The organism is Citrobacter sp. MGH 55 (assembly GCF_016906145.1).
Taxonomy (GTDB): domain Bacteria; phylum Pseudomonadota; class Gammaproteobacteria; order Enterobacterales; family Enterobacteriaceae; genus Citrobacter_A; species Citrobacter_A amalonaticus.
On record NZ_CP070239.1, the window covers coordinates 4,932,455 to 4,989,621 of the forward strand.

The following is a 57,167-nucleotide window of genomic DNA, read 5'->3' on the forward strand; positions in this document are numbered from 1 at the left end:
GCCGGCAGCAGTGAAGAGATTGTCGGTCGCGCACTGCGCGATTTCGCCCGTCGTGATGAGGTGGTGGTCGCCACTAAAGTGTTTAATCGGGTGGATGACCTGCCGGAAGGATTATCCCGCGCGCAAATCCTGCGTTCTATTGATGACAGTCTGAGACGGTTGGGGATGGACTACGTCGATATCCTGCAAATTCACCGTTGGGATTACAACACGCCGATTGAAGAGACGCTGGAAGCGTTAAACGATGTGGTCAAGGCCGGTAAAGCGCGTTATATCGGCGCGTCATCAATGCATGCGTCGCAGTTTGCCCAGGCGCTGGCGCTGCAAAAACAGCACGGTTGGGCGCAGTTTGTCAGTATGCAGGACCACTACAATCTCATCTACCGCGAGGAAGAACGCGAAATGCTGCCGCTGTGCTATCAGGAAGGTGTGGCGGTGATCCCGTGGAGCCCGCTGGCCCGCGGGCGTCTGACGCGTCCATGGGGAGAAACCACGGCGCGCCTGGTTTCTGACGAAGTGGGGAAAAAGCTGTATAGCGAAAGCGACGAAAATGATGCGCAAATTGCCGCCCGGCTGGCCGGCGTGAGCGAAGAGCTTGGCGCAACGCGTGCCCAGGTGGCGCTGGCGTGGCTGTTAAGCAAACCAGGGATTGCCGCGCCGATTATCGGCTCATCGCGGGAAGAACAGCTCGATGAGTTGTTGAACGCCGTGGATCTCACGCTGAAACCCGAGCACATCGCCGAGCTGGAAACACCGTATAAACCGCATCCGATCGCCGGATTTAAATAGCCTCACATTGCCCGATGGCGCTTTGCTTATCGGGCCTACGCACACGATCCCTGGCCGGATAAGGCGTTAACGCCGTCATCCGGCACCGGCATCACCCGTCAAATAATCCCGATCGGCCAGTGATGTCCGATGAAATAGAGGATCCCCGCGGAAATCACTCCGGCGACAATATCGTCCACCATGATCCCCATCCCGCCATGTACATTGCGATCGAACCAACGGATCGGCCACGGCTTCCACATATCCAGAATACGGAAAATCACAAACCCGGCGGCGACCCACCGCCAGTCGAGGGTCGGCAGCGCCATCAGCGTGATCCACATTCCGATGAATTCATCCCAGACGATACTGCCGTGATCGTGCACGCCCATATCTTTTGCCGTCTGATGGCAAAGATAGACGCCGATACAGATGCCCAGCATCACCACCAGTGAATAGAGTTGCCACGGCAGAAAGGTCATCAGATACCAGAAGGGAATCGCCGCCAGCGATCCCATCGTACCTGGAACAATCGGACTGAGGCCGCTACCAAACCCGGTCGCCAGTAAATGCCACGGGTTAAGCAGATTCAGGCGGCTTTTGGCGACATCTTTATGGCGTGGCAAAATGGTCATATCCTTTCCAGTCAAAAGTGACAGACGTTCCGTCACGCATGAAATGAATCCCTTCCACATCCGCGCTCATCTGCCCAATGCAGGTAAAGGCAACGCCAAGCTGTCCCATAGCCACCTCCAGCGCGCCGCGGTTCAGTTCCGGTACCGTAAAGCATAACTCATAGTCTTCACCACCGGACAACGCCCAGCGCAGCGCCTGTTCGGGCTCGACGTGACGCGTCATCGCGCCTGACCACGGCAACGCATCGAGATCGACGCGCGCGCCACAGGCGCTGGCTTTAACAATATGCCCAAGATCGGAAATCAGTCCGTCAGAGAGATCAATCGCTGAACTGGCCAGATCGCGCAGCGCCTGGCCCTGCAAAATACGCGGCGTCGGACGCAGGTGACGTTTGAGCAGATATTCGCGGTCACCCTCATCGGCAACCTGCAAACGGTTCTGCAAAATCGCCAGACCTGCGGCGCTATCGCCCGGCGTGCCGGTCACGTAAATCCAGTCACCCGGTTTCGCCCCAGAGCGTTTCAGTGCGCGCCCGGCAGGAACAAAGCCGTGGATACCCAATGTCATCGACAGCGGCCCCCGCGTGGTGTCGCCGCCAATCAGTTGCATATCGTAATAATTCAGAAGATCAAACAGACTGTCGCTGAAGGTTTCCAGCCAGCGTTCGTCCACCTCAGGCAGGGTGATCGCCAGCGTCAGCCACGCCGGATCGGCCCCCATTGCCGCCAGATCGCTTAAATTCACCGCCAGCGCTTTGTACGCCAGATCGGCAGGATCAATGTCGGTCAGGAAGTGGTTGCCTGCCACCAGCGTATCGGTGCTGATTGCCAGCGTCTGTTTATCAGGGATGTTCAGAAGTGCACAGTCGTCACCAATACCGGTTTCGACGTCAAGACGAGAGCTTCTGACACGGTCAAAATAACGGGCAATCAGGGAAAATTCGCCGCATGCCATACGTTATGCCTCAGCAGAAAAAAAGAAAAAGCCGCCAGGGGAGAGGAATCGCTTCCACTTCACTGACGGCCTGGAGATTACTTTTTGTTGGGGCGAATCGCAGGCGCTGCTTTATCCAGAACGCCATTGACGAACTTGTGGCTGTCTTCCGCGCCGAACGTTTTTGCCAGTTCGATCGCTTCGTTGATGGCCACTTTATATGGCACATCACTGCGTTTAGACAGCTCGAACAGCGCAATACGCAGTACGGCTTTTTCCACCTGACCCAGCTCTTCCAGCAGACGAGACAGGTAAGGCTTCATCAGGCCATCCAGGTACGCGCTGTTAGTCGCCACCCCGGACAGCAGTTCACGGAAGTACATGACGTCAACATCTTTCACGTCCTGTTCTGCCAGGAACTGGTATTCAACATCAGCGATGTCGTTCTGGGACAACTGCCAGGAGTAGAGCGCCTGAACGGCACACTCACGAGCGCGGCGACGAGCAGCAGGTTTCACGGATTTCCCCTTACAAAAATCAGGCCTTGATGGCTTTCAATACATTAATCATTTCAAGCGCGGTCAGTGCAGCTTCCGCACCCTTGTTGCCAGCTTTGGTGCCAGCACGTTCGATAGCTTGTTCAATGCTTTCGGTGGTCAGGACGCCAAAGGCGACCGGAATTTCGCTGTCCTGAGCGACATGCGCCAGGCCGTTGCTTGCACCGCCAGCGACATATTCGAAGTGAGCTGTGCCGCCACGAATAACCGTACCCAGTGCAATCACCGCGTCATATTTACCGGTTTTCGCCAGCGCGCCTGCTGCCAGCGGCAGTTCGTAGGCACCCGGAACCCAAACGACGGTAATGTTTTCATCTTTGACCTGACCAATACGTTTCAGGGCGTCAATCGCACCTTCCAGCAGGCTGTCATTGATAAAGTTGTTGAAACGCGCAATGGTGATGGCGACGCGAGCGTCCGGAGTAGCAACGTTAGCTTCAATAATGTTCATATTCTTCCTTCGGGTTCGATATGGCCCCGTAAGGGGGGCGGATTTTATCATAATATTCTGTGCGCTGCTTCCAATAATTCGATAATTCGAAAGCCTCACGCAGGGGTTAAATGCAGGCAAACGTCCGGGCCCACCTGGCGTATCTCATTGAATTTGAAATGGGGGGCGTCAGCCAGTTTCTCAAGCCCTGGCAGTACACATAATCCCCTGGCGTCACTGCCTAACAGTTTAGGCGCAAGATAGACGATAAGCTCGTCAACCACTCCGGCCTGCAAGAGCGCACCGGCGAGCGTCGGCCCGGCCTCCACCCACAGACTGTTAATTTGCTGTTTGCCGAGCAACATCATCAGCACCACCAGATCCAGATGCCCGTTATGCTCCGGCACCAAAATCGTGCGAACCGAATCGGGCCAGACGCGTGCGTCTTCTTTGGTGCGCGCAATCCAGGTTTCTCCTGGCTGCTGTACCAGGCGGTGCTCCGGTGCTACGCGGTTCTGACTGTCTATCACAATTCGCACCGGCTGACGCACGGCATCCTGCGGATAAAGAGCTTGTGTCGCCTCGCCGAGTTCTGACCAGCGCACGGTGAGCTGCGGATCGTCCGCCAGCACCGTCGCGCTGCTGGTTAAAATGGCATGGCTTTGCGCGCGTAGACGCTGAACATCACGTCGCGCCTCGGGAGAGGTAATCCACTGACTTTCGCCGCTGGCCATCGCTGTACGGCCGTCCAGCGAAGCGCCGAGTTTCAGTTGCACATACGGAAACCCGGTGCGCATCCGTTTGAGAAAACCTTTATTTAACGCTTCGACTTCACTCATCATCAGCCCGTGGCTGACGTCAATGCCCGCCTGCTGCAAACGGTATAATCCGCGTCCCGCCACTTGTGGATTCGGGTCCTGCATCGCCGCCACCACGCGAGAAACGCCCGCGGCGATCAGCGCGTCGCAGCACGGCGGAGTGCGGCCATGATGACTACAGGGCTCAAGCGTGACGTACGCAGTGGCCCCTTTGGCCTTTTCGCCCGCCATGCGCAAGGCATGCACTTCCGCATGCGGTTCGCCCGCGCGATGGTGAAAACCTTCACCGACAATCTCGCCGTTATTGACGATCACGCAGCCGACGTTAGGGTTGGGATGGGTGGTAAACCGCCCGCGCTGCGCCAGCTTCAGCGCTCGCGCCATGTATAACTCATCCTGCATGGCTTAATCCTGTAGGCGAGCGATCTCTTCGCCAAATTCTTTAATATCTTCGAAGCTGCGGTAAACCGAGGCAAAGCGGATATAGGCGACTTTATCGAGTTTTTTCAATTGTTCCATCACCAGATTGCCAATCATCTTACTGGGGACTTCACGTTCGCCGGTGGCGCGCAGTTGCGACTTAATATGATTCAACGCCATTTCGACGTCATCGGAACTCACCGGACGCTTTTCCAGCGCGCGTTGCATTCCACTGCGCAGCTTTTCTTCATTAAACGGTTCGCGCACGTCGTTGCTTTTCACAACGCGTGGCATTACCAGTTCTGCCACTTCAAAGGTAGTGAAACGTTCATTACAAACCAGACACTGCCGACGGCGGCGTACAGAAGAGCCCTCGCCCACAAGACGAGAGTCAATTACCTTAGTGTCTACGGCGAAACAGAATGGGCAATGCATACGGCGTCCTGACCAGGTGGTTAACAGAAATCTATTTTAACCTGAACTGACGTGACAACAAAGGCGCAACGCTTTTGAGACAATGGATCGATGTCTTTGATCATATTACGAACTACCATTATGGTATCGCGACTATTCAGGAAATAAGAGAGATGACAAGACGTTACCTAAGAATTCTCCTGGTGGGAAGTCTCTTTAGTCTGAGCGCCTGCGCGCAACAAAGCGAAGTGCGCCAGATGCATCAAAGCGTTTCAACGCTGAATAAAGAGATGAATCAGCTTAATCAGGAAACCGTGAAGATTACTCAGCAAAACAGTCTGAACGTTAAATCCACCCGTGGTGTTTACCTGCTACCGGGCTCCAATACGCCCGCACGGCTGAACAGTCAGATAGGCACACTGCGCATGTCGCTTATCAACATTGCGCCGAATGCCGCTGGCACCCGGGTGACGCTGCGCATTCAGGGGGAATCCAACGATCCGCTGCCGGCCTTTAGCGGCACCGTTGAATATGGGCAAATTCAGGGAACTACTGACAATTATCAGGAAGTGAATGTGCAGAATCAGTTGATCAATGCCCCGGCCAGCGTGCTGGCACCGAGCGATGTGGACATCCCGCTGCAACTGAATAACCTCACCCCCGACCAGTTAGGATTTGTGCGTATCCACGACATCCAGCCTGTTACGCAATAAACCTCCTTGCGGAACGTTTTGTGCGTTCCGCAACATCCCTCCGCCTCTTTTTGTGACTCCACTGACATCCACGTCAGTTTTTGTCAACGTTGGCAATCAGCATGAAAGTCAGTACAATCGCCGCGCTAAAATACGCAAACGTGAACGCAATCGATTACGTGAATGATAGAACTGTGAAACAAGACATATTTTTGTGAGCAATGATTTCTATAATAGGCTCCCAGAAACATGAATTATTCAGAAACGCTATTTGCGCCTTTTTCACTCCCGTCAGGGATTTCAAACAGTGGCATACAATATGAAAAAAACATTACTTGCAGCCGGTGCCGTGCTCGCGCTCTCCTCGACATTCACCGCAAATGCTGCGGAAAATGACAAACCGCAGTATCTTTCAGACTGGTGGCACCAGAGCGTCAACGTCGTCGGTAGCTATCACACCCGTTTCGGACCGCAGCTCCGTAACGATACCTATCTGGAATATGAAGCTTTCGCGAAGAAAGACTGGTTTGACTTCTATGGCTACATGGATGCGCCGGTTTTCTTCGGTGGTAACACCGACGCGAAAGGGATCTGGAACCACGGTTCTCCGCTGTTTATGGAAATCGAACCGCGTTTCTCCATCGACAAACTGACTGGCACTGACCTGAGCTTCGGTCCGTTTAAAGAGTGGTACTTCGCCAATAACTACATCTACGACATGGGTCGTAACAAAGATGGCCGTCAGAGCACCTGGTACATGGGTCTGGGTACCGATATTGATACTGGCCTGCCGATGAGTTTGTCTCTGAACGTATATGCGAAATATCAGTGGCAGAACTATGGCGCCGCTAACGAAAACGAGTGGGACGGCTACCGTTTCAAAGTGAAATACTTTGTTCCGATTACCGAACTGTGGGGCGGTAACCTGAGCTATATCGGTTTCACCAACTTTGACTGGGGTTCCGATCTGGGCGACAACGACTTCTCCGATCTGAACGGCAACAAAGCGCGTACCAACGACTCCATCGCCTCCAGCCATATTCTGGCGCTGAACTACGACCACTGGCACTATTCGGTCGTAGCGCGTTACTGGCACAACGGGGGTCAGTGGAACGACGACGCAGAGCTGAACTTCGGCAAAGGTAACTTCAACGTGAAATCTACCGGCTGGGGTGGCTATCTGGTTGTCGGCTACAACTTCTGATAACATTCCTTTCCTGCAAAAGCCAGCCAGAGCGCTGGCTTTTTTATGCGTGCGTTTCGTCGCGGATCTTACGTAAAAAATCACTCAGCGATCGATCGGCGCACTCGCTAAATCGCCTGTCGAGCGGCGTGATGCTTAAACAGCGATCGACACGAAAACAGCGATAGTCCTCGCGCCGTTCGCACCAGGCTACCAGCAGCCAGAACTCTCCCTGGAAAAAAATGCCTAACGGCTGCACATCCCGCCAGGTGAGCTGCCCCGCCTCATCACGATAATGTAACGCCAGCACCTGTTGCGTGCTCACCGCCCGGTGGATCATATCGAACGCGCTACGTGAATGCTGTTGCCTGCCAAAATCCGGCGCGAAAATACGTGCCTGCTCGGCTTTACGTCGGCTTTCTTCCGGTAATATCGCCAGCACCTTTTCCTGCGCCGACTCCAGTTCTCTGGAGAGCAGATCACCGCCCCAGGTGTGCAGCAGACGAATGGCGGCAATCAGCGCTTCCGATTCCCGGTGCGTTAGCATCAGCGGCGGGAGATCAAACCCCGCCATCAGCCGATAGCCGCTTCCCGCCTCCCCTTCGACCGGCACGCCGGAGAGCGAAAGGTCACGGATATCACGATAGATCGTCCGCTCTGACACCTCAAGCCGCTCCGCCAGCAGCGCTGCCGTTGTCAGCCGCCTGCCACGCAGGATCTGGACTATCTGAAATAAACGGTCAGCGCGACGGGTCATAGTTGCTCTCTGTGATTAAGCCGGTTGATGTAAACCCACACGATTGCCTTCGCTGTCAGTAAACAGCGCGATGGTACCAATCTCTTTACCGAGATCGAGCGGACCAAAAACGCAGTTGCCACCGGCACTGGCGACGCGATCCAGTGTGGCGACGAGATCGTCCGTATGCAGATAAATAATGGCGCCCTGTAATGAAGGCGCGATGCCATCAAACTTCGCCAACGCCCCACCGGTGGCCGGATCGTCATACGGGAAAACCGCCAGATCGGCAAAATCCATTTTTTCACGACGCAGCGACAGCCCCATGACCGGCTCATAAAACGCAATCGCGCGTTCCATATCCGTTACGGGAATTTCAAACCAGTTAATAATGCTTTTCATCGTTCCTCCTGCCTGTGTGGGTAAGTTCAGGAAGAGGATAAAACAGGGCTCCTGACAGCATAGTGTCAGGAGTGATTGCAGGACAAGAGAAAGGAAGAAAAGAAAAATCCCGATCGAATGACCGGGATTTCTGAGCGTGAACTGAAAATCGGGTTACGGCAGAATTGACGGCTGATCCGCCCCTTCTTTCTCGACTTTCTGTTGCAGCATATGCTCGCGCTTCATACCAAGTTTCAACGCCAGCGCCGATGCCACGTAAATGGACGATGCCGTACCGATGGACACCCCGATAAGCATAGTCAGCGAGAAGCCTTCCAGCACCGGACCACCAAACAGGAACAGCATCAGGATAACCATTAACGTCGTACCGGAGGTAATCAACGTACGGTGCAGCGTCTGGGTCAGTGACACGTTAAAGATTTCGTAAGGCGTCCCGCGACGAATTTTGCGGAAGTTTTCACGAATACGGTCAGAGACCACGATACTGTCGTTAAGCGAGTAACCGATAACGGACATCAGCGATGCCACGATAGTCAGGTCGATCTCGATATGGAATAACGACAGGATCCCCAGCGTAATGATGACGTCGTGCGCCAGCGCGATAACCACGCCCGCCGCCAGTCGCCATTCGAAACGGATACCAACGTAAACCAGGATGGAGATCAGCGCTGCCAGCAGCGCCATCGCACCGGTTTGCGCCAGATCGGCACCTACGCTCGGTCCGACGAATTCAATACGCTTCACCGCTGCGTTCTGGTTGGTGGATTCATTAATCACACTCAACACTTTGCTGCCCAGCACCTGGCCGCCGTTGGCCCCTTCGGTCGGCGGCATACGGACCATGATGTCGTGACTGCTGCCGAAGTTCTGTAAAAGCGGATCAACAAAGCCCGCTTTTTCCAGCGCGTCGCGCATCACGTCCATCTCAGCCGGTTTTTCCAGCGTGATTTCAATCACCGTACCACCGGTGAAATCGAGACCCCAGTTAAAGCCGCGCACGCCCATCACGATGATGGCCAATACCAGCAACAGGCCTGAGATGCCGAAAGCCCAGTAGTCCCAGCGCATAAAGTCCCAGACTTTACGGCCGTGGTTCAATTGTTCAACAGTATATTCCTGTGCCACTTCGCACTCCTCAGATTGACAGCTTTTTAACGCGCTTGCCGCCATACAACAGGTTTACGATGGCACGCGTACCGACGATCGCGGTAAACATCGACGTCGCCACACCGATACCGGTAGTAATCGCGAACCCTTTAATTGCCCCGGTGCCGACAGCGTACAGGATAATGACCTTAATCAGCGTCGTAATGTTCGCATCAAAGATGGAACTGAAGGCGCCCGCATACCCTTCGTTGATCGCCTGCTGCACCGAACGTCCGTTACTCAACTCTTCTTTGATACGTTCGTTGATCAGGACGTTCGCATCGACGGCGACGGCAAGGGTTAAGACGATCCCCGCAATCCCCGGCATACTCAGCGTTGCCCCCGGCAGCAGCGACATAATGCCAACAATCAGTACCAGGTTAGCAATCAACGCGCTGGTCGCAATCAGACCAAATTTCTTGTAGAACAGAATCATGAACAGGATGGACACCGCCAGACCGGCCAGACACGCTTCCAGACCCTGCTTGATGTTCTGCATCCCCAGCGTTGGACCGATGGTCCGCTCTTCAACAATCTGAATCGGCGCAATCAGCGCACCGGCACGCAGCAGCAGAGAAAGCTGACGCGCTTCGTTCGGGTTGTTGATCCCGGTAATACGGAAGCTGTTACCCAGACGAGACTGGATGTTGGCGATGTTAATCACCTCTTCCTGTTTCACCAGCACCGCGCGACCGTTAGCGTCTTTTTTACCGCTGTCTTTGTACTCCACAAACAGGGTCGCCATCGGTTTACCGATATTGTCCTTGGTGAAGTTAGACATGATGTTGCCACCTGCGCTATCCAGCGAGATGTTTACCTGCGGTTGGTTGTATTCGTCCTGGCTTGAAGTGGAGTCAGTGATATGGTCACCGGTCAGGATAACGCGTTTGTACAGCACAACCGGCTGACCTTCACGCGTCTGTTTCACTTCGGAATCACCTGGAACACGCCCGGATGCCGCCGCAGACTGATCAACGTTGGTGTTGACCAGACGGAATTCCAGCGTCGCTGTCGCGCCAAGAATCTCTTTCGCACGCGCCGTGTCCTGAATACCCGGCAGCTCGACCACGATACGATCCGCGCCCTGGCGCTGTACCACCGGTTCGGCGACGCCCAACTGGTTCACACGGTTACGCAGGATATTGATGTTCTGTTGTACCGCGTATTCACGCGCTTCGCTCAGACGTGCATCGGTCATCACCGCGCGCAGCGCATTGCTGCCCTGACTTGAGATAACCAAATCCGGGTGACGCTTGCTGAGATAAGCAATCGCTTTATCACGTGCGTCAGCATCACGGAAGTTGATGCTCAGGCCGTAATTGTCTTCTTTACGAACGGTAGTATACGGGATGCCTTCTGTACGCAGATCGCTGCGCAGGCTATCGATATTTTGTTCCTGCAGTTTACCCAGCGCGGTATCCATATCCACTTCCATCAGGAAGTGAACGCCGCCGCGCAGGTCAAGACCGAGTTTCATCGGTTCTGCTTTGATGGCCGCCAACCAGCGCGGAGTTGCCGGAGCAAGGTTAAGCGCCACGACGTATTTATCACCCAGCACGTCCACCAGCGCTTCACGTGCACGCAGTTGGGTGTCGGTGGTGTCGAAGCGCGCAAGAATCGCGCCCTCTTCCAGTGCCACAGACTTAGCGGTAATTTTTTCTTTTTGTAACGTATTCTGGACCTGGATCAGCGTTTGCTCACTGGCGGCGACACCGCGCGCGCCAGTGATTTGAACGGCCGGATCCTCACCATACAGGTTGGGAAGCGCATACAGCAGGCCGACGACAATGACGACGATCAGCATGATGTACTTCCACAAAGGATAACGGTTTAACACGGCAGTTCCCTTAGGGAAAAGTTACTATTACAGCGCCTTCATGGTGCCTTTCGGCAGAACGGCAGCTACGAAATCACGTTTGATAACCACTTCAGTGGTATCGTTCAGTGCGATAGCGATGTAACCAGATTCTGCAACTTTGGTCACTCGGCCTACCAGGCCACCGTTAGTCAGGACTTCATCACCTTTCGCGATGGAGGCCATCAGGTTTTTATGCTCTTTAGTGCGCTTCTGCTGTGGACGCAGGATCATGAAATAGAAAATCAGACCAAACACCACCAGCATCAGAATCAGAGACATCGGGCTGCCCTGCGCCGGAGCACCTGTTGCCGCTACCGCATCAGAAATAAAAAAGCTCATTCAAATTCCCTCATTATTAAAATTAATCAACGTTCAAAGGTGGAACCGGTCGACCCTGACGTTGGTAAAAATCGGTCACGAAGCTCTCTAATTTACCCTCTTCAATAGCCTTGCGTAAACCCGCCATCAAACGCTGGTAGTAACGCAGGTTATGAATCGTATTGAGTCGCGCGCCCAATATTTCGTTGCAACGATCAAGATGATGCAAGTAGGCACGTGAATAATTGCGACAGGTGTAGCAATCACACTCAGCATCGAGTGGGCTGGTATCGCTCTTATGCTTCGCATTGCGAATTTTCACCACGCCATCGGTCACGAACAGGTGACCATTACGCGCATTGCGGGTTGGCATCACGCAGTCAAACATATCGATACCACGACGCACGCCTTCAACCAGATCTTCAGGTTTACCGACACCCATCAGGTACCGCGGTTTATCTGCCGGAATTTGCGGGCAAACATGCTCAAGGATGCGATGCATATCTTCCTTCGGCTCACCCACAGCCAGACCGCCGACAGCGTAGCCATCAAAGCCAATCTCTACCAGACCTTTCACAGAGATATCACGTAAATCTTCGTAAACACTGCCCTGGATGATGCCAAAAAGCGCATTTTTGTTGCCCAGACCATCAAAACGGTCGCGGCTACGCTTCGCCCAACGCAGTGACATCTCCATCGATCGTTTAGCATAGTCCCAGTCCGCCGGGTACGGCGTGCATTCGTCAAAAATCATGACAATATCGGAACCGAGATCGTACTGAATCTCCATCGACTTTTCTGGATCAAGGAAAATCGGATCGCCGTTGATCGGATTGCGGAAGTGTACGCCCTGTTCGGTGATCTTACGGATATCGCCCAGGCTGAAAACCTGGAAACCGCCGGAGTCCGTCAGAATCGGTCCTTTCCACTGCATGAAATCATGCAGGTCGCCATGCAGCTTCATGATCTCCTGGCCTGGACGCAGCCAGAGATGGAAGGTATTACCAAGGATAATCTGCGCGCCAGTGGCTTCAACTTCTTCCGGCGTCATGCCTTTAACAGTGCCGTAGGTCCCCACCGGCATAAAAGCAGGCGTTTCCACAACGCCACGATCAAACACCAGGCGGCCACGGCGGGCGCGTCCGTCGGTGGTATCCAGTTCGAATTTCATTTTTTCTCCAGTACGTCAGAAAAACAGTCCAACGTGTCAACCTGCGCCGCGGATTTACTCCCCGACGCGCTCAGAAATAGCCTGCGGATTGTACGTGATAAACATCGCGTCCCCGTAGCTAAAAAAGCGATAATGTTGTTCTACCGCAGCCTTGTATGCATTCATCGTGTGCTGATAACCGGCAAATGCCGAGACCAGCATAATCAATGTCGATTCAGGCAGATGGAAGTTAGTCACCAGCGCATCAATCACTTTGTATTGATAACTTGGATAGATGAAGATTTGTGTGTCACCAAAGAACGGTTCAATGAGCGCGTTCTTCGCCGCCTGCGCCGCGCTCTCCAGAGAACGCACTGAGGTCGTGCCAACCGCAATCACCCGATTGCCGCGCGTTTTCGCCGCCAGCACCGCGTCCACCACCTCTTGCGGCACTTCCGCATATTCGGAGTGCATGATGTGATCTTCAATGGTGTCCACACGCACCGGCTGGAATGTCCCCGCGCCGACGTGCAGCGTTACAAACGCCATCTCGACACCTTTCTCGCGCAGTTTTTCCAGCAGCGGTTCGTCAAAATGCAGCCCCGCGGTCGGCGCGGCAACGGCACCGGGCTTTTCGCTGTATACCGTCTGGTAAAGCTCGCGATCGGCGTCTTCGTCCGGGCGCTCAATGTACGGCGGCAGCGGCATATGGCCGATGGCGTTCAGGATATCGAGCACCGTGCGCGCGTCATCAAACTCCACCTCGAACAGCGCGTCGTGGCGCGCGGTCATGGTCGCTTTGATGCTCTCATCATCGCCCAGCAGCAGCTCCGTACCCGGTTTCGGCGCCTTAGAAGCGCGAATATGTGCCAGAATACGTTTATCATCGAGCATACGTTCGACCAGCACTTCAATCTTACCGCCGCTAGCTTTACGGCCAAACAGACGCGCCGGGATCACGCGGGTATTATTAAACACCAGCAGATCGCCTGGGTTGAGCTTGTCGAGCAAATCGGTGAACGTGCCGTGCGTCAGCTCGCCCGTTGGCCCATCCAGTGACAGTAAGCGACAACTGCTGCGCTCAGGCATGGGATAGTGAGCAATCAGGGATTCAGGTAGTTCAAAGGAGAAATCGGCGACGCGCATGACGTATACTCGTGACTTAAAAACAGGCGGCATAGTCTAGTGCTCACACCCTCTTGCTGCAACAACTAGCCGCTTCTGGAAAAATAAAACGCATGAATTTTCTCGCTCATCTGCATCTCGCTCATCTCGCTGACAGCTCTCTTTCCGGCAATTTGCTGGCCGATTTTGTGCGCGGCAACCCCGCAGAGGACTATTGCCCGGAGGTTGTCGACGGTATTTTTATGCATCGCCGCATCGATGTGCTAACCGATAACCTGCCCGAGGTAACGGAGGCCAAAACGTGGTTTCGCCCAGAAACGCGCCGTGTTGCGCCGATCACGCTCGACGTGATGTGGGATCATTTCCTGTCGCTCCACTGGTCACAGCTGTCCCCGGACATGCCTCTACCGGCGTTCGTGCGCTATGCCCATCAGCAGGTGTCGGTTATTCTGCCCGATTCGCCGCCGCGTTTTGTCAATCTGAACAACTATCTGTGGTCGGAAAAGTGGCTGGAGCGTTATCGCGATATGGATTTTATTCAGAATGTGTTGAACGGAATGGCGAGTCGCCGACCACGTCTGGATGCGCTTCGCGATTCCTGGTATGACCTGGACAACCATTATGATGCCCTGGAAGCGCGCTTCTGGCGGTTTTATCCACGCATGATGGAACAAGCCAGGCAGAAAACGCTCTGATACCCGAAGTTCAGTCGACCGGATAAGGCAAAGCCGCCTCCCGACGATTTGCCCGGTGGCGCTTTCGCTTACCGGATCCCCTGAGAATATTGATAGGTAAAAGCTCACTGAACGATTGCCAGTGCCTCTTTGTCTTATTCGCCTTCACCTTCTATACTGGCCCGCGTTGCGTTCCAAAAACCCTTAACTTTGCAGGAGAATAATATGGTACTGGTGACTCGTCAGGCTCCGGATTTCACAGCAGCTGCGGTACTCGGTAGCGGTGAGATTGTTGAGAACTTCAATTTCAAACAGCACACCAACGGCAAAACGACCGTTCTGTTCTTCTGGCCAATGGATTTCACCTTCGTTTGCCCGTCTGAACTGATCGCGTTCGACAAACGTTATGAAGAATTCCAGAAGCGCGGCGTTGAAGTGGTTGGCGTTTCTTTTGACTCTGAATTCGTCCACAACGCATGGCGTAACACCCCTGTCGACAAAGGCGGCATCGGTGCAGTGAAATACGCAATGGTTGCTGACGTTAAGCGTGAAATCCAGAAAGCCTATGGCATCGAACATCCGGAAGCGGGCGTTGCGCTGCGTGGTTCTTTCCTGATCGACGCAAATGGCGTGGTTCGCCACCAGGTGGTTAACGACCTGCCGCTGGGTCGTAACATCGACGAAATGCTGCGTATGGTTGACGCGCTGCAGTTCCACGAAGAGCACGGTGAAGTTTGCCCGGCACAGTGGGAAAAAGGCAAAGAAGGTATGAACGCCTCTCCGGACGGCGTTGCAAAATACCTGACCGAAAACGTCTCCAGCCTGTAATCGGCATGAATTCACGAAAAGGCTCGCTACGGCGAGCCTTTTTTGTTTCTGACCGCCTGGCCCTACCATCACGCAACACCTTTTTAACGCATCGCCATACAAATATTGATGTCATCAATGAGTAGGATCGCCCTCGAGTCTGATTTTTGCTAACTCGTTCAAACTTTGTGAAAAAAACGCCCCATTATTTGTGATAAAAATCGCATTTCTTCATTTTAAATTCAGACATTTGACTGCTTATCTTTCCTTTCTATTTATTCCACGCCAAAAAGGTAAACTCTAACGCATTGATATAAAACAAAATAAAAAATAAAACGCTTGTCGACAAAATAACGCCAACATTCCCCTGATGTGATCGGCTTCAACATTTAAAAATCCATATGTGATCTGGCCCATAATTTTTGTTGCTATATTTGGCCATGATCATGTTCAGGAATATGAACGCATTAAGGATCGGATGATGGACATTATTTTTAACCCTGGACTGATTACGCTTAAGCAGAATATTTCCAGCCCCGAGCAGGCTATCGAACTGGCTGGCTCGTTACTGGTCCGACAAAATATTTGTCGCCCGGAATATGTCAGTGAAATGGTTAAGGTCTACCGGGATTTCGGCTCCGCTATTGTTATCGACTATGGCCTGGCGATGCCCCATGCCCGGCCAGAAAAAGGCGCATTGCTGACCGGATTTTCTTTAGTCACCAGTCAACAACCAATTGCCTTTGGCCATGAGGAATTTGATCCGGTTAACGTCATCATCGCCATTGCAGGCGCGGATGCCGATAGCCATATCAAAATGATCCAGCTGATCGCCTCATTGATTGAGTCCGATATCGTGACCTTTCTTCAGCAGGAAAATGACATTCATTCAGTATTACATTTCATCCAAAAACAAATGGAGTAGTCATTATGTTAGTTATCAGAACGGTTTGTGGTAACGGTATTGGCAGTTCATTAATGGCTGCGAATAATGTCAAAAAAATATGTGATGAATTAGGCATCAAAGCCGACGTTGCTTCCGTTGATTTCGCTAATGCCGTAGGAGAAAAAGCCGATCTTTATGTCACGATTAAAGAGCTGGCAAACCAGTTTCCTGCGCATTGTAACGTCGCCATTATTCGCAGCTACGTGCATAAAGCGAAAATTGCTGAAGATATTACCGAAGCACTTACCAAAATTGCTGCAACTCACTCTTAATCATTATTGAGGGAACGATCATGCAGGCTATTCTTAGTTTCTTATCAGAAATATTTAGCCAACCCGCATTCCTGATGGGGATTATCGCCTTTGTATGCAGCGCCGTCGCTGGCACTGAATATCTCCGTACGATAACGGATCAGAACATGTTGATCTTCTCTATTCTTACCGGTCTGCAGTTTGCGGTTGGCGTCGCCATCGTCTACAACGGCGTGCGGCTGATCCTCGGCGATCTGGTTCCGGCATTCCAGGGGATTAGCCAGAAGCTGATTCCTGACTCGATCCCTGCTGTTGACTGCGCGGTCTTCTTCACCTTCAGCCCAACGGCAGTCGTCGTAGGCTTTATCAGCTCATTTCTTGGCGGTCTGGTCGGTATGCTCATGTTGGGCGGACTGGGAATGGCGCTGATTATTCCGGGCATGGTACCGCACTTCTTCTGTGGCGGGACTTCCGGGGTATTCGCCGACAAGCTTGGCGGTAAACGCGGCTGCATCATCGCCTCCTTTATCGGCGGCATATTCCTTGCTTTCCTGCCAGCCATGCTGCTTCCGGCATTGGGGAACCTGGGCTTTGAAAACAGCACCTTCGCTGACTTCGATTTCGCAGTGTGGGGAATTATTATCGGTAACGCCTTCACCCAGTTTGGTCAGATCACTATCTATCTGATTTGTCTGGCGCTTATCGTCGCGCTGCTGGTGCCATTCTGCTTCCGTTCGGTTCGCGTAGTCGGTGACACGCTCAGCTATGAGGAGCTCACTGCGGATAAGAAAAATGAATAAGCCGTTTCATTTTTCCCTGCGGGAAGGGATGTCTTCCCGCAGCTGACAAAATAATCAGGAGTTGTTATGGCTATCTTGTCCATCGGGTTTTCATGTTTTGATCAGTTTTTCTTTTTGAACGAATGGCCGCAGGAAAATACCAAAAATTTCTGCCATGACTTTATTGAAAGTGGCGGCGGCCCGGCAGCAAATGCGGCGTGGTTACTGGGATTATGGGGTGAAGATGTTTATTACATTGGCCATCTGAACCAGGACCTTTACGGTCAGCGTATTATTGATGAGTTTGCCCAAGCGGGTGTCGATACCAGTCAGGTCGTGTTCTCTGATGAAATGATCACACCGCTGGCATCGGTGCTGGTAAACCGCTTAACGGGGTCGCGGACGATAATTACCCGTAAAATGCAAACGCCACCTTCGCTGACTTATGACCAGAAGCTCAAGCTTGATGATTTGGCTGAACGGTTGATTGCGTCAGACGAGCCCGTAACGCTATTAATTGATGGTCATGAAGCCGAAATCAGTGAATATTTAATTAAGAAACTGCCATCGGCACGGGTGGTCATGGACGGCGGTTCATTACGTGACAGTAATATTAAACTAGCGGCCTGGACCGATTATTTTGTGGTCAGCGAGCATTTTGCCCGTGACTATATGGGATATCGTGCCCTGAGTACCGAGGCGGAAATTAAAGCAGCGTTAATTGAGTTAAATAAAATTTGCCGTGGGGAAGCCTTTATTACCCTTGGGGAAAAAGGCTGCGCGCTATTAAAAAATGGTATGCTGCAAATTGTGCCTGCCTGGCTGTGCAATGCCGTTGATACCACCGGCGCAGGAGATGTATTCCACGGCGCCTTTACTTACGGCGTTCATTACTCATGGCATATTGATAATATCATTTTATTTGCCAGCCTGACTGCCGCCATTTCCATAGAGAAAAAAGGTGTCCGCGAATCTATGCCGGACCTTGCCGTTGTCCACAACTCGTTAAATAGCTACGAAAGAAACTTAAAGCAATATTTTGGCGAGTAATTGCTTTTAATGAATATCAAGAGGTGATTATGTTAGTTTCTATGAAGGACATGCTTCGGCATGCCCTACGGGACGGTTATGCCGTAGGACAATTCAATATCAATAATCTGGAATGGGTCGGTGCGGTATTAAGCACCGGACAACAGCTACGCTCTCCGGTTATTTTAGGCGTTTCCGGCGGTACAGTTAAACATATGCTGGGATTAAAATGTATTCATGACATCGTGGTGAATGCGATGGATTATTTAAACATTGATATTCCGGTCGCACTGCACCTGGATCATGGGACCACCCGTGAAGCCTGCGAAGCGGCTATCGACGCCGGATTCAGTTCTATTATGTTTGATGGTTCGCACCTGCCGTTTAACGAGAACCTGGCCATTACCCGTCATCTGGTTGAACTGGCCCACAGCAAAGGCATTTCGGTTGAGGCTGAGCTGGGCACCATCGCCGGCAGTGAAGATGGTATTGTCAATTCCGAGGTTATCTACGCGGACCCACAAGAGTGCTATACCCTGGTCAAAGAAACCCAGGTCGATTGCCTGGCGGCAGCGCTGGGTTCAACCCATGGACTGTATAAAGGCAAAGCTAAACTAGGGTTTACGGAGATGAAAACCATTTCCGAGTTGGTGAAAGTCCCCCTGGTATTGCACGGCGGCACCGGTATTGCAGACGATGACATGCGTAAAGCCATTGCCTGCGGGACGGCAAAAATTAACGTCAATACCGAAAACATGTACGCCTGGTGCCAGGAAGTGAAAGCGATATTTGCTGCCGATACCGGTCACGACGTCAATGACCCGCGGAAAGTGATCAATCAGGGGCTAAAACCGGTACGCGAGATGATTGCGCGGCGCATCGAACTGTTTGGCTCGCAAAACCGCTATTAGAAACGTTTGGCCTCATCGTGTGATGCCATCTCAGGGAAAACCCGCCGCCGGTCAACGCCGGGGCGGGCGATATCGTGCTGACGGCGAGCCTTTTTATCGCTTACTGCGTCCCATCCTTTTTGACTTCCCGCCAGATACGCCAGGCCATTAGCGCCAGAATGGCAACACCCAGTATCAGCGCCGCCCACACCAGCACCGTTTTCCACTGGCTTTGTTGCTCAGCGGCTGATGTTGCCGTTAATCGCGCCTCGCCACCGAGGGCGACCTCATTCTGCGGCGTGGCCCGTGGCAGAGAGTCCAGCTCCTGTGTTTTACGTAGCGACACTGGAATCAACAGATCAAGACCGATATCCGCTTTTTGCGCCGCCCGGTTGCCCCAGGCCAGCATGTAAGGCCCTTTCCCCTGGGTATTAAATACCAGTTGATAGCTGTCGCGCGCGCCGCTCAGCGCAGGCAGTCTCTCCGGCAGGCGAGCGTTGATGGTCGTCATCCGAACGGCGTCAACCAGCCCACCGGAAAGACGAATATCCTCAGAACGCTTGCCGTTCAGGCGATAAAGCACGGTTTTCGTCAGTGGCTGCCAGGGCGCTTTTTCAGCGCTACGCCACGCCAGCTCTACCGGTAAAACGCCTTCATCATCCAGAACGATGCTGAGCGAAGTCAGCGGCTGCGGCTGTGTCCAGCGCCAGATCGCTTCGTCATCAGACACCTTCTCCTCTTGCGCGCCGATCTCGATTCGTGCGGATTCCGGCGCGCTGTTTTCGGCAATGGCGGTCACGCTGTTTAACGTCAGCGCCAGGCTTTGCGAATCGAGGATCACCAGCAGATAACGATTCCCATCGGCAGAAAGTCTCAGACTGGCGCTGATGGTATCCATTTTCAGCCGATCGTTATCACGCGTCAGCGCCAGCAGCGGCGCCTCTTCCTGTACGGACCGCCAGTAGCGTAAATCACGACTGGCATAGACCGACGCTTTCCCCTGCCAGTTGCCCGTCGGGGTCTCCCAGTTCAGACGCAGTTGCTCCAGGAAAAAGTCGTCTTTCATCTCCTCCGGCAGCATCAGTAAATAGCTCTGTCCAACCGTTTTAACGTCATCACTTTCCAGATGAATTTCAATGCCGGTCTTCGAGCGTAAGACAAAAGATTCCCCGCTACGTCTCCCCTCCTCACGCGGCGGGACGGGCGACATATCCAGCGGGAAGAGTCTCAGCGTGACCGTTTGCGGCGTAACGGGTTGGGTTTTCTGCGCCACCAGCGTAAACGGCACCGTCTCCCCCGCATGATTAAAAACGCGGACGTCGCGCAAATCTGGCCAGGCGGTCCCCATGTACACCGCCTGCGGGAGCGACACGCGATACCACGGCGATGTGCCGAGCGTTTCCAGCATAACGCCCGTCGCGTAATCCCTCGGTGACTCCTTCACGTCATCACTGCCGATGGCGGTTCCTGCCACGCCCAGTAGCACACTACATAATACCGCTTTCATCCATTTCATTTTTCTTCTCCAGCTTTGGGCGGTAACGGTGAAAAATACCCGACAATGAGCACCAGTATAGCCACACCGATAAACGCAACCGCACGCGCCAGGCCGCCGCCACGCGCGCTGTCCACCAACATCAGTTTCACAATCACAATCCCTAATAATGCCGCCCCGCACAGCCATTCCCGGCGTGAACGATAGCGAGTCGCGCGCAGCATCACCACCAGCGCCGCCAGCATCCAGAACAGCGCAAAACAGGTCTGAATCAGCCGAGAATGCCACAGCGCTTCCATGTTCCACGCCACGTCGCCATACCAGGCCAACGCGCGCAACAGCATACCGTTCAGCCACCAGAAGCCAAGTGCGGCCAGGGCAACCACTGGCCACGGACGACATACCGACACCTGCACCGGGAAAAAGCGCAGGCAGGCGCGATAAAACACGATCAATCCCAGTAATGCAAAAGCCGCCCCTTCTTCCAGCGGATTGAGCAGCGGTAGCCAGGTCTGACGGTAGACTACGCCGTCCTGCAAATTGGTCAGCACTAACAGCCCGACCAATGCCGCCGCGACGGGAATCAGCGCCTGACAGGCATACAGCGCGGGCCAGACCCGAAACGGCCAGAACTGACGACGAACGGCCATTGCGACGAGGAAAATCAGCGCACCGCCTGCCGCCATTGCCACACCGCTGCCCCAGGCCGCCATGCCCCACGGCAGGTCGCGGGCAAACCAGAACAGTTCCGCCGCCAGCGCCAACAGAATCATCCAGAAGAATGAGAGATGCGCCAGCCTGGAAAGACGCGGCGGCAACGCCTCAGCATCACGCCAGAGCAACGCCACCGCCGCCGGCAATGCCAGACACCAGGCCAGATTCTGCCAGCCTGCGGCAAAAATCTGCTGCTGAGAAATCTGAAACAGCAGCGCCACCAGCATCATCGGCCATAGCAACCATTTGCAGGCATCCAGCGCCTGCCACGTCAGGCGTGCGGCGGCAAATCGCCAGCCCCAGACCGACACGGCCATCAGCGCCAGCACGCCCGCCATCACCTGCGAATCGGAGGTCAACTGCCACTGCGCCGCGCCCGCGAGCGCCACAATCCAGAATATCACCCCGCCCGCCAGCAGTCCCATGCTGCCGCGCAGATGAATCTTGCGCCACAGCCACGCCCCTGCCAGCCAGCAAACGCTAAGAACGGCAAAGATCAGCATCAGCGAAAGCGCAGTGGTGTCGTTCGCCTGCGCCCACAGCGCGCTGCCGAGCGCCAGCACCAGCAGTGCGGTACCGCTGTAACTCATGCGTCGCTGCTGCTGTTGTACTCCCAGCCACAGGATCCCCACCCCTTCCAGCGCCCAGGCCATGGCCGTCCACTGCGCCGACAGCGCCAGCGGGATCGCCAGCGTGGTAAACGCGCCGCCCAGCGCCAGTGCCGCCAGCACCAGCGGTCGGCCCTGTGACGGGTAGCGACGTAATGCCAGCCAGGCCAGCACCAGATAAAAACCGCCGTAGCCCAACGCGCTGAGCGCCGGACCATATTCCCAGTGGCGGATAATGGCGTACTGCATGCCAAAACCGATCAGCGGCGGCGCAAACAACAAAACGCCATCAATAATCTGCCTGCCTTTCTCTTGCGCCCGTAACGAGAGCGCCACGCTCAGCACGCCAAAAAGCAGAATGTTGGCTATCAGGAACAATTGGCAGTTCAGGTAATACGCTGGCTGATAGTCATCCAGCCCCCAGAGGCCGCCAACGCCAAAGGTAAAAAGCAGGCCGAGCAAATTAAGCTCGCGCCAGTGTTGCCAGGCGCTGATCGCCAGAATGCCGACCGAAAGCAGCAAATAGAAAGAGAACAGCGCGACATAGTTACCGCTTCCCGTCGAAAGCAGCAGTGGGGCAAGATAGCCACCGAGGCTTGCCAGCATCGCCAGACTGAGCGCTTTTTGCAGAATCGCCAGTCCTACGCTCGCTGCGCAGATAACCACCAGCAGCACAAAGGCCAGCGTCATCGGCAGCATTTGCCAGAGGCGAAACGCGCCAAAGACGGTAAGATAGAGCGCACCTGTCGCGCCACCCTGCAAAATGAGGGCATAGATCGGCTGTTTATGCCGCAGACGCCAGCCTATCGCCAGCAGGACAATCGCAAACAGCGCCGCCGCAACCAGACGCAGTTCAAGCGGAAACAGGGAGTGCTCGACCGTATAGCGCAACAGGAAAGAGAGACCGAGGAAGAGAAGCAGGATCCCCAGCTTAGCCAGCGGATTGCCCTGCATAAACCAGCGCACCAGCGATGACATCACACCGCCAAAGGCGGAGGGTTGCGCGGCGGCAACAGGGACGTCTCTTTCGACGATTTTCTCGGCGCTTGCCGTGTTCTGCGGCGTATGCGAGCGCCAGGGGTTGACGTGAGCCGGTTTGGGTTCAGGTTCAGGTTCAGGTGCCGCCACCGGAATCGGAGCTGGGTCGCTCTCCATAACCGTCTCCGCAGGCTGAACCGGTGCCGCTGCCGTCGGTGTCATCGCAGGGGCAACAACGCCACGTTGTTCAAGCTCCTCCACCCGACGGCGTAAGCGGGCAAGCTCATCACGCGTCGTTGAACTTCGGCTGATGGCGACAATCGCCAGAACAGGCACCACGACCAGTGCGAAGAACAGAATGATGCAGCCGAGGATTAAAAGGTCGTCCATGTATTCACCTTCACTGTACGGGATCGACTAAGATTGACACAAATTGTTGCATTCGCGCTATCTCTGAAGGTGAAAATGCCGGATATGCCGTTAACGACACATCCGGCTGGCGCGTTAAAATGCGAAGCACGAACAGCCGAGCGCGCCCCAGAAGGCCCGATCGTCAGACACCGGGATCCCCGACTGGCGGGCAATATCATGCTGGTGACCGTGTACGCCGCAGCTCCCGCAGCACTGGTGAATCTGCACCACGGCGCCTGCTTTCGCGGCGGCTGGCGGCGCCGCGCGATAGTGCCCCGGCACGTTCACCACCGGAGACCAGTCCGGGACGACCGGGATCGCTGGCGGCGCGAGCGGAGTAAACTGTCCGGCGGCATACACCACTTTGCCATCGACAATCGTCATCACCGACTCAATACCTTTGATCTCCTCTTCCGTGACGCTGAAGTAGTCTTTTGACAGCACTACCAGGTCGGCCAGTTGATCTTTGACAATGCGCCCTTTTTTGCCTTGCTCGCTGGAAAACCACGCGCTCCCTGCCGTCCACAGTTCCAGCGCCACGTCGCGCGGTAAACGGTTGTTGTCGTCATACATCGCCGTACCGCCGACCGTGCGTCCGGAAACCAGCCAGTACAGCGCCGTCCATGGGTTATAGCTGGCGACGCGGGTAGCATCCGTTCCGAGCCCCACCGGCACCTCGGCGGCCAGCATTTTCGCCACTGGCGGCGTCTGTTTCACCGCTTCTTTCCCGTAGCGGTCGATAAAGTATTCGCCCTGGAAGGCCATACGATGCTGTACCGCAATGCCGCCGCCCAGCGCTTTCACGCGATCGATATTGCGCTCGCTGATAGTCTCGGCGTGGTCGAAGAACCAGTGCAGGCCATTGAACGGAATATCACGGTTCACTTTCTCGAACACATCCAGCATCCGGCTGATCGATTCATCGTAAGTGGCATGCAGACGGAACGGCCAGCGGTGCTCCACCAGGTGGCGCACCACGCGCTCCAGTTCATCCTCCATGCCTTGCGGTAAATCCGGGCGCGGTTGCAGGAAGTCTTCGAAATCCGCTGCGGAGAAGACCAGCATCTCCCCGGCTCCATTCGCACGGTAGAAATCGGTCCCCTGGCCCGGCTTGAGCATATCGGTCCAGCGCTCAAAGTCTTCCAGTTCCTGCTTCGGTCGCTGCGTAAACAGGTTATAGGCAATGCGCACCGTCATCTGATTGTTGGCATGCAGTTGCTCAATGATCTCGTAATCTTCCGGGTAGTTCTGAAAACCGCCACCAGCGTCGATGGCGCTGGTCAGTCCGAGACGGTTCAGTTCACGCATAAACTGGCGGGTGGAGTTCACCTGCATCTCCAGCGGCAGTTTTGGCCCTTTCGCCAACGTCGAGTAAAGAATCATGGCGTTAGGTTTGGCGATAAGCATCCCGGTAGGGTTACCGTTACCATCACGGACGATCTCGCCGCCTGCCGGATCGGGTGTCGCTTTGGTGTATCCCACGGCTTTCAGCGCCGCGCGGTTTAACAGTGCACGATCGTACAGATGCAGCACGAAAACGGGAGTATCCGGCGCGGCGTCGTTAAGCTCTTCCAGCGTCGGCATCCGGCGTTCGGCAAACTGAAATTCACTCCAGCCGCCCACCACGCGAACCCACTGTGGCGACGGGGTTCGATCGGCCTGTTCTTTCAGCATACGCAGCGCATCGGCCAGCGAGGGTACTCCTTCCCAGCGCAGCTCCAGATTGTAATTCAGCCCACCGCGGATCAGATGCAGGTGGGAATCATTAAGCCCCGGAATCACAGTGTGACCTTTCAGATCAACCACCTGTGTACCGTCTGCGGCAAAACGCATCACCTGGTCGTGCGTTCCCGTGGCGAGAATTTTTCCGTCCTTGATCGCCACGGCTTCCGCCTGCGGGCTATGGCTGTCGAGGGTATGTATTTTTCCGTGGGTCAGAATCAATGAGGCAGTTTGAGACATAACGTTCTCCTGATAAGCCGATCAGGCTTTTTTTAGCCAGCCGGCAAACAGACGGGTTACGATGGGCATCCACAACCAGACCACCAGCGCAACCACACAGGCATCGTTAATCAGATGCAGTAACAGCGTTCCCTTCAGCGACGGCAATAGCATGCCGGTCAGCCACGGCACCAGATTAGTGCTGGGAAAAATAACCAGCAGAGTGATCAGGAACTGCTTCCAGCGCAGCGGTTGACGGACGTGTGGCGCGGGGGGCGTAAACCAGAATGCCGCTTCGGTGTGGATTTCGGTTTTATCGCCTTCCGCCAACAGCGGAGCGATCTCTTCGACCAGGAGCCGTCGCGTATCTGATTGCGTCCAGTTATAGAGATGCTCGAGCGTGTCGAAACGAATGATGATGCTCCACAGATTGTGCCCGTCCGTCGGGCGAATGACGTTCGCGCCAAGGTGTCCGGGAAATTCCGCCGCAACCGGCATAATTTTCCCCAGCCATTGTTCATATCGCGCCGCCTGATTGGGCTGCAAAGTATGCGTAATCACCAGCGTCACAGGTTTATTCTGCGCCATGTCGGGTTCCTTGCTGAAGGTTAATGGCGGGTTGCCCCGCCATCAGACTGCTGACAAAGAAGGAAAAAGGTGGTTTTCCCTTCTTTGTGGTTATCAGCCGAGAATCAATGAATTGATTTCCCTGGTTTTTAATTCAGAATCAAGCCTTACGTTCCGGTGCGCCATGCACCATCGTGTAGGCATAATCCACGCCCATGCCGTAAGCGCCGCTGTGTTCACGAACCAGATCCATCACCGCGTCATAGGTCTCTTTGCGCGACCAGTCACGCTGGTACTCCAGCAGAACCTGCTGCCAGGTCACCGGTACGGCACCGGCCTGCACCATGCGATCGATCGCGCGCTCATGCGCATCAACAGAGGTACCGCCGGAGGTATCCGTCACCACATACACTTCGTAACCGGCTTCCAGCGCCATCAGTGCCGGGAAGGTCAGGCACACTTCAGTCCATAGCGCAGAGATAATCAGCTTTTTACGCCCGGTCGCCGCCACGGCTTTCACAAGGGCCGCGTCTTCCCAGGAGTTCATGGAAGTACGTTCAATAGGTTTCACATCCGGATGCACCGCCAGTAACTCAGGCCAGATGTAACCACTAAAACTTTTTGTTTCGACTGAAGTATAAATGACCGGCACATTAAATATTTTGCCTGCTTTCGCCAGTGCGACGGTATTATTTTTCAGCGTCTGGCGATCAATATTCGCAACCCCAAATGCCATTTGCGGCTGATGGTCAATAAAAATGAGCGTCGAGTTAGAGGGATTAATCAGTTCCCGAATAGACATAATATACTTCCTTAATCAATGAGTTAGAAATTGACGTCTGGTATCCGCCGTCAGCCATCAAATCCTGAATCAGAAAGCCTGTTTAGTATAGTTGGAAATTTCTAACGACTTATTAAAGAAAACTTACCAGCGTATGAAATAAGCCTTTTCCGGCGATATAGTCTGGCACCTTCAAAAAAATGAGGATCTTCCGTCTAATTTATTCACTGGTTTTGTTTATCGCTATTCGGTACAACAGTGAGGTTTACTTTCAGGGATATATTCAGCCTATGCGCATTAATCTGGACGTTCTGCTTATCCTGGACGCTATCGACAAATACGGTACTTTTGCCGCCGCTGCCGAATCGTTGTTTAAGACGCCCGCGGCGCTCAGCTATATGATTCAGAAGCTGGAAAAAGACCTGAACATCGAACTGCTTGACCGCTCCGGGCATCGGGCCAAATTCACCGACACCGGCCTGATGATGCTGGAAAAGGGGCGTTTGTTGCTCAGTGCGGCAAAAGATCTGGAAAAGCAGGCGCTGCAACTGAGCTCCGGTTGGGAAAAAGAGCTGGTCATTGCGCTGGATGTTTCCTTCCCCTTTGAGGTGGTGTTACCTCTCATCGACGCCTTCCACGCGCTGAACAAACAAACGCTGCTTAAATTTTCGTATCACACGCTGGCAGGGTCATGGGAAGAGCTCACGCATAATGGCGCGGATATCATTCTTGGCGCGATTAACGAACCACCGACCTCTGCCGCGTGGTCCTACAAAATGTTAGGGACTCTGGATAATGTTTTTGTGGTGGCGCCCAATCATCCGCTGGCCGCACTCTCTGACAGACTGACGAATGAACAACTCTGCCTGCACCGCGCCATTGTCATCAGCGACAGCGCGCGTTTTTGCCATCCGCTGCAAACTAACCTGATGGAAGAACAGCCGCAAATCCATGTTGACGATTTTCACAGTAAAGTGGCGCTGCTGCGCGCCGGGATGGGCTGCGGTTTTCTCCCGCGGCATATCGCCAGCCCGTGGCTTGCCACGGGCGAACTGGTCGAAAAAAGCGTCATCTCTTTTCGCGAAAAAGATGTCGCCTATATGGCATGGCGCGATGGTAGCCACGGGCTGGCGCAGCAGTGGTGGCGGGAAACGCTGCTTGCCAGCCGCGACATCGCGCAGTTGTATCAGTGATTCAGCCAGAGGGTGGCGGAAATCGTCGGCAGCGACAGGACGTCCTCAACCACCTGCCCTTTTCCTTCTTTACAACGCCATTCTGTTACGTTCAGCAGCGGTGACGCCGGGAGCACCACCTCACACGCCTCGCCGCGGTTAATGGCTACCAGCACGCGCTGCTGCTGGTAGACGCGCAAAAATACCACTACGTTGTCTTCCGCATAGACCACCTGGCACCCACCGTAGCGTAACGCCGGGATACTATGCCTCAGTTTCGCCATCCGCTGGTACAGGGCAAGCAATGTGACATCCTGTTTTTCCGCCTGCCAGGGAAACGTCTTGCGGCAGAACGGATCGTTATCGCCATCCAGTCCCACCTCATCGCCATAATAGATACAGGGCACGCCGGGCCAACTAAACAGCCAGACTACCGCCAGCGGCAGGCGGGCGACATCGTTGCCCAATAGCGACTTGAAACGGGCGGTATCATGACTGTCGAGCTGGTTGAACATCCTCAGTTGCTGCTGATGAGAGAGCCCGGCGCGATAGTTATCCATCCACGCCATACAGGTCTGCGCATCAATCTGCTGAGGATCGTAAGAGATATCGGTATTGGCAAGAAACCCCCACAGCGGAAAGGTGAAGCCACGATAGTTCATCGCAGCATCTTCTGCATCCGCCTGCAGCCACTGTCGCGCGTCACCAAAGTGTTCGCCAAAGACGTAGGCTTCTGGCTGCGTTTCCTTCGCCGCCTGAACGATCCCGGCGACATGCTTAAGGTTGTTACGCGCTCCGCCCGCTTCACCCAGCATATGCACGACATCGAGCCGCCAGCCGTCCATGTTCCACGGCGCTTTCAGCCAGTGACGAACGATGCTGTCTTCGCCGCGATATATTTCGTTGACCAGACTTTCGGACTGATAATCCAGCTTCGGCAGACTGGCGTATCCCAGCCAGTCCAGCGCAACGCCGTCTGGCGAAAAGCTGTACCAGTCACGCCAGGGCGATTCTGGGTTATGGCACGCGCCGCCGGAGCCGCGCTGATGACGATCGAACCATGTATGAGAGTCGCCGCTGTGGTTAAACACGCCGTCCAGCACCAGCCGCATTCCCTGCTGCTGCGTTTTCTGCCGCAGACGCATTAACGACTGATCGCCGCCAAACTGCGGATCAACATGACGATAATCTTCGGTGTCGTACTTATGCACGCTCGGCGCAGTAAACACAGGGTTCAGGTACAGCGCGGTGACGCCCAGTTTTTTCAGGTACGGCAGCTTTTCGCTGATACCGTCGAGGTCGCCGCCATAAAACGTGGAGCCGCCAGCCTGCGCAGTCACCGGTTCATCCCAGTCACGTAGCACAATCTCCTGCCCGGCGGCGTGATGGTAATAAACCTTATCCTGCTCTGCGTCGCGTGACGAACTGCGGGCAAAACGGTCAGGAAAGATTTGGTAGAAAACCTGATCGACCACCCACTGCGGTCCGCTGTCCGGTGCATCTACGGCAAATTGCTCCAGACGAGCAGGCGGAAAACGGCTGAACCCAAGCGGTGTAAACCACAACTGGCAATCAATCCAGAGCAGTTTGAAGCTGTAGCGCCGACGCGGCTGCCCGCTGCGAAGATCAATCGCCGCACGCCAGGCGGTCACGCCCGGGAACGGCTGCGTGCGTAATTTATGCATCGCCAGCGCAATTTCTTCGTTGTCATTCTCCGCACGCAGCGTGACGCGCTGCGGCAGGTTCTCCCCCGTCAGCCAGAGCGTAATGGCCAGTTGGTCTTTGTTTTGCTTAACAAATGGGGCAACCGGTAGGTGCCAGGCGTTCAACATCACGTATCCCCTTTGATGAAAATGAGCACACCTTGCCATAGCGATTTACAGGATAACTCATCATCTGAAGGTTTATTGGGGGAGGAGTTCGGGGGAGGAGTTCGGGGGAGGAGAAATGACCGGATGGCATTCACGCCACCCGGTACAATCTTACTGCGCTTGCGCCATCTGGCGATCGTGGCGACGCTTGAACATCCAGCCAATCATCAGCAGAACAATCCAGCCACAGCCCACGTACAGCGAGATGCGGGTGTCGGGATGATAGCCAATCAGTCCGATGATAAAGACGAGGAAAATCAGGCCTACAATGGTCGTTGCCACGCCGCCCGGCACTTTAAACTTCAGCGCTTTCACCTCTTCCGGCGGCAGACGACGACGGAACGCGATTTGCGACAGCAGGATCATAATCCACACCCAGACCGTTGCGAAGGTCGCCAGCGACGCAATCACCAGGAAAACATTCTCCGGCATGATGTAGTTCAGATACACCGCAAACAGCAGAGCGATAGTCATCACCATCACCGTGACCCACGGGATCCCCCGACGCGAGGTTTTGGCGAACACTTTTGGCGCACTGCCCTGCTCCGCCATCCCGTGCAGCATACGACCGACGCCAAAGACGTCAGAGTTAATCGCCGACAGTGACGCCGTCAGCACCACAAAGTTAAGAATGCTGGCGGCAAAGGTGATACCGAGATGCTGGAAGGTCAGCACAAACGGGCTGCCAGCGGTTCCCACCTGGTTCCACGGGTAGATAGACATAATGACAAACAGCGTCCCCACGTAGAACACCAGAATACGCATCGGCACCGAGTTAATCGCGCGCGGAATGGATTTCTCCGGGTCTTTCGCTTCGCCGGCAGTGATACCAATAATTTCAATACCGCCGTAGGCAAACATCACCATCTGCAACGACATCACCATCCCCAGCCAGCCGTTGCTGAAGAAGCCGCCGTTGGTCCACAGGTTATGGATCCCTGTCGGTTGTCCACCGTTGCCAATCCCCCAGATGATGATACCGAAACCAGCCACGATCATGATGATGATGGTGGCGACTTTAAAGAAGGAGAACCAGAATTCCAGTTCACCAAACACTTTCACGCTCATCAGGTTGATGGCACAGATGATCAGCACCACGCTGAGCACCCAGATCCAGTGCGGCACCGTCGGAAACCAGACGCCCATATAAATGCCGAACGCGGTCACGTCGGCAATGGCGACAATCAGGATTTCAAAACAGTAGGTCCAGCCGGTAATGTAACCGGCGAGCGGGCCGAGGTTTTCCTGCGCATAGCGCGAAAAGGAACTGGCAGAAGGGTTGTGTACCGACATTTCACCCAACGCACGCATAATGATATAGGCCGCCACCCCGCCAATAATGTAGGCCAGCAGCACGCTTGGCCCGGCCATTTTAATGGCATCCGCAGAGCCATAAAACAGCCCGGTGCCAATGGCTGAGCCCAGGGCCATAAAGCGAATGTGTCGGGTGCTTAGCCCACGCTTCAGCTTGTTATTACTTTCCATCGATTCCTAACCCATCAACACAATAAAAAACCACGGGGCCAGTAATAGCCCCGTGGTTAAAACACTTTTCCGCAATCTTAGTGTGCGCTGGAGGTCACCTGTCGACCTGCTGCGCGATCCCAGACAACCGCCAGGACCACCATCACGACGGTGGGCATTAACCACGCCAGACCTTGTTCCGCCAGCGGTAAGCGCTGGGTCCAGGCCGGTAACACGTCGCCGATTGCCGATGCTTTAATACCATCAAGGATACCAAAAATCAGGCTGATAAACATTGCCGAAGCAATGACGCGGGTCGAATTATGCCACCATGAGCGGGTAAAACTTAATACCACCAGTGCGATACACGGCGGGTAGATCGCCGTCAGCACCGGAATAGAGATCTGAATCAGATGGCTGAGTCCCAGGTTGGACACCACCATTGAGAAGCCGCCAAGAATAAACACCAGCGTGCGGTAGGAGAGCGGCACATACTGGGCGAAGAATTCGGCACAAGCGCAGGTCAGGCCGACCGCCGTTACCAGACAGGCGATAAAGATCAGTGCCGCCAGCAGCAGGCTGCCTGCACCGCCAAAGGTGTGCTGAACATAGGCATGCAGGATCGCCGCGCCGTTCGCCGACTGATCGACCAGCGTAGCGCTGTCAGATCCGAGACGGAACAGCGCCAGGTACAGCAGCGTTAATCCGACGCCCGCCATCAGGCCAGCCCAGACGGTGTAACGGGTCAGCAGACGCGCTTCGGTTACGCCGCGAGAACGCGCGGCGTTAACAATAACGATGCCAAAGACCATCGCGCCCAGCGTATCCATCGTCAGGTAGCCATTAACGAAACCATTGGAGAACGCGGCGGTCTGGTACGCTTCCATCGCATGGCTGATCGGGCCGGCAGGCCAGATGATGGCCGCAACGGAGAGCACAATCAGCGCCAGAATCTTCAGCGGCGCCAGGAAGTTACCCACGGTATCCAGCAGTTTGCCCGGATAGAGCGAGACCAGAATGACAATGGAAAAATAGACCACGCTGTAGATAAGCAGCGGCATAGCCGAATCGCCGGTCAGCGGGGCGATCCCCACTTCAAAAGAGACCGTCGCGGTGCGCGGCGTGGCGAATAACGGCCCGACGGCCAGATAGCAGACAGTCGCCAACAAAACGCCAGCGACTTTACCGATAGGGGTACTCAGACTATCAACACCACCACCGACTTTCGCCAGCGCGATAACGGTCAGCACCGGTAGCCCAACAGCGGTGATCAGAAAACCGAATGCCGCCATCCAGACGTTTTCGCCTGCCTGCAAACCAACCATTGGAGGAAAGATGATGTTCCCTGCGCCGACGAACAGCGCAAAAGTCATAAAGCCCAGCGCAATAATATCGCGCGATTTTAACTGATGGGTCATAAAGCTTACGGCCTGTGGATGTGGTGTTGATTAAATTAACGTAGTGTCTATCCCAGCGGGAAGAAACAGCGGTTTTTTTAAGCTATTCCAGAGGGATATCTCCCATAACCTGGAAAGCAAAGAATAGTTTTTCGATTTACCGCCTGAATACAGTCAGTCTGACAGCATCTGGGGCGCAATTTAAACGCTTATAACGTTTTAAAGCAAGGAGGGATCCAAAAACCGGAAGATTATAGTGATATCAAATCTCATACCAGTGTAAAACACCATACTACAGAAAAAGTCATGGCTTATCATGCGAACAAAAAACAACCAGACGTTGATAAATTCAGCAGACTTATCTTAGCCGCAAAGAAAATAAGCCAGCATTGGCTGGCTTATGGAAAGAAAACCTTACGATTGCACTTTAAGCACTTTTTTTGGCAATTAATCGTTCCGGCAGCACAAAACTAAAGCGCGTCCCTTTACCCAGTTGACTGTCGATCATCAGGCGACTTTCATGATGATTCACCGCGTGTTTGACGATAGCCAGCCCCAGTCCACTGCCGCCCGTTTGCCGCGAACGCGCTTTATCAACGCGATAAAATCGCTCCGTTAACCGCGGGATATGTTCCGGCGCAATGCCCGGTCCGTTATCCTCCACGCTAAACTCCGCGCCGTGCGGTACCGTCTGCCAGCGGACGGTGATATGGGTTCCCGCTGGCGTATGGTTCACCGCGTTATACACCAGGTTGGACATCGCGCTACGCAGTTGTTCTTCATTCCCCAGCACTTTCAGCTGGTTATCCACCTCAAAGCTAAAAGTGTGCTTCTGCTGACTGAGCGTCTGCGCCTCGCGTTCGACCATGCGCAATATCATCGGCACATCGACCTGTTCATTGAGCAAAAGCGTCGGTGCGGCTTCAATTTTCGACAGCGTGAGCAACTGTTTTACCAGTCCTTCCATGCGCGAGGTCTGGTCGCGCATCGTTAACAGCGCTTTTTCGCGCGTTGCCCCTTCCAGCGTCTGCTCGTACATCATTTCAAGATAGCCCTGCAACACCGTAAGCGGGGTACGCAGCTCGTGGCTCACGTTGGCGAAGAAATTACGTCTTGCGCCTTCGAGCTGGTGCATCTGGGTCATGTCGCGCGCCACCATCAGCAGTTGCTTATCGGTATACGGCATAACGCGAATTTCCAGATGTCGCCCAGTATTAAGCACCAGATTCAGCGGCCGACTGAAGTCCCGCTGCTTGAGGTACTGCGTAAACTCCGGGTAGCGCAGCAGGTTAAGGATGTTCTGTCCGCTATCGTCCGGCCAGCGTAAGCCCAGCACCTGTTGCGCCAGACCGTTACACCAGAAGATCCCCCCCTCTTCGGTGGTCAATACCACCGCATCGGGCAGCGACTCCGCCCCGCTGCGAAAGCGTTTAATCAGATTGCCCAGCTCGCGACGACGCTTTTTATTGCGCAGTTGCATCTGATGCAAACCGTACAGCAGCGGTTCCCAACTGCCTCGTCCCGGCGGCGGCGTCATGCTTCTGTCGACCCACAGCCACCATGAGAGACGTAATAAATTCCAGAAATGCCAGATAAGCAGTCCTGTTACCGATGCCAGTAAAAACCACGGCAGGTAACCAAAAAATGCACTTAGGATGAAGGCCGGGATACAGCAAAGTATCAGCTCCAGCACCAACCTTTTCCATGACAGCCGTTCCAGCACGGGTCACTCTCCCTTCAGAGCCAGGCTCTTGTTCTTGCCTTTCAGAAACGGGTCGAAAAACGATACCCTGTCCCGCGAACCGTCTGCACCATCCGATCGTGGCCGCTGGCTTCCAGCGCCTTACGCAGACGGCGAATATGCACATCAACCGTGCGATCCTCAACGTAGACATTGGTGCCCCAGACGTGATTCAGCAGTTGTTCACGGCTGTAAACCCGCTCGGGATGCGTCATAAAGAAATGCAGGAGTTTAAATTCCGTCGGCCCCATGTCGAGTGGGTTGTCGCCGGTCATCACGCGGTGCGATGTGGGATCCAGGCTTAACCCCTGCATCTCAATGACCTCTTCCACCGCCATCGGCGAGATCCTACGCATCACCGCTTTGATACGGGCAACCAGCTCTTTCGGTGAGAACGGTTTGGTAATGTAATCATCCGCACCGGTTTCCAGGCCGCGTACACGATCCTCTTCTTCCCCTCTGGCGGTCAACATCATGATCGGAATATCCCGGGTCATCGCTTCACGCTTGAGGTGTTTAATAAACTGTAGACCAGAACCACCGGGCAACATCCAGTCAAGGAGGATCAAATCCGGCCAGGGTTCATTAAGCTGGTTCACCGCACTGTCATAATCTTCAGCTTCAACGGGTTGAAAGCCATTTTGCTCAAGCACGAAACAGACCATTTCGCGAATTGGAGCTTCATCTTCTACGACCAGAATACGTCTCGCCATGATTTGCCCTGTTATATAAGTTGCTTATCATCATCTGTCTTAATGCGGCGCCATTATGCGTCAGTTTTATGACAGATTTATGAAAATGTATGCTGACGTTAACCTTAGGTTGTTGATTTATGACACCCGAGAAACGAGATATTACAGCTCCCGAATGGTTATAATCCCCTTTATGCTTTTTTGCCATGGAACCGTTATGCGCATCCTTCACACCTCTGACTGGCATCTGGGACAAAATTTCTACAGTAAAAGCCGTGCCGCTGAACATCAGGCTTTTCTTGACTGGCTGCTGGAAACGGCGGTTAAGCAGCAGGTGGACGCGATCATCGTGGCAGGCGATATCTTCGATACCGGCTCACCACCAAGCTATGCCCGCGAGCTCTATAACCGTTTTGTGGTCAACCTACAGCAAACGGGCTGTCATCTGGTGGTATTAGCGGGAAACCATGATTCCGTCGCCACGCTGAATGAATCCCGTGAGATTCTGGCGTTTCTCAATACCACGGTAGTGGCCAGCGCCGGTCACGCGCCGCAACTCCTGCATCGTCGCGACGGTCAGCCCGGCGCGGTGCTGTGCCCGGTGCCGTTTTTACGCCCGCGCGACATTGTCAGCAGCCAGGCGGGACTCTCCGGTCAGGAAAAACAGCAGCATCTGCTGGGTGCCATCACCGACTATTATCAGCAGCAATACGAGGCCGCCTGCGCGTTACGTGGCGATCTCGCCCTGCCGATTATCGCCACCGGCCACCTGACCACCGTTGGCGCCAGCAAAAGTGACGCTGTGCGTGACATTTATATTGGTACGCTGGATGCTTTCCCGGCGCAGAACTTCCCGCCTGCCGATTATATCGCGCTGGGCCACATCCACCGGGCGCAGAAAATTGGCGGTACAGAGCACATCCGCTACTGCGGCTCGCCCATCGCGCTGAGCTTTGACGAATGCGGCAAAAGCAAATATGTGCATCAGGTGGACTTCCAGGACGGCGCGTTAGCCGGCGTTGAGGAACTCATCATTCCGGTTACGCAACCGCTGGCAATATTAAAAGGCGATTTCGCCGCCATTACCGAACAGCTGGAGCAGTGGCGTGACAGCCCTCCGGCCCCCCCGGTCTGGCTGGATATCGAAATCACCACCGATGAATACCTGCATGACATGCAGCGGAAAATTCAGACGCTGACGGAAACGCTGCCCGTTGAGGTACTGTTAGTCCGACGCAGTCGGGAGCAGCGCGAACGCATGTTGTGTAACGAACGCCGGGAAACGCTGAGCGAGCTGAGCGTGGATGAGGTATTTACTCGCCGTCTGGCGCTGGAAGAACTTGAGCCGCCGCAGTGCGAACGCCTGACAGCACTTTTTCACCGCACACTGCAGACACTATCCGGGGAGCATGAGGCATGAAGATTCTCAGTCTGCGCCTGAAAAACCTCAATTCGCTGAAAGGGGAATGGAAGGTCGATTTCACGGTGGAGCCCTTTGCCAGCAACGGCCTGTTTGCCATTACCGGGCCTACGGGGGCGGGTAAAACCACTCTGCTCGACGCGATTTGCCTGGCGCTGTACCACGAGACGCCACGCCTGAATACCGTGTCGCAATCGCAGAACGATCTGATGTCCCGCGATACGGCGGAATGTCTGGCGGAAGTGGAGTTTGAAGTCAAAGGCGAAGCGTATCGTGCGTTCTGGAGCCAGAACCGGGCGCGCAACCAGCCCGACGGTAATTTACAGGTTCCGCGCGTTGAACTGGCGCGCTGTGCCGACGGGAAAATCCTTGCCGATAAAGTGAAAGACAAACTGGAGATGACGGCGGAACTGACCGGTCTGGATTATGGTCGATTTACCCGTTCGATGCTGCTCTCGCAGGGGCAGTTCGCCGCCTTCCTCAACGCGAAGCCGAAAGAGCGTGCGGAACTGCTGGAAGAGCTGACCGGCACGGAAATTTACGGCCAGATCTCTGCCCAGGTGTTTGAGCAGCACAAAACCGCACGCACCGAACTGGAAAAATTACAGGCGCAAGCCAACGGCATCGCGCTGTTAGCCCCCGACGCGTTGCAGACGCTGACAGAAAGTTTGCAGGCACTCACTGACGAAGAGAAACAGCTGGTCGCCCAGCAACAGACTGGACAGCAGCAACTGAACTGGCTGACGCGACAGCACGAACTGCAGACCGACGCAAACCAGCGTCAGCAGATGCTGCGGGTTGCCCAGGAAGCACTGGAAAACGCCCAGCCACAGCTGGCAACGCTCAGCCTCGCACAACCTGCCAGAGCGTTGCGCCCATTATGGGAGCGCATTCAGGAGCAATCCGCTACCGTTTCCCGAACTCGCCAGCAGATTAACGAAGTAAATACTCGCTTACAGAGTAGATTCACGCTGCGCAACCACATCCGACGCCAGGCAGAGCAACAGTCCACCGCCCTGCTCGCTACGCAACAGACGCTGAGCGAGTGGCTAAACGAACACGATCGCTTTCGCCTATGGAGCAACGAGTCAGGAGGATGGCGCGCCCTTTTTGCTCAGCAGGCCAGCGATAACGTTCAGCTGGCTAAATGGCAGCAACAGCAGGTCAACGATAGCCGCAAGCTGGAATCGCTGCCGCCAGTGACGCTCAATCTGACGGCAGAGGAAGTCGCAGCGGCGCTGGTGCAACATGCGCAACAGCGTCCTCTGCGCCAGCAACTGCTTTCGCTCCATGGTCAGATTGTTCCCCGACTGACGCGTTTGAGTCAGCTTCAGGCGACGATAACGCATAACAAACAGGAACTGGCCCGACTCAATACCCTGCTGGAGGCAAAGCGCCAGCAGTATAAAGACAAATATCAGCAGTATCAGGATGTTAAAACACTTTGTGAGCAGGAGGCGCGGATCAAAGATCTGGAAAGCCAGCGTGCGCAGTTGCAGTCCGGCCAGCCCTGCCCGCTTTGCGGTTCCACCACCCATCCTGCTGTCGCGGCATATCAGGCACTCGAACCCGGTGTTAATCAGGCGCGACGCGATGCGCTGGAAAAAGAAGTCAAAACGCTGGCCGACGAAGGCGCCACCCTGCGTGGACAGTCCGAGGCAGTCAACCAGCAGCTACAGCGTGACGAAAGCGAAGCGCAGACGCTGGCTAAAGAAGAGCAAGCGCTCACTCAACAGTGGCAAACGACGATCGGTGCACTGAACCTCACGTTACAGCCGCAGGAGGATATTCAGCCCTGGCTGACGGCGCAGGACGAACACGAGCAGCAACTCTACCAGTTGAGCCAGCGCCATGACCTACAGGCGCAAATTACCGCCCATGCACAGCAGGTGGCGCAGTTCCGCCAGCAAATCGACCAGCGCCAGGCGACGCTGGCAGCACAGTTAAGCCGCTATACGTTGTCACTTCCTGAGGAAGGCCGCGAGGAGGCATGGTTAGATGCGCGCGCGGCAGAGGCACAAACATGGCAACAGCGGCAGACGGAGTTGACGGCGATACAGGCGCGCATCGCGCAGCTCACCCCGCTACTCGAAACGCTGCCCGCCGTTGATACCGACGCTGAAGATGATGCAAGCGTGACGCTGGAAAACTGGCGTCAGGTTCATGACGAATGCGTGTCGCTGCGCAGTCAATTGCAGACATTACAGCAGCAGGAGAAACAGGAAACTCAGCGCGCTGCCGATGCGCAGGCGCAGTTCGATGCCGCGCTGTCGCACAGTATATTTGCCGATCAGGCGGCATTTCTTGCCGCGCTGCTGGATGACGAGGCGGTCACGCGTCTGGAACAGCTAAAACAGTCGCTGGAAAACCAGGTTCAGCAGGCACAGACGCTCGCCACACAATCGGCGCAAGCGCTGGCGGCACATCAGCAACAGCCGCCAGCGGGTCTGGATCCCACGCTGTCGATTGAGCATATTCAGCAAACCGTGGCGCAGCTTAACGATCGGGTACGCGATAACGCTACGCGTCAGGGCGAAATACGCCAACAGCTAAAACAGGACAGCGACAATCGCCAGCAGCAGCAGACGTTGATGCAAAAAATCGACAACGCGATGCAACAGGTTGAGGACTGGGGCTACCTGAATGCGCTAATCGGCTCTAAAGAGGGGGATAAATTCCGCAAATTCGCCCAGGGGCTGACGCTGGATAACCTGGTCTGGCTGGCGAACAACCAGTTGACCCGCCTGCATGGTCGCTATTTACTGCAACGTAAAGCCAGTGAAGCGCTGGAACTGGAGGTGGTCGATACCTGGCAGGCCGACGCCGTACGCGATACCCGTACCCTTTCCGGTGGCGAAAGTTTCCTGGTCAGTCTCGCGCTGGCGCTGGCGCTCTCCGATCTGGTCAGCCACAAAACGCGCATTGACTCGCTGTTCCTTGATGAAGGCTTCGGCACGCTCGACAGTGAAACGCTGGATACCGCCCTTGATGCGCTGGATGCGCTCAACGCCAGCGGCAAAACCATTGGCGTGATTAGCCATGTAGAAGCGATGAAAGAACGGATTCCGGTGCAGATCAAGGTGAAGAAAATCAACGGACTGGGCTACAGCAAACTCGACAGGATGTTTGCCGTAGAATAACAGGTACGACAGGCCGGATAGCGCCGGCCTCTCCTGGCACTATTCCTGCGGCCACAGCCACGCCGCACCGCGCACGCCGCTGGAATCTCCGTGCACAGCTTTGCGCACCAGCGTTTCGCACTCACCACCAAACACAAACCGTTTAATTAGCGGCGGTATCGTTTTGTACAGGCGGTCAATGTTGCTCATTCCGCCGCCGAGAACGAAAACGTCCGGGTCAAGAATATTCACCACATGAGCCAGCGATTTTGCCAGCCGCAGCTCATAGCGGCTGAGCGCCAGTTCGGCCAGCGCATTTTGCTCCTCCACCAGACGGATAATCTCACTGCCTTTTAAGGCGTTACCGCTCAGGCGCTGGTAATCGGTGGCGAACCCGGTACCAGAAATAAACGTCTCGATGCATCCCTGTTTTCCGCAGTAGCAGGGGACTTCTTCACGGTAGCGAAGCTCATCCTCATCCATCCACGGCAAAGGGTTGTGACCCCATTCGCCCGCCGTCCCATTGCCGCCGATGTGCGCCCGACCGTTGAGCGCCACACCTACGCCGCAGCCGGTACCAATAATCACGGCAAAAACCGTCATTGCCCCGGCAGCCGCTCCATCAACGGCCTCAGAAACGGCCAGACAGTTCGCGTCATTCGCCAGACGAACGTCACGCTGCAGACGGGCGCTGAGGTCTTTATCAAACGGCTGACCGTTCAGCCACGTGGAGTTGGCATTCTTCACCACGCTGGTGTAAGGCGAAATGGAACCCGGGATCCCTATCCCTACCGTCCCCGTTTGTCCGGTGGTCTGCTCCGCCATCGCCACCAGCGTGGCAATGGTTTCGATGGTTTGCTGATAGTCATTTCGCGGCGTCGGCAGACGATGGCGGAACAGTTGTTCCCCAGCCTCACTGAGCGCGATCACTTCCGTTTTGGTGCCGCCTAAATCAATACCAATACGCACACGATGTTCCTCTTTTTTTGGGAATATCAACAGAGTAGAGCGAGGTATAGGGAATGGCAATGCAAGCCTGCCGACAATTCGTTACTATACGCGCTGGATTTAACGACAAGGCCGTGGAAATTATCATGCTGTGGTTCAAAAATTTAATGGTTTACCGTCTTAGCCGCGATATTTCATTGCGTGCCGAGGAGATGGAAAAACAGCTAGCCTCGATGACGTTTACCCCTTGCGGTAGCCAGGATATGGCAAAAACGGGCTGGGTGCCGCCAATGGGATCGCACAGCGATGCGTTGACGCATACTAACAACGGCCAGATTTTGATTTGCGCGCGTAAAGAAGAGAAGATCCTGCCCTCTCCGGTGATCAAACAGGCGCTGGAAGCGAAGATTGCCAAACTGGAAGCCGAACAGGCGCGTAAGCTGAAGAAAACCGAGAAAGACTCGCTAAAGGATGAAGTGCTGCATTCGCTGCTGCCGCGCGCCTTTAGCCGCTTTAGTCAGACCATGATGTGGATCGACACCGTGAACGGATTGATCATGGTGGACTGCGCAAGCGCAAAAAAAGCGGAAGATACGCTGGCGCTGCTGCGTAAGAGCCTCGGCTCTCTGCCGGTGGTTCCACTGGCGCTGGAAAACCCGATTGAGCTGACGCTCACCGAGTGGGTGCGTTCCGGCACCGTGGCGCAGGGCTTCCAGTTACTCGACGAAGCCGAACTGAAGGCCATGCTGGAAGACGGCGGCGTGATCCGGGCAAAGAAACAGGATCTGGTGAGCGACGAGATCGCCGTGCACATTGAAGCCGGTAAAGTGGTGACCAAACTGGCGCTCGACTGGCAGCAGCGTATTCAGTTTATGATCTGCGATGACGCGTCGATTAAGCGCCTGAAATTCAGCGACGAACTACGCGATCAAAACGAAGACATCGACCGGGAAGATTTCGCCCAGCGTTTCGACGCGGACTTTATCCTGATGACCGGCGAACTGGCCGCGTTGATTCAGAATCTGGTGGAAGGTTTAGGCGGCGAAGCGCAGCGCTAAACGAAGATTCCCTCTCCGCACGGAGAGGGAAAAAATATCACAGATAGCGACAAAGATAAGAGGTCGGTTCTGCGACCTGTAAATGAAACTCGCTATGGCCCGGGACGTTAAATACCTCTCCTGCGGCATACACTTTCCATTCGGTGGCATCCGGCAGTAACACATTCAACGCGCCGCTTACGACCGTCATCTCTTCAGGCTCTGCGGTACCAAAGGTGTATTCACCTTCCAGCATCACGCCTACACTGGCACGGCCAGTACTGCTGCTGGTAAAGCCGATTGATTTAACTTTGCCGGAAAAGTATTCGTTACTTTGAAGCATAAACGGACCCTGTCTCGTTGGTAAATTGACAACCAATATAGGGGGCAGCCCTTTGGCCTGTCACGCAAAATTAAACCAGCAGTTCTGAAGCCAGTCGCGCAATCAGCACATTAGAGAGCAGTACCGGGACATCAAGCGATTTTTGCAGGACATCGCGGTGGCGCTGATGAAAACCCAGGCAATCGAGCATAATAACATCTGCCCCTTGCTCCAGTAGATCTTTACCGGCTTCAATCAACTGCTCGGTGGTGCCGTGAACCGGATTCGCCAGCGAGAACAGCGGCGGCGACTGTAAAACCTGCCATTTCTCCGCTTGATCGGCCATCAGATCTTCAACCGGCACAATCACCCCCACCTGATGGCCATCGACAATTGAGGCCACCAGCGGTGGAATAATACGCAGCGGCTCAAGCAGAATGCTGTTACGGGCGGTCATGCTGGCAATCGACACGGTGCTCATCAGTAAAATGACGTCGTAGCCCTGGTTATCCAGCACTTCGATGACGCTTTGCAGATCGCGTTCTACTTTCTGCCGCGAAACATAAGCCAGTTCATTATCGTTAAGCAGGGTTAACAGCGGGTCTTCGTCGGATTCCAGCGCATATTCCGCCAGAACGTCATCACGACTCATTTTTCCGAGCAAGCTGTGATGGGTGATATTTTGTTCGTCGATGTACTCAGTCAGAAGCGGTAAGACTTCACTCATGGGTACAACACCGATTGTGAGGATAGCCAACGACGCACTCATTTTTTCCACCTTCTTTTTTACTTCGTCGTTTATTCCCGGGCAAATGCGCTGCACCACTGCCGACACTTACCTTTTGCAAATGCAAAAAAGCGTAGCAGGCGCAGCGCAAATCGCTGTGTAAAGATTCCAGATCATTCCAGTAATAGGTTGTTATTGTTTGATGTTAGTTTTCAGGTACAACGATTCATCGGCGAAAAATGTGATGCAGGTTGGGTTTACACTCGCTCAGATTCCATTCCGAGCCGTTCAGTCGTCAGGTTTTATCAGGATCTTCGTAACGGGCTTTCGCATCCATCGCTTCCTGCGCGCTGGGATGCTCGCTGATTAACGAATCCGGTTTAGGGTGATCGGCACGTAACTGGTACCAGGTGACCGTCTGTCCCGGCGTCCCTTTCTCAATGGTGACAATATACGCTTCGCGTGGATATGGCGGTTTGGTTGGCATAGTGCTTCCTTCTGTCGAATGAAGTTTAAGTATAGACCCCGCCTTGCCTGCAGCGCGCGCGCTGCGCCAGCCTGCGCTGAATTTCAGAAATCACCTGGTCAGGTGAATTCGCCGCATCAATGATGAAATGGGCCGCTTCGCGATACAAAATATCCCGCTGTTGCAACACCTCCTGCACCTCTTCGCTCAGGGGTTTACCGGTCAGCGTGGGGCGCAACTCCTCTTCAGGCGAGGCCTCAAGACGATGAACCAACGTGGAAACCGGCGCGCTTAAATAAATGACGATGCCGTTATCACGCATAAAGTGACGGTTATAATCAGTGAGAATGATTCCTCCACCGGTCGCGATGACCGTTGACGGTGCAGTCACCGCCGCCAGTGCAGCCGTTTCTCTGGCGCGAAAACCCGGCCAGCCTTCACGCTCGACGATTTCCGCGACGGTCATTTGTACCTGCGACTGCAGCCATTGATCGGTATCGACAAACCGACAACCAATTGCCGTAGCCAGCGCCATGCCAACCGTTGTCTTTCCACAGCCGCGTGGGCCAACAAGATAAAGCGGTTGCGTCATAGTGGGCGTTCCCCAGAAGGCCGCAAAGCGGCAGGATCAGATGTCATTAAAGGAATAATCATACCATCAAACTAGTACAGCGTTAAGTGTAAAGTATTTATTCCACTAAAAGTGAAAATATCAATGTACGCCCTACTATATCAAGAAATAGCGCCGAGGAAAGTGTAAAAAATAAATTACATTCACGCGTTTCTGCGCTGAACTTCCAGCCACCACTTTTCCAGTTCCGCCGCAAAATGCTGACGATCGCGGGCAGAGAGGCTATCCGGACCGCCCGTCTGGATCCCGCTGGCGCGCAATGTATCCATAAAATCGCGCATTGTCAGACGTTCGCGAATGGTCGATTCGGTATAGCGCTCACCGCGCGGATTAAGCGCCGACGCGCCTTTCGCCAGCACCTCGGCGGCCAACGGGATATCGGCCGTGATGACCAGATCGCCCGCCGCACACTGGCGCACAATCTCGTTATCCGCCACGTCAAAACCCGCAGGTACACGCAGCGTACGGATATACGGCGACGGCGGCACGCGCAGGCTCTGATTCGCTACCAGAATCAGCGACATTTGCATGCGCCCGGCGGCACGATAGAGGATCTCTTTAATTACGTTCGGACACGCATCCGCATCCACCCATATGGTCATACTGGCTCCCGTCTCTTGTGCAATCGGCTATTGTCTCGTGCTTTTGCGCTGCGGCAAAGTGCTGTTTACCCTTCATGCGTCTTTCAATCCGCGCTAAGCTAGGCTTTATCAAACAAAACAACAACTATCACCCATAGGGAGTGACGAGATGGAGAAGAAAATCGGTTTTATCGGCTGCGGTAATATGGGGAAAGCAATCCTCGGCGGCCTGATTGCCAGCGGTCAGGTGCTTCCAGGCCAGATCTGGGTCTACACCCCTTCCCCCGATAAAGTTGCCGCGTTGCACGATCAGTATGGGATCAACGTCGCGCAGTCCGCCCAGGAAGTCGCCCAGGTGGCGGATATTGTTTTCGGCGCCGTGAAGCCGGGCATTATGATCAAAGTGCTCAGCGAGATAACCTCCAGCCTCAACAAAGAGTCGCTGGTGGTCTCTATTGCAGCAGGCGTGACCCTCGATCAACTCGCCCGCGCGTTGGGACACGACCGGAAAATCGTACGCGCAATGCCGAACACGCCGTCGCTGGTTAATGCCGGGATGACCTCAGTGACGCCAAACGCGCTGGTTACCCCGGAAGACACCGCGGATGTGCTGAATATTTTCCGCTGTTTTGGCGAAGCCGAAGTGATTGCCGAGTCGATGATTCATCCTGTGGTTGGCGTCAGCGGCTCCGCCCCGGCGTATGTCTTCATGTTTATCGAAGCGATGGCAGATGCCGCAGTATTGGGCGGTATGCCGCGCGCACAGGCTTACAAATTTGCCGCTCAGGCGGTCATGGGTTCCGCGAAGATGGTACTGGAAACGGGCGAGCATCCTGGCGTACTGAAAGATATGGTTTGTTCGCCTGGCGGCACGACGATTGAAGCGGTCCGCGTACTGGAAGAGCGAGGATTTCGTGCGGCGGTGATTGAAGCAATGGCGAAGTGTATGGAGAAGTCAGACAAACTCAGTAAATCCTGAGTGAACAACCGGACGTCAGGCCGCCACTTCGGTGCGGTTACGTCCGGCATTCTTTGCTTTGTAGAGCGCCAGATCGGCCGATTTCAACCATTCCCGATAGTGACTGAACTGCGGCGTTAACGGCGCAACGCCCACGCTGATATGTAAAATGACCTGCGGCGCGCAGGCCAGACGTAACCCACGTAGCCCCTCATGAATCCGTGACATCGCCGCGATGGCGCTCTCGGCTGGCGTACCGCACATAATCACCGCAAATTCATCACCGCCAAAACGCCCGATCACATCGCTCCCACGCAGGGTCATTCTCAGCTGTTGGGTTAGCGCCAGAATAGCTTCATCGCCAACGTCATGACCCCAGGTGTCATTAATACTTTTGAAATGGTCGATATCAATGATCAGCAGCGTGGCCTCCCGATGCTGGCGACGACAGTGCTCAAATTCGTTGCGCAGTAATATTTCCCAGTGTCGCCGGTTGTAAACCCCTGTCATGCCATCACAGGTACTCATCACCTGTAACCGACGCTTATGTTGCGCCAGCTTTGTCGCGGCCTGATAGCTAATCCAGGAGAATAACAGCGGGTAAATCACGATGACCGGCAGCGTCAACACCCCTTCCAGCGGCGCGCTTCTTAAAGCCAGAGAGGTTCCCGTTAACTGCAATGTGACCAGACAGGCAACCACCATCATGGCCAGTCCGGTAACAAACAGTCGCACACCGCCTGCGCCCATCAGATTCATACAGATGATCATCAACAACGCGGCGGAAGGCAGCGCATTGACGCCCATCAGTCCCATCCACATTCCGGCGAGTACCGCATCCGTTTTTAAATTGGCAAATTCCCGACTCATCGGGTCGATGGCTCTGCTGGCGATTTGCCAGGCCAGATGAGGCCAGACGAACGCCCATCCCACCAGCAACAACCACCAGACGCCGGGGACAGGGTTCGCGACCAGCGCGGCGGCGACAGGGAAAAACATCCCTCCCAGCGCCACTGCGCGCGGCACTCTTACTCGCCGGGCGAATCGCAGTCCAGAGCGTTGATGGTCGTTTTGCTGCGATGAAAGAGAGGTTTCATCGAGATCGACCGCTTGTTTGTAAAAGTTTTCGTCGTTCATTATTTTTTGGGAACATTCTGAAACAATTTTCCCAAATTATAGAGACGGGTCAGGCGGGGAAAGTATGATATTTCGGGTGAGCGTTTTTCTTTGCTCACCCGTAAGCACTAGGTCGGCTAGGCTGCTTTCTTCAGGCAGGCACTCATAAACTTACTGCGGTCGTCACCTTTTAGCGATTGTTCCGTCGCCTGGACGTTGCACTCGCGCATTTTTTGCTGTTGCGGCGTCAGGCTTTTTTCACCAGGAGCTGACTTGCTGTTTTTAAGGCAATCGCTCATGTACGTCTTACGGGCATCTCCTTTCAACGCTTTCGCCGTCGCCTGTTGATTGCAGGTGGTCATGCGCTGCTGCTGCGGGGTTAACGTTTTCTCAGCCGCACCAACGGTCGTTAAAAAGATCAAACCAAACAATAGGGTAACCAGTAATGTTATTTTCATAGCACCATCCTTTTTTGAGTATTCACTCGACTATCTCCCGCGAATAAACGCCGGGAGATTCAGATAAGTCTGGCTGCTAACGATAAAAAAACCACCCGACAGCAAAAGTTATCCTGCCGGGGGTGGATTATTTCAGGCCGAGTGCCGCTTTCATGGTATAGAACAGGTCGGTTTGATCGGTCAGCCCCACCACGTTGGCCGCATGAGGGCCGTAGGCCGCAATACGCAACTGGCTGCCGGTATGCTCCTGCGATTCCTCTTCGGAGTTGCCATAGCTGATCACCATCACGGCGCCATCTTTGGTGTTTAATGCCTGGGTCAAGCCCGGCGCTTTTGTCTCTGGTGCGACGATCTGGCTGGCGTGAGCGTGATCGGCAGTGACGATCACCAGCGTGTTACCTTCTTTTTTCGCAAAGGCCAGCGCGCGCTGCACCGCTTCGTCCAGATCCACCGTCTCGCCGATCTGTCCGCAAGGATTGGCGGCGTGATCCTGTTTATCGATGGAGGCCCCTTCCACCTGCAGGAAGAATCCCTTCTCATTTTTGCTGAGCAACTCAATGGCTTTGTCGGTCATTTGCGCCAGCGTGGGTACGGTCTCATCGCGTTTTGGATTCGGCGTACAGGTTACGGCAGGCTTATCAATATTGCCGTGATAAGACGCTTTTGGGCCTTCCCAGCGCACAGGCATGTTGCCGTCAGAGAACAGTCCCAGCAACGGTTTGTCCTGACTGGCTTCGCCGATCGCCGCCAGCGAAGCCGCATCGCCGACCAACTGGTAACCCCGGGCCTCGGCCTGTTCACGCAGCGTTTTGCCCTGCCACTCGCCGGCGGTTGCGGTTTCGGCGAACGTTTTCGCACCGCCGCCCAGCGTGACATCCGCGCGGGCATTCAGCAGTTGTTCGGTGATCGAGCCTTTACCGCCATTTTCCAGCGCATTCGTCGGGCATTTCTCGCTCGTTACGCTCGGGCCATAGCATTTACGAGACGTCACGTGCGCTACCAGCGCGGCTGGAGTGGCATCCTGCAGCTCGGCGGTTGAGACGTTACCCGTCGCCAGCCCCGCCGCTTTCGCCATTTCCAGCAGCGTCGTATGATCTTTTTCGTGAATATCGACGCCCAGCGCGCCATTGTAGGTTTTCACGCCGGTTGTCCATGCGGTTGCTGATGCCGCAGAATCCGTCACGTAATCCGGTTTACCGGTTTTTTTATTCAGCGCATAGTGGGTGTATTGGCCAGTCAGCGGTAAGGCATCAATCCCTTTAAAATAGCCACCCGCACCTTCAGCATAATTTCGCGCGGCCGTAATTTCCGAATCACCCATACCATCGCCAATCAATAAAATAATATTTTTAGCCGGTTTATCATTCAGTGATTCGCGCAATGCTTGTGTTTGATCGGCCGATAATCGGCGTGCTCCGCCTGGCGTTGTAATATCACCCTGTGCGGCACGATTGTCCAGCACCGCCATTGACGACGTTTCAGAATGACTCACAGGCATATACAACAGTAGTAACAATGCAAGAGCAATAGCGCTTTGTTTCACTTTATTTTCTCCATGTACTTAATACACTTAAAATAAAAAACAAAGCGACTATAGGTCTCTGATATGACAGGTTTATGACAGCATAGAAACGAAATAAAACTAGTAACGAGGATGCCTCAACAGCTTTTGTACGTACTGGCGCAGCAACTCCGTATCGTTATCCGGAACGCTGGCATCGGGCTTTACGTCATCAAGTGCGCCCTCTACCTGATGAATCAGCATTTGCTGCTCGTTCTGAGCCATATTGCGCAGCATCGCTGTAACGATAATCTCTAATGCTTCTACCTGAGCAACCAGTTCTTTCGACTCTTCCTCTTTCTGGGCAAGCTTAAGCAACAACTCAGCTATTAGATTTTTCATGACCGCATTTCCTTATCCAAAGAAGGCTGACGGTATCACTATGAATCCATGCTGCCTAGAGTCTGAAAGTAGTATTTTTATAAAAAAGGAAAGACTTTGCGTAAATAATCACAGAATACGGTGAGCGAAACGTTTCTCGCGCGAAAACCGAACGCTAAATTAAAAGCCAGGAATAAAATAGTCACCCCTGGCCATAATCAAAAGTTATGCTAAAAAATGACTAATTTCACTTAAGTCATTTCTTTTTAATCGCTTCACACCCGCTTGCGGATATTTCGCCGCTGACGCAGAACCAGGGCTAACTGACAAATGTTAATCATCACGATAATGGCAGTGGCAATAAATACCCAACGAAATCCTGCCATGGCTGAAACCGTTGCGCCCATCAGCGGGCCAGCGACATTGCCAAGATACATAAACGATTGGTTATAACCAAATATACGCCCGGTTATTTGGTCACTGGAATATTTGACCAGCAGCGTCTGAACTGCGGGTAGCATGGCGCCATCGGCAAAACCGAGCAGAAAACGTAATACCCCGAGCTGGAAAGGCGTCGTCACCCACGACATGGCAAAAAACAGCACGACCGCACAAATCAGCGTTGCCATCAGGATCCTTTCGGTGCCGATGCGATCCCCAAGTTTACCCAGCCGGGGCGCGGAGATAAGCGCGGAGACCCCAGGCACCGAGGCAATTAATCCACTCAGAAAAGCAATATTATTACTATCAGGGGCCATCGACTTAATAAATAGCGCCAGGATCGGGCTGATTGAGCCATTACATAACTGAATCACCAGCGTGGTGAAAAACAGGCTGATCACCAGCGCCGGATAAGGTAGCGACGCAAATACGGCTTTCCCGCTCAATCGTTCGCTCTTTTTCAGCGTCGGGCGCACGCCTTCTTTAATCAAAAAGAGCGTGACCATAAAGCTGACGATCAGCAGCATTGCAGTGATAAAAAAGACCGGGCGTAAGCCCACGTGATCGGCAATAAAACCGCCCATCAGCGGGCCACCAATCACACCGCTGATTTGCGCGGTCGCCAGCGTACTGAGCGCCCAGCCACTTCGTTCACGGGGCACCTGAGACGCTACCAACGCCATCGCGTTAGGAATATAGCCGGACGTTAACCCCATAATGCCGCGTAGCAGGAAAAGCTGCCAGACGTTGGTAGCGAAAGCCTGCAGCAGTATCGCAATCGCCATGCCGAGCGAGGCGCGTAGCAACATCAGCTTGCGACCTTTACGGTCTGCCAGGCTACCCCAGAGCGGAGAAACAATCGCGGAAATTAAGAATGTGACACTGAATGTCAGACCGGACCACATTGAGAGCGCTTCGTGGGAGGTCACCCCAAGCTGCGAAATATAGAGTGGCAAAAACGGCAGGATTTGACTGATTGCCAGACCGGTAAAAAAGCAGCCGAACCAGACGGAAATGAGATTAACTTTCCAGGATTCCATAAACGCTCATCGTGATAAATAGCAGAAAACGCCGGCTAGTTTAGCAATCTCCACGTCTGTCAGGGGATCCGCAGGTGCGGTGGCGCGCAATTTGCTATTTTATCTTCCCGTTCACCAGATTTGTGAAATACATCACATTAAAACCCAACAAGCCGCAGGGCTTTATGCTTAGCGACAAAGGCCAATTCCCCGAATTCCCAGGTGAAAATGGTTGGCGTGAGCGGCGTTGTAGTCCGGTCCCAGGCCGTTGCCATAATATTGACAGCTCGCACTGAGCAACGCCCGCAGCCACGTTGCGCTTTCTTCCTGCTTCCAGCCGCGCAGAACGGTAACGTGTCGCCCGTCGGCAAGAATAAAGCCGCTGATGTCCAGGGCCTCTGCGCTCGCGTGTTCGCTACGGCGTGCATCAGGGCGATGGTAAATGTTGCGGCAGGCATAGCTGCCGAGATGCTCGATCCGGGTCAGCCGGCTTTCCATCATACGTTCCGTTAAGGGTGCAGCCTGCTGAGCGACATACAGCGCGGAACGCAGTGCCAACGGACAGGAGGCAAGGAAGCTGCTGCTCAGTTTGACTGCGCCAAAATCCCGCACCCGTACTACGTCGGTTAAGGGACATTCGCCAGCGCTGTCGGCTACGGACTGCGACGTGATTAGCTTCTGCTCGTTTGCCTGTTGCAACAGCGTCTGACAGCGCGCTGGCGTCAGACGTTTAAGCTTAAATTGGGTAAGCCAGTTTGGCGGATCGGATACCTCAAGCGGGGCGAGCGGGTCATAATAAGACGGCAGATAGCGATATCCCACGCCACACGCCACGCTCAGAATGATCATCGTCAGCCAGACTTTTCCTCTCACGCTTCCTCCCGTGTAATTCTCCCTAACATTATGGCAGAAGCCCGCGAATCCCTCGTTTTGTCGTGGTAATGTATACGCTTTGCGTTCGAAGGAATGGGTTTAAGATGGCAAAGTTGCGGGTAGGAATCGTATTTGGTGGTAAATCAGCGGAACATGAAGTGTCATTGCAATCGGCAAAAAATATTGTCGATGCCATCGACAAGACCCGCTTTGAGGTCGTGCTGTTAGGCATTGATAAGCAAGGGCAATGGCACGTCAGCGATGCCAGCAATTATCTGCTCAATGCCAACGATCCTGCGCATATTGCGCTGCGTCCTTCTGCGACCAGCCTTGCGCAGGTTCCGGGTAGACACGAGCAACAGTTGATTGATGCGCAGAATGGTCAGCCGCTGCCGACCGTAGACGTGATTTTCCCGATTGTTCACGGCACGCTGGGTGAAGATGGTTCACTGCAGGGAATGCTGCGCGTGGCAAATCTGCCCTTCGTGGGTTCCGACGTGCTGGGTTCAGCCGCGTGCATGGATAAAGACGTCACCAAACGCTTGTTGCGTGATGCCGGACTGACTATCGCGCCGTTTATTACGCTGACGCGAGCCAACCGTAACACGATAAGCTTTGCCGAGGTAGAAGCCCGTCTTGGCCTGCCGCTGTTCGTTAAGCCCGCCAATCAGGGATCGTCTGTCGGCGTTAGCAAAGTCACCAGCGAAGCGCAGTACGCGCAGGCGGTCGCCCTCGCCTTCGAATTCGATCACAAAGTGGTGGTGGAGCAAGGGATCAAGGGGCGCGAGATCGAGTGCGCAGTGCTGGGCAACGATCATCCGCAGGCCAGCACCTGTGGCGAGATCGTGCTCAACAGTGATTTCTATGCCTACGACACCAAATACATTGACGATAACGGCGCGAAAGTGGTGGTTCCTGCGGCGATTGATCCGCACATCAACGACAAAATCCGCGAGATCGCCATTCAGGCGTATCAGGCGCTGGGCTGCGCTGGCATGGCACGCGTCGATGTCTTTTTAACCGCCGACAATGAGGTGGTGATCAATGAGATCAACACCCTACCAGGCTTTACCAACATCAGCATGTATCCAAAACTCTGGCAGGCCAGTGGCTTAGGTTACACCGACTTGATCACCCGTTTGATCGAACTGGCGCTGGAACGCCATGCTGCAGATAACGCGCTGAAAACGACGATGTAATCTGCACTCCCCGATAAGCCTGACAGCGGTTTGTTGTCAGGCTTACGCCGCGTCATCCTCCACGCGACGACGAATAATCAATCCTGCCAGCCAGAAACTGACGATCCAGGTCACCAGCCCCACGGCATAGGTTTGCCAGCCCCTGGCTTCAAATCCCAACAGCCCGACAACGCCGTTCAGAATGAAAATCAGGCCGATAGCAAAGGCGTAGTAGTGCCAGTCACGGCGAATTTTTAAAGGCAGGTTCATGGAAACTCCGCAGCGAAAAAAACGTATCGTCGCATATTACGGGAAACCGGTCTGTGTCGTGTGCGGAATTTCTTAAATGTTGCCAAATTTAATTTAAGGTAACTAATTTGTGACAACTGACAAAAATCTGCAATCCAGGATTCATCCCAGACTGAAATTACCATCATTCTGATATTGACAAACGCGATGACCTGTCACACTCACGGTAAGTTACTGGCATGGTGTCAGAGATGCAGAATTACTCGCGGAGGTCATTTATGGCTGATTTCACTCTCTCAAAATCCTTGTTTAACGGGAAACATCGAGAAACCGCCTCTACGCCAGGCAATATCGCTTATGCCGTGTTCGTTCTGTTCTGTTTTTGGGCCGGGGCGCAGATCCTGAACCTGCTGGTTCACGCGCCTGGCGTATATGAACATCTGATGCAAGTGCAAGAGACAGGACGCCCGCGCGTAGAGATTGGGCTGGGCGTCGGCACCATCTTTGGTCTGGTGCCGTTTCTGGTCGGCAGTCTGATTTTCGGCGTCATCGCCGCCATTCTGCGCTGGCGCTACCGCCGCGAGTAATGGCCAGGCGGTTATTGCCCCATGCACTTCGCCCGACGATCGTCGACCCGTTTTGCAAACCATGCCGTGGTGAGATTACGGGTGATTTTCGGGCTTTCCAGTTGAATACCGGGCAGCATTTCACGCGGTAATGTCTTCCCTGTCTTTGCTTCAGCAAGCGTAAACACCTTTTCGTAAAGCGCCGTTTCTTCAAACGCCAGACTGTCGCCTTTCTCCAGTTGGCGACGGATCGCGCTTTCGCTGAGATCCAGTTTTCCCGCCAGTTTACGCACCGCCAGTTCCGTTTTACCGGCGTCTTTACTGCCGTAGGCGATCAGGTCGCCATCCAGCGCCAGTTTGACGCCGCTGGCTTTACTGACTGCGTTCTGAAATGCGGCGTTTCGACTGGCATACCATCCGGCGTTGAAGTCGGCAAAGCGGAAAATTGGCGCGCTATAGTTGGCCGGGTGATTGAGCAAATGGTAGGTTCCGAACCAGAGTCCACCGCGACGGCTGAACACTTCCTGGCGCACCGTTCCCTCCATCTTCCACGGATATCCTTTGCTGTGCTGCTCGGCAAACGCAATGCTGACCTGCATCGGACCACCGGTATGGACCGGATTCAGCGAACCGAACAGCGTCTGCCCCATCGGCACCATATTAATAAAGTCATCGAAAATGGCACTGAGCTGTTTTTCCGTTTTTACTGTGTCCAGACGCTCGCTATAGCTTTTCCCGTTTGGGGAGGTGATTTTCAGCGCGGTATGCACCAGGAAAACCGGAATATGCATCCGTTCGGCGCGCCGGTCTATCTCCTTCCAGGCAATGTTGTTCAATCCCGGAACGGCGGGATCGACCTGATAGTTGGACTCCTGCTGCGCGACCGCCAGCACCGAACAGATATTTTCCACCGTCGGTGCCAGCTTCTGGCTTTCAAAGGTTTTGGCGATATCCTGCGCCCAGTCATCCCGATCCTTCACACTGGCCGGCATTTTCTGGCGCACCACGCTCGCGACATCGACCGGTTTCTCGCCTTTTTTTAGCGGTTGCGAAGGCTGACTGCTACATCCTGCCAGCACCAGTCCGGCCAGCAATGACAAAGGGTAAAGACGAGACACCGCCGACATAACGTTTCCTTTTGTTAACCAAGTGTGTGGGTGACAGCCTGAATATCCCGCTCGTCCAGTTCGCGCTCAAAACTGCGCAGACGTTTATAGATAGACATCAGTTCAACCAGCGTTGTCCATGAGTTGATCAGGTACTGGAACGCGCCCCGCACCTGGCTAAAGACGTTGGTAATTTGCGTCATCAGACCCAGGGTAATCGTACCGGCAACAATCGACGGAAACAGCAGGAACAACCCGAAAACGTTGTCCACCTGCAGGTAGAGAATGCGCGCGATATTAAAATACATGTAGTGGAAATAGAGACGGAAATAGTTCTGGCGAACCGCACTGAACAGCTCACGAACCGTCGGCGGCGTGGCGCGGTTGGCATCATCTTCCCCGTATACCAGCTCTTTACGATAAGCCGCTTCCACCCGCTGATTTTTAAATTCCAGTCCCGGGAGCTTGATCCCGACTACCGCCAGCATACCGGTGCCCATCAGTGACCAGACGATCGCCGCAATCACCAGGCCATAAGGCACATGGCCGACTATCGGCAGTTCGGGCACGTGCGGAGAAAGCGCAACCAGCACCGGCAGGAAGGCGATTAGCGTCATGATAGCGTTAATAAAGCTCACGCCCATGCTTTCCAGCGTTGAGGCAAAACGCATGGTGTCTTCCTGCACACGCTGCGCGGCCCCCTCGATATGGCGCAAATGCTGCCACTGCGCCATGTAATATTCGTTCATCGCCGTACGCCAGCGGAACACATAGTGGCTGACAAAAAAGTTGTTCAGCACGCTAATCACCACGGCAATCAGCGCGATACCAAGAAAGATCCCCAGTTCGTTATAGAACTGGCTCATGGTGACCTTATGTGGTGCGCTGAGGGCGGTCTGGATCAGATCGTAAAATGGCGCATACCAGGCGTTGACGGCCACCCCGACTTCAACGAGAAACCAGGTGACGAAGATAATCAGCGAGGTGCCAAGAATTGACCAGTACTGCCAGCGATGCGGACTGTAGAGAAACCAGAACAGCGCAAACAGCCCGACGCAGAGCACGTAGTAGGCATAAAAAATCAGGTAGCTCGGCGACCAGAAACGGGCGGCGCTGATAGGCACGGCGCCCGTTGCGCCAGTCATCCGCGCAACCCAGTCCCCACCACCGGCTTGCCAGAAAATAACCGCGACTATTGCCCAAATAAAAGCCGAAAGGAAAAAAGGACCCGGCTTTGGGAAAAAAGACTTAAACATGATGCTCTCCTGCTCACTTCTTATCGTTATGACAACTGCTGTGCTTCTGCCGCTGTGCGGACTAAAAATAAACGATCACAACAGGCGAAACCGCCCATTGTGACCAACATGGCGACGCTTAGTTCGTTTTCCAGTCCTGAAGAATTGTTTCGACGGGTTTCACACGTACCGGATTGCCCGGCACGATCAGATTGCGCCAGACATCATTATGGTGCGCAATCAGCGTCTGGGCAGGTGCAGCCGGGCGATGTGCGGTGGTGTGGGCATCTTCCGCAACCGTAATGCGATAACCCCGGCTGGCACCGTTTCTGATGGTGGTATCGACGCAATAGTCCGTCGCACAGCCGCAGATGACAACGTGTGAAATCGCCTGATCGCGGAGCAACTGTTCGAGTGCCGTTTTGTAAAAAGCATCACAGGCGGTTTTCGTGACATATTTGGCGTTCACGGGTGTCTCCAGTTCAGGCAGCAGCGCAAACCCCGCGCTCCCCTCCTCCAGGCCACCCGCCTCGGTGTGTTGAATAAAAATCGTGAGATCGGCTGCCCGCGTCAATTGATTGATACGTTCCACACACGCATCCCGATTAATACGCGGCGTGGCAAACACGCCGATTTGCATATCAACAACCATCACAACCCGTTTTTCAGACATCGTCAGCCCCATCCAAGAGTGGTAATGAAAGATTATTGCACGCCCCGGATCACAAAAGCGGACTTTCTTTCGCGGCAAAAACGCTACGTTTACGCGTCGTTACGTTTTTCTCACTATCCTTGCTCTAATTAGCGCTTTGCAACAGGCGGTACAGTAGTATAAATACGCTTAGTTTTTTACTCTCATTCATGGACACCACCGTTGAAACGTAGTCTGCTTTTTTCTGCCGCGCTGTGTGCGGCGTCATTGACCTCAGCCCAGGCGGCTCAGCCTGTTGCCGAACCGGTTTTTGCGTCTGATATTGTCGAACGTTACGCCGAACATATTTTTTATGGCAGCGGCGCGACGGGGATGGCACTCGTCGTGATCGACGGAAACCAGCGTGTTTTTCGCAGCTTCGGTGAAACCCGTCCGGGCAATAACGTTCGTCCGCAGCTGGATTCGGTGATTCGCATTGCGTCACTCACCAAACTGATGACCAGTGAAATGCTGGTCAAACTGCTCGATCAGGGCACCGTAAAACTGAACGATCCGCTGAGCAAATATGCCCCCGTCGGCGCGCGCGTACCGTCGTATGCGGGAAAACCGATCACGCTGGTCAACCTGGCGACGCACACCAGCGCACTGCCCCGTGAACAACCCGGCGGCGCGGCAAAGCGCCCGGTATTTGTCTGGCCGACGCGTGAACAGCGCTGGAGCTATCTCTCCACGGCGACGTTAAAAGCCGCTCCGGGTTCACAGGCGGCCTATTCTAACCTGGCGTTCGACCTGCTGGCGGATGCGCTGGCAAACGCCTCCGGCAAACCCTATGCCCAGCTTTTTGAAGAGAAAATCACCCGGCCGCTTGGCATGAAAGACACGACCTATACTCCCTCTCCCGATCAGTGCAAACGTCTGATGGTCGCGGAGAAAGGGGCCAGTCCGTGTAATAACACGCTGGCAGCCATCGGCAGCGGCGGGGTTTATTCAACGCCGGGGGATATGATGCGCTGGATGCAGCAGTACCTTTCCTCTGATTTTTACCAGCGCAGTAATCAGGCCGACAGAATGCAAACGCTGATTTATCAGCGCGCGCAGTTAACGCGGGTAACCGGTATGGATGTCCCCGGCAAGGCCGATGCGTTGGGCTTAGGATGGGTCTATATGGCGCCGAAGAATGGACGCCCGGGCATTATTCAAAAGACCGGCGGTGGCGGAGGGTTCATTACCTATATGGCAATGATTCCGCAAAAAAATGTGGGTGCGTTTGTCGTTGTCACTCGCTCTCCGCTCACCCGCTTCACAAGCATGAGCGATGGTATTAACGAACTGGTGGTTGAACTGAGCGAAAATACACCGCGCGAGGTTCCTGCGTCTTAATTAATAATC

58 protein-coding genes (2 of these 58 running past the window's edge) are annotated in these 57,167 nt (G+C 54.4%); 18 read left to right on the forward strand and 40 right to left on the reverse strand.

The features are described 5' to 3' along the window. A protein-coding gene (locus JTI98_RS20595) for an aldo/keto reductase (RefSeq protein WP_043001596.1) crosses the window boundary here: on the forward strand, window positions 1-789 show its 3' portion. Its footprint begins 186 nt before the window's first position; 789 of the gene's 975 nt are visible here — the last part of the coding sequence; the start codon falls outside the window, past its left edge; its stop codon occupies window positions 787-789. Between the two features lie 98 nt (window positions 790-887). Here the strand turns inward: JTI98_RS20595 and pgpA are convergent, their stop codons facing one another. The 6 genes from pgpA to nrdR form a co-directional block, all read right to left on the reverse strand. Next, window positions 888-1,403: a phosphatidylglycerophosphatase A gene (pgpA, locus tag JTI98_RS20600; RefSeq protein WP_043001597.1), complete on the reverse strand. Its 516-nt coding sequence runs from the start codon at window positions 1,401-1,403 to the stop codon at window positions 888-890. Beyond that, window positions 1,381-2,358, reverse strand: coding sequence for a thiamine-phosphate kinase (thiL, locus tag JTI98_RS20605; protein ID WP_043001598.1), 978 nt, complete (start codon window positions 2,356-2,358; stop codon window positions 1,381-1,383). The genes pgpA and thiL overlap by 23 nt, the downstream gene beginning before the upstream one ends. Before the next feature lie 77 nt (window positions 2,359-2,435). Then, a complete protein-coding gene (nusB, locus tag JTI98_RS20610; protein ID WP_042285962.1) occupies window positions 2,436-2,855 on the reverse strand; it encodes a transcription antitermination factor NusB in 420 nt (139 codons plus the stop codon). A gap of 19 nt (window positions 2,856-2,874) precedes the next feature. Further along, a complete protein-coding gene (ribE, locus tag JTI98_RS20615) occupies window positions 2,875-3,345 on the reverse strand; it encodes a 6,7-dimethyl-8-ribityllumazine synthase (protein ID WP_001021161.1) in 471 nt (156 codons plus the stop codon). Between the two features lie 95 nt (window positions 3,346-3,440). Further along, complete coding sequence (gene ribD / locus JTI98_RS20620) at window positions 3,441-4,544, reverse strand: bifunctional diaminohydroxyphosphoribosylaminopyrimidine deaminase/5-amino-6-(5-phosphoribosylamino)uracil reductase RibD (protein WP_044327302.1); 1,104 nt, start codon at window positions 4,542-4,544, stop codon at window positions 3,441-3,443. Between the two features lie 3 nt (window positions 4,545-4,547). Beyond that, on the reverse strand, window positions 4,548-4,997 hold the full coding sequence (nrdR, locus tag JTI98_RS20625) for a transcriptional regulator NrdR (RefSeq protein ID WP_042324561.1): 450 nt from the start codon (window positions 4,995-4,997) through the stop codon (window positions 4,548-4,550). A gap of 152 nt (window positions 4,998-5,149) precedes the next feature. Between nrdR and JTI98_RS20630 the strand changes: the two genes are divergently transcribed. Both JTI98_RS20630 and JTI98_RS20635 read left to right on the forward strand, forming a co-directional pair. Continuing rightward, window positions 5,150-5,689, forward strand: coding sequence for a DUF3251 domain-containing protein (locus JTI98_RS20630; protein ID WP_043001600.1), 540 nt, complete (start codon window positions 5,150-5,152; stop codon window positions 5,687-5,689). Window positions 5,690-5,987: 298 nt separating this feature from the next. Then, window positions 5,988-6,872 (forward strand): nucleoside-specific channel-forming protein Tsx, encoded by an 885-nt coding sequence (locus tag JTI98_RS20635; RefSeq protein ID WP_044258980.1) that lies wholly within the window; start codon window positions 5,988-5,990, stop codon window positions 6,870-6,872. Window positions 6,873-6,915: 43 nt separating this feature from the next. Here the strand turns inward: JTI98_RS20635 and JTI98_RS20640 are convergent, their stop codons facing one another. The 7 genes from JTI98_RS20640 to queA form a co-directional block, all read right to left on the reverse strand. Beyond that, the gene (locus JTI98_RS20640; RefSeq protein ID WP_043001602.1) at window positions 6,916-7,608 is read right to left on the reverse strand and encodes a YafY family protein; all 693 of its coding nucleotides are present in this window, start codon (window positions 7,606-7,608) and stop codon (window positions 6,916-6,918) included. A gap of 15 nt (window positions 7,609-7,623) precedes the next feature. Further along, on the reverse strand, window positions 7,624-7,989 hold the full coding sequence (locus JTI98_RS20645) for a VOC family protein (RefSeq protein WP_044327304.1): 366 nt from the start codon (window positions 7,987-7,989) through the stop codon (window positions 7,624-7,626). A gap of 153 nt (window positions 7,990-8,142) precedes the next feature. Then, the gene (gene secF / locus JTI98_RS20650; RefSeq protein ID WP_043001604.1) at window positions 8,143-9,114 is read right to left on the reverse strand and encodes a protein translocase subunit SecF; all 972 of its coding nucleotides are present in this window, start codon (window positions 9,112-9,114) and stop codon (window positions 8,143-8,145) included. 10 nt (window positions 9,115-9,124) lie between these two features. Then, window positions 9,125-10,972, reverse strand: a complete 1,848-nt coding sequence (gene secD, locus JTI98_RS20655; protein ID WP_071888433.1) for a protein translocase subunit SecD — start codon at window positions 10,970-10,972, stop codon at window positions 9,125-9,127. Between the two features lie 27 nt (window positions 10,973-10,999). Beyond that, entirely contained in the window at window positions 11,000-11,332 is a 333-nt protein-coding gene (gene yajC / locus JTI98_RS20660; RefSeq protein ID WP_042324569.1) for a preprotein translocase subunit YajC, read from the reverse strand. A 22-nt stretch (window positions 11,333-11,354) separates the two neighbouring features. Further along, window positions 11,355-12,482, reverse strand: coding sequence for a tRNA guanosine(34) transglycosylase Tgt (gene tgt, locus JTI98_RS20665; RefSeq protein ID WP_012133574.1), 1,128 nt, complete (start codon window positions 12,480-12,482; stop codon window positions 11,355-11,357). Between the two features lie 54 nt (window positions 12,483-12,536). Further along, window positions 12,537-13,607: a tRNA preQ1(34) S-adenosylmethionine ribosyltransferase-isomerase QueA gene (queA, locus tag JTI98_RS20670; protein ID WP_216081750.1), complete on the reverse strand. Its 1,071-nt coding sequence runs from the start codon at window positions 13,605-13,607 to the stop codon at window positions 12,537-12,539. A gap of 92 nt (window positions 13,608-13,699) precedes the next feature. Between queA and acpH the strand changes: the two genes are divergently transcribed. The 7 genes from acpH to fba all read left to right on the forward strand — a co-directional run bounded on the left by acpH (window position 13,700) and on the right by fba (window position 18,983). Further along, a complete protein-coding gene (acpH, locus tag JTI98_RS20675) occupies window positions 13,700-14,281 on the forward strand; it encodes an ACP phosphodiesterase (protein WP_216081751.1) in 582 nt (193 codons plus the stop codon). Window positions 14,282-14,485: 204 nt separating this feature from the next. Beyond that, window positions 14,486-15,088 carry a peroxiredoxin gene (locus JTI98_RS20680; protein ID WP_043001608.1) on the forward strand — a complete coding sequence of 201 codons (603 nt, stop codon included), beginning with the start codon at window positions 14,486-14,488 and terminating at the stop codon, window positions 15,086-15,088. A gap of 460 nt (window positions 15,089-15,548) precedes the next feature. Next, window positions 15,549-15,992, forward strand: a complete 444-nt coding sequence (locus JTI98_RS20685; RefSeq protein WP_044268241.1) for a PTS sugar transporter subunit IIA — start codon at window positions 15,549-15,551, stop codon at window positions 15,990-15,992. Window positions 15,993-15,997: 5 nt separating this feature from the next. After that, window positions 15,998-16,285, forward strand: a complete 288-nt coding sequence (locus tag JTI98_RS20690; protein ID WP_004099415.1) for a PTS sugar transporter subunit IIB — start codon at window positions 15,998-16,000, stop codon at window positions 16,283-16,285. 29 nt (window positions 16,286-16,314) lie between these two features. After that, window positions 16,315-17,064, forward strand: coding sequence for a PTS transporter subunit IIC (locus JTI98_RS20695; RefSeq protein WP_256436464.1), 750 nt, complete (start codon window positions 16,315-16,317; stop codon window positions 17,062-17,064). A gap of 66 nt (window positions 17,065-17,130) precedes the next feature. Beyond that, window positions 17,131-18,093 (forward strand): carbohydrate kinase family protein, encoded by a 963-nt coding sequence (locus tag JTI98_RS20700; RefSeq protein WP_043001610.1) that lies wholly within the window; start codon window positions 17,131-17,133, stop codon window positions 18,091-18,093. Between the two features lie 29 nt (window positions 18,094-18,122). Next, on the forward strand, window positions 18,123-18,983 hold the full coding sequence (gene fba, locus JTI98_RS20705; protein ID WP_044327308.1) for a class II fructose-1,6-bisphosphate aldolase: 861 nt from the start codon (window positions 18,123-18,125) through the stop codon (window positions 18,981-18,983). Between the two features lie 100 nt (window positions 18,984-19,083). Here the strand turns inward: fba and JTI98_RS20710 are convergent, their stop codons facing one another. From JTI98_RS20710 to JTI98_RS20730, 5 genes are all read right to left on the reverse strand, one after another. Next, window positions 19,084-20,478, reverse strand: coding sequence for a DUF3999 domain-containing protein (locus tag JTI98_RS20710; protein ID WP_058587711.1), 1,395 nt, complete (start codon window positions 20,476-20,478; stop codon window positions 19,084-19,086). After that, window positions 20,475-23,147, reverse strand: coding sequence for a DUF2339 domain-containing protein (locus JTI98_RS20715; RefSeq protein ID WP_216081752.1), 2,673 nt, complete (start codon window positions 23,145-23,147; stop codon window positions 20,475-20,477). Before JTI98_RS20715 ends, JTI98_RS20710 begins: the two co-directional genes overlap by 4 nt. A gap of 114 nt (window positions 23,148-23,261) precedes the next feature. Further along, window positions 23,262-25,130: an amidohydrolase gene (locus JTI98_RS20720; RefSeq protein WP_044328604.1), complete on the reverse strand. Its 1,869-nt coding sequence runs from the start codon at window positions 25,128-25,130 to the stop codon at window positions 23,262-23,264. 21 nt (window positions 25,131-25,151) lie between these two features. Further along, window positions 25,152-25,697 carry an antibiotic biosynthesis monooxygenase gene (locus tag JTI98_RS20725; protein WP_043001615.1) on the reverse strand — a complete coding sequence of 182 codons (546 nt, stop codon included), beginning with the start codon at window positions 25,695-25,697 and terminating at the stop codon, window positions 25,152-25,154. A gap of 139 nt (window positions 25,698-25,836) precedes the next feature. Continuing rightward, on the reverse strand, window positions 25,837-26,478 hold the full coding sequence (locus JTI98_RS20730) for a hydrolase (RefSeq protein ID WP_044328603.1): 642 nt from the start codon (window positions 26,476-26,478) through the stop codon (window positions 25,837-25,839). A 269-nt stretch (window positions 26,479-26,747) separates the two neighbouring features. Between JTI98_RS20730 and JTI98_RS20735 the strand changes: the two genes are divergently transcribed. Beyond that, window positions 26,748-27,650 carry a LysR family transcriptional regulator gene (locus JTI98_RS20735; protein ID WP_044259007.1) on the forward strand — a complete coding sequence of 301 codons (903 nt, stop codon included), beginning with the start codon at window positions 26,748-26,750 and terminating at the stop codon, window positions 27,648-27,650. Here JTI98_RS20735 and malZ read toward each other — a convergent pair. From malZ to phoB, 5 genes are all read right to left on the reverse strand, one after another. Continuing rightward, window positions 27,644-29,461 (reverse strand): maltodextrin glucosidase, encoded by a 1,818-nt coding sequence (gene malZ / locus JTI98_RS20740; protein WP_216081753.1) that lies wholly within the window; start codon window positions 29,459-29,461, stop codon window positions 27,644-27,646. The two genes, JTI98_RS20735 and malZ, sit on opposite strands and share 7 nt — an antisense overlap. Before the next feature lie 150 nt (window positions 29,462-29,611). Continuing rightward, the gene (gene proY / locus JTI98_RS20745; RefSeq protein ID WP_044328601.1) at window positions 29,612-30,985 is read right to left on the reverse strand and encodes a proline-specific permease ProY; all 1,374 of its coding nucleotides are present in this window, start codon (window positions 30,983-30,985) and stop codon (window positions 29,612-29,614) included. 77 nt (window positions 30,986-31,062) lie between these two features. Next, a complete protein-coding gene (gene brnQ / locus JTI98_RS20750; RefSeq protein WP_216081754.1) occupies window positions 31,063-32,382 on the reverse strand; it encodes a branched-chain amino acid transporter carrier protein BrnQ in 1,320 nt (439 codons plus the stop codon). A gap of 406 nt (window positions 32,383-32,788) precedes the next feature. Continuing rightward, complete coding sequence (phoR, locus tag JTI98_RS20755) at window positions 32,789-34,084, reverse strand: phosphate regulon sensor histidine kinase PhoR (RefSeq protein ID WP_200050272.1); 1,296 nt, start codon at window positions 34,082-34,084, stop codon at window positions 32,789-32,791. Window positions 34,085-34,125: 41 nt separating this feature from the next. Beyond that, a complete protein-coding gene (gene phoB / locus JTI98_RS20760; protein ID WP_099433852.1) occupies window positions 34,126-34,815 on the reverse strand; it encodes a phosphate response regulator transcription factor PhoB in 690 nt (229 codons plus the stop codon). Between the two features lie 196 nt (window positions 34,816-35,011). Between phoB and sbcD the strand changes: the two genes are divergently transcribed. Together sbcD and sbcC are read left to right on the forward strand one after the other, a co-directional pair. After that, entirely contained in the window at window positions 35,012-36,214 is a 1,203-nt protein-coding gene (gene sbcD, locus JTI98_RS20765; protein WP_044326526.1) for an exonuclease subunit SbcD, read from the forward strand. After that, a complete protein-coding gene (sbcC, locus tag JTI98_RS20770; protein WP_216081755.1) occupies window positions 36,211-39,354 on the forward strand; it encodes an exonuclease subunit SbcC in 3,144 nt (1,047 codons plus the stop codon). The genes sbcD and sbcC overlap by 4 nt, the downstream gene beginning before the upstream one ends. Before the next feature lie 39 nt (window positions 39,355-39,393). Here the strand turns inward: sbcC and mak are convergent, their stop codons facing one another. Continuing rightward, window positions 39,394-40,302, reverse strand: coding sequence for a fructokinase (gene mak, locus JTI98_RS20775; RefSeq protein WP_216081756.1), 909 nt, complete (start codon window positions 40,300-40,302; stop codon window positions 39,394-39,396). Window positions 40,303-40,427: 125 nt separating this feature from the next. Here mak and rdgC point away from each other — a divergent pair, with 125 nt between their 5' ends. Further along, window positions 40,428-41,339 carry a recombination-associated protein RdgC gene (gene rdgC / locus JTI98_RS20780; RefSeq protein WP_044259030.1) on the forward strand — a complete coding sequence of 304 codons (912 nt, stop codon included), beginning with the start codon at window positions 40,428-40,430 and terminating at the stop codon, window positions 41,337-41,339. 37 nt (window positions 41,340-41,376) lie between these two features. Here the strand turns inward: rdgC and ppnP are convergent, their stop codons facing one another. From ppnP to JTI98_RS20805, 5 genes are all read right to left on the reverse strand, one after another. After that, on the reverse strand, window positions 41,377-41,661 hold the full coding sequence (gene ppnP / locus JTI98_RS20785) for a pyrimidine/purine nucleoside phosphorylase (RefSeq protein ID WP_046476127.1): 285 nt from the start codon (window positions 41,659-41,661) through the stop codon (window positions 41,377-41,379). Between the two features lie 70 nt (window positions 41,662-41,731). Continuing rightward, window positions 41,732-42,409, reverse strand: coding sequence for an AroM family protein (locus JTI98_RS20790; RefSeq protein ID WP_054176066.1), 678 nt, complete (start codon window positions 42,407-42,409; stop codon window positions 41,732-41,734). A 253-nt stretch (window positions 42,410-42,662) separates the two neighbouring features. Beyond that, the gene (gene yaiA / locus JTI98_RS20795; protein ID WP_043001626.1) at window positions 42,663-42,854 is read right to left on the reverse strand and encodes a protein YaiA; all 192 of its coding nucleotides are present in this window, start codon (window positions 42,852-42,854) and stop codon (window positions 42,663-42,665) included. A 25-nt stretch (window positions 42,855-42,879) separates the two neighbouring features. After that, a complete protein-coding gene (gene aroL / locus JTI98_RS20800) occupies window positions 42,880-43,425 on the reverse strand; it encodes a shikimate kinase AroL (protein ID WP_061070480.1) in 546 nt (181 codons plus the stop codon). 182 nt (window positions 43,426-43,607) lie between these two features. Further along, complete coding sequence (locus JTI98_RS20805) at window positions 43,608-44,066, reverse strand: YaiI/YqxD family protein (protein ID WP_043001628.1); 459 nt, start codon at window positions 44,064-44,066, stop codon at window positions 43,608-43,610. A gap of 148 nt (window positions 44,067-44,214) precedes the next feature. Here JTI98_RS20805 and proC point away from each other — a divergent pair, with 148 nt between their 5' ends. Beyond that, complete coding sequence (gene proC / locus JTI98_RS20810; protein WP_043001629.1) at window positions 44,215-45,024, forward strand: pyrroline-5-carboxylate reductase; 810 nt, start codon at window positions 44,215-44,217, stop codon at window positions 45,022-45,024. Between the two features lie 15 nt (window positions 45,025-45,039). Here proC and adrA read toward each other — a convergent pair whose 3' ends face one another. The 6 genes from adrA to JTI98_RS20840 form a co-directional block, all read right to left on the reverse strand. Next, entirely contained in the window at window positions 45,040-46,140 is a 1,101-nt protein-coding gene (adrA, locus tag JTI98_RS20815) for a diguanylate cyclase AdrA (RefSeq protein ID WP_216081757.1), read from the reverse strand. Window positions 46,141-46,256: 116 nt separating this feature from the next. Then, window positions 46,257-46,577, reverse strand: a complete 321-nt coding sequence (gene psiF, locus JTI98_RS20820) for a phosphate starvation-inducible protein PsiF (protein ID WP_043001631.1) — start codon at window positions 46,575-46,577, stop codon at window positions 46,257-46,259. Window positions 46,578-46,704: 127 nt separating this feature from the next. Next, window positions 46,705-48,120, reverse strand: coding sequence for an alkaline phosphatase (gene phoA, locus JTI98_RS20825; protein ID WP_216081758.1), 1,416 nt, complete (start codon window positions 48,118-48,120; stop codon window positions 46,705-46,707). 99 nt (window positions 48,121-48,219) lie between these two features. After that, the gene (gene iraP, locus JTI98_RS20830) at window positions 48,220-48,480 is read right to left on the reverse strand and encodes an anti-adapter protein IraP (protein WP_043001633.1); all 261 of its coding nucleotides are present in this window, start codon (window positions 48,478-48,480) and stop codon (window positions 48,220-48,222) included. A gap of 254 nt (window positions 48,481-48,734) precedes the next feature. Beyond that, the gene (locus JTI98_RS20835; RefSeq protein ID WP_043001634.1) at window positions 48,735-49,940 is read right to left on the reverse strand and encodes a multidrug efflux MFS transporter; all 1,206 of its coding nucleotides are present in this window, start codon (window positions 49,938-49,940) and stop codon (window positions 48,735-48,737) included. A gap of 168 nt (window positions 49,941-50,108) precedes the next feature. Then, window positions 50,109-50,768, reverse strand: a complete 660-nt coding sequence (locus tag JTI98_RS20840) for an extensin family protein (protein ID WP_080343220.1) — start codon at window positions 50,766-50,768, stop codon at window positions 50,109-50,111. A 128-nt stretch (window positions 50,769-50,896) separates the two neighbouring features. Between JTI98_RS20840 and ddlA the strand changes: the two genes are divergently transcribed. Beyond that, the gene (ddlA, locus tag JTI98_RS20845; RefSeq protein WP_043001636.1) at window positions 50,897-51,991 is read left to right on the forward strand and encodes a D-alanine--D-alanine ligase; all 1,095 of its coding nucleotides are present in this window, start codon (window positions 50,897-50,899) and stop codon (window positions 51,989-51,991) included. A gap of 42 nt (window positions 51,992-52,033) precedes the next feature. On the opposite strand, the gene JTI98_RS20850 is transcribed toward ddlA, so the two are convergent. Continuing rightward, window positions 52,034-52,240 (reverse strand): DUF2754 family protein, encoded by a 207-nt coding sequence (locus JTI98_RS20850; RefSeq protein WP_043001637.1) that lies wholly within the window; start codon window positions 52,238-52,240, stop codon window positions 52,034-52,036. 257 nt (window positions 52,241-52,497) lie between these two features. Here JTI98_RS20850 and JTI98_RS20855 point away from each other — a divergent pair, with 257 nt between their 5' ends. Then, window positions 52,498-52,806: a YaiY family protein gene (locus JTI98_RS20855; RefSeq protein WP_200119760.1), complete on the forward strand. Its 309-nt coding sequence runs from the start codon at window positions 52,498-52,500 to the stop codon at window positions 52,804-52,806. A gap of 11 nt (window positions 52,807-52,817) precedes the next feature. Here the strand turns inward: JTI98_RS20855 and JTI98_RS20860 are convergent, their stop codons facing one another. The 3 genes from JTI98_RS20860 to JTI98_RS20870 form a co-directional block, all read right to left on the reverse strand. Continuing rightward, a complete protein-coding gene (locus JTI98_RS20860) occupies window positions 52,818-53,912 on the reverse strand; it encodes a DUF1615 domain-containing protein (protein WP_216081759.1) in 1,095 nt (364 codons plus the stop codon). Window positions 53,913-53,926: 14 nt separating this feature from the next. After that, window positions 53,927-55,147, reverse strand: a complete 1,221-nt coding sequence (gene sbmA, locus JTI98_RS20865) for a peptide antibiotic transporter SbmA (protein ID WP_043001640.1) — start codon at window positions 55,145-55,147, stop codon at window positions 53,927-53,929. A 118-nt stretch (window positions 55,148-55,265) separates the two neighbouring features. Then, the gene (locus tag JTI98_RS20870) at window positions 55,266-55,799 is read right to left on the reverse strand and encodes an isochorismatase family protein (RefSeq protein ID WP_058587699.1); all 534 of its coding nucleotides are present in this window, start codon (window positions 55,797-55,799) and stop codon (window positions 55,266-55,268) included. Window positions 55,800-56,000: 201 nt separating this feature from the next. On the opposite strand from JTI98_RS20870, the gene ampH reads away from it, so the two are divergent. Then, complete coding sequence (gene ampH, locus JTI98_RS20875) at window positions 56,001-57,158, forward strand: D-alanyl-D-alanine-carboxypeptidase/endopeptidase AmpH (RefSeq protein WP_216081760.1); 1,158 nt, start codon at window positions 56,001-56,003, stop codon at window positions 57,156-57,158. Here ampH and iprA read toward each other — a convergent pair whose 3' ends face one another. Then, on the reverse strand, window positions 57,159-57,167 hold the 3' portion of the coding sequence (gene iprA / locus JTI98_RS20880) for a hydrogen peroxide resistance inhibitor IprA (RefSeq protein WP_044328998.1). Its footprint extends 615 nt past the window's final position; only the last 9 of its 624 coding nucleotides appear in the window; its start codon lies beyond the right edge, outside the window; it ends in the stop codon at window positions 57,159-57,161.

Excerpts from the sequence above, each read along its gene's own strand:
- aroL (WP_061070480.1), bottom strand. The coding sequence starts at position 43,425 with ATGACGCAACCGCTTTATCTTGTTGGCCCACGCGGCTGTGGAAAGACA.
- yaiA (WP_043001626.1), bottom strand. The coding sequence starts at position 42,854 with ATGCCAACCAAACCGCCATATCCACGCGAAGCGTATATTGTCACCATT.
- sbcC (WP_216081755.1), top strand. The coding sequence starts at position 36,211 with ATGAAGATTCTCAGTCTGCGCCTGAAAAACCTCAATTCGCTGAAAGGG.
- sbmA (WP_043001640.1), bottom strand. The coding sequence starts at position 55,147 with ATGTTTAAGTCTTTTTTCCCAAAGCCGGGTCCTTTTTTCCTTTCGGCT.
- JTI98_RS20835 (WP_043001634.1), bottom strand. The coding sequence starts at position 49,940 with ATGGAATCCTGGAAAGTTAATCTCATTTCCGTCTGGTTCGGCTGCTTT.
- JTI98_RS20630 (WP_043001600.1), top strand. The coding sequence starts at position 5,150 with ATGACAAGACGTTACCTAAGAATTCTCCTGGTGGGAAGTCTCTTTAGT.
- rdgC (WP_044259030.1), top strand. The coding sequence starts at position 40,428 with ATGCTGTGGTTCAAAAATTTAATGGTTTACCGTCTTAGCCGCGATATT.
- iraP (WP_043001633.1), bottom strand. The coding sequence starts at position 48,480 with ATGAAAAATCTAATAGCTGAGTTGTTGCTTAAGCTTGCCCAGAAAGAG.
- JTI98_RS20735 (WP_044259007.1), top strand. The coding sequence starts at position 26,748 with ATGCGCATTAATCTGGACGTTCTGCTTATCCTGGACGCTATCGACAAA.
- JTI98_RS20840 (WP_080343220.1), bottom strand. The coding sequence starts at position 50,768 with ATGATCATTCTGAGCGTGGCGTGTGGCGTGGGATATCGCTATCTGCCG.
- JTI98_RS20790 (WP_054176066.1), bottom strand. The coding sequence starts at position 42,409 with ATGAGTGCGTCGTTGGCTATCCTCACAATCGGTGTTGTACCCATGAGT.
- JTI98_RS20850 (WP_043001637.1), bottom strand. The coding sequence starts at position 52,240 with ATGAACCTGCCTTTAAAAATTCGCCGTGACTGGCACTACTACGCCTTT.
- thiL (WP_043001598.1), bottom strand. The coding sequence starts at position 2,358 with ATGGCATGCGGCGAATTTTCCCTGATTGCCCGTTATTTTGACCGTGTC.
- JTI98_RS20855 (WP_200119760.1), top strand. The coding sequence starts at position 52,498 with ATGGCTGATTTCACTCTCTCAAAATCCTTGTTTAACGGGAAACATCGA.
- nrdR (WP_042324561.1), bottom strand. The coding sequence starts at position 4,997 with ATGCATTGCCCATTCTGTTTCGCCGTAGACACTAAGGTAATTGACTCT.
- ppnP (WP_046476127.1), bottom strand. The coding sequence starts at position 41,661 with ATGCTTCAAAGTAACGAATACTTTTCCGGCAAAGTTAAATCAATCGGC.
- phoB (WP_099433852.1), bottom strand. The coding sequence starts at position 34,815 with ATGGCGAGACGTATTCTGGTCGTAGAAGATGAAGCTCCAATTCGCGAA.
- JTI98_RS20725 (WP_043001615.1), bottom strand. The coding sequence starts at position 25,697 with ATGGCGCAGAATAAACCTGTGACGCTGGTGATTACGCATACTTTGCAG.
- sbcD (WP_044326526.1), top strand. The coding sequence starts at position 35,012 with ATGCGCATCCTTCACACCTCTGACTGGCATCTGGGACAAAATTTCTAC.
- JTI98_RS20685 (WP_044268241.1), top strand. The coding sequence starts at position 15,549 with ATGGACATTATTTTTAACCCTGGACTGATTACGCTTAAGCAGAATATT.
- JTI98_RS20805 (WP_043001628.1), bottom strand. The coding sequence starts at position 44,066 with ATGACCATATGGGTGGATGCGGATGCGTGTCCGAACGTAATTAAAGAG.
- JTI98_RS20720 (WP_044328604.1), bottom strand. The coding sequence starts at position 25,130 with ATGTCTCAAACTGCCTCATTGATTCTGACCCACGGAAAAATACATACC.
- brnQ (WP_216081754.1), bottom strand. The coding sequence starts at position 32,382 with ATGACCCATCAGTTAAAATCGCGCGATATTATTGCGCTGGGCTTTATG.
- malZ (WP_216081753.1), bottom strand. The coding sequence starts at position 29,461 with ATGTTGAACGCCTGGCACCTACCGGTTGCCCCATTTGTTAAGCAAAAC.
- fba (WP_044327308.1), top strand. The coding sequence starts at position 18,123 with ATGTTAGTTTCTATGAAGGACATGCTTCGGCATGCCCTACGGGACGGT.
- adrA (WP_216081757.1), bottom strand. The coding sequence starts at position 46,140 with ATGAACGACGAAAACTTTTACAAACAAGCGGTCGATCTCGATGAAACC.
- queA (WP_216081750.1), bottom strand. The coding sequence starts at position 13,607 with ATGCGCGTCGCCGATTTCTCCTTTGAACTACCTGAATCCCTGATTGCT.
- ribD (WP_044327302.1), bottom strand. The coding sequence starts at position 4,544 with ATGCAGGATGAGTTATACATGGCGCGAGCGCTGAAGCTGGCGCAGCGC.
- ribE (WP_001021161.1), bottom strand. The coding sequence starts at position 3,345 with ATGAACATTATTGAAGCTAACGTTGCTACTCCGGACGCTCGCGTCGCC.
- proC (WP_043001629.1), top strand. The coding sequence starts at position 44,215 with ATGGAGAAGAAAATCGGTTTTATCGGCTGCGGTAATATGGGGAAAGCA.
- JTI98_RS20860 (WP_216081759.1), bottom strand. The coding sequence starts at position 53,912 with ATGTCGGCGGTGTCTCGTCTTTACCCTTTGTCATTGCTGGCCGGACTG.
- JTI98_RS20730 (WP_044328603.1), bottom strand. The coding sequence starts at position 26,478 with ATGTCTATTCGGGAACTGATTAATCCCTCTAACTCGACGCTCATTTTT.
- JTI98_RS20640 (WP_043001602.1), bottom strand. The coding sequence starts at position 7,608 with ATGACCCGTCGCGCTGACCGTTTATTTCAGATAGTCCAGATCCTGCGT.
- JTI98_RS20715 (WP_216081752.1), bottom strand. The coding sequence starts at position 23,147 with ATGGACGACCTTTTAATCCTCGGCTGCATCATTCTGTTCTTCGCACTG.
- JTI98_RS20635 (WP_044258980.1), top strand. The coding sequence starts at position 5,988 with ATGAAAAAAACATTACTTGCAGCCGGTGCCGTGCTCGCGCTCTCCTCG.
- yajC (WP_042324569.1), bottom strand. The coding sequence starts at position 11,332 with ATGAGCTTTTTTATTTCTGATGCGGTAGCGGCAACAGGTGCTCCGGCG.
- pgpA (WP_043001597.1), bottom strand. The coding sequence starts at position 1,403 with ATGACCATTTTGCCACGCCATAAAGATGTCGCCAAAAGCCGCCTGAAT.
- tgt (WP_012133574.1), bottom strand. The coding sequence starts at position 12,482 with ATGAAATTCGAACTGGATACCACCGACGGACGCGCCCGCCGTGGCCGC.
- JTI98_RS20710 (WP_058587711.1), bottom strand. The coding sequence starts at position 20,478 with ATGAAATGGATGAAAGCGGTATTATGTAGTGTGCTACTGGGCGTGGCA.
- JTI98_RS20700 (WP_043001610.1), top strand. The coding sequence starts at position 17,131 with ATGGCTATCTTGTCCATCGGGTTTTCATGTTTTGATCAGTTTTTCTTT.
- JTI98_RS20870 (WP_058587699.1), bottom strand. The coding sequence starts at position 55,799 with ATGTCTGAAAAACGGGTTGTGATGGTTGTTGATATGCAAATCGGCGTG.
- proY (WP_044328601.1), bottom strand. The coding sequence starts at position 30,985 with ATGGAAAGTAATAACAAGCTGAAGCGTGGGCTAAGCACCCGACACATT.
- JTI98_RS20645 (WP_044327304.1), bottom strand. The coding sequence starts at position 7,989 with ATGAAAAGCATTATTAACTGGTTTGAAATTCCCGTAACGGATATGGAA.
- acpH (WP_216081751.1), top strand. The coding sequence starts at position 13,700 with ATGAATTTTCTCGCTCATCTGCATCTCGCTCATCTCGCTGACAGCTCT.
- ddlA (WP_043001636.1), top strand. The coding sequence starts at position 50,897 with ATGGCAAAGTTGCGGGTAGGAATCGTATTTGGTGGTAAATCAGCGGAA.
- psiF (WP_043001631.1), bottom strand. The coding sequence starts at position 46,577 with ATGAAAATAACATTACTGGTTACCCTATTGTTTGGTTTGATCTTTTTA.
- JTI98_RS20680 (WP_043001608.1), top strand. The coding sequence starts at position 14,486 with ATGGTACTGGTGACTCGTCAGGCTCCGGATTTCACAGCAGCTGCGGTA.
- JTI98_RS20690 (WP_004099415.1), top strand. The coding sequence starts at position 15,998 with ATGTTAGTTATCAGAACGGTTTGTGGTAACGGTATTGGCAGTTCATTA.